Below are 57,671 nucleotides of genomic sequence, written 5' to 3' on the forward strand. Positions count from 1 at the left end.
CGCTCGGCCGGCGACTGCGCCACCGGGTGCCCCACTGGCCGGCCGCCTCGGGGCCCTGGTCGGCCGGTCGGTCCGGGGTCGACCCCCACGGACGAGGTCACTGTCCGGATCGCCGGGCAGTCGGAATGGTGGGCTGCTGGAGGCGGGTCCGAATCCGGTCCGCGTTCGAAGGTCCTGGACGAATGCCGTAATTCGATATACGACGTAGTCGGTGCAGTCGGTTGAATTGCGCTGGCAGCGACGATCAATGCCGCGCTCATTGCATCCTCAAGGTCGGAGGAGAAATGGCGACGCTAGCGCCGCGTCAGGCAACGTTTGCCCTGTGTGCGGTGTGAGATATGTTCCTCGGCCATGGGCGAGTTGATATTGATCAGGCACGGCGAGACCGCGTGGAGTCGGACCGGCCAGCACGCTGGCCGCACCGACCTGCCGCTGACCGAGGCGGGGGAGGCCGCGGCGCGTGCGCTCGCGCCTCGACTGGCCGGACGGGAGTTCGTCGCCGTCTACAGCAGCCCGCTGACTCGCGCCGTGCGGACGGCCGAGCTGGCGGGGCTGAGCGGTGCGGAAACCGACGCCGACCTGATCGAGTGGAACTACGGCCGCTACGAGGGGCTGACTGCCGAGCAGATCCAGGAGCTCAAGCCCGGCTGGGAGCTGTGGCGTGACGGCGTGGACGCAGGCGAGGACCTCGGGCACGTGACCGTGCGGGTCGACGCCTTCCTTGGCCGGGTCCGGCCGCTGCTGGCCAAGGGTGACGTGGCCGTCGTTGCGCACGGCCATCTGTCACGCATCCTCACCGCGCGCTGGCTCAGGCTCGACGCGTCGGGCGCACGACAGTTCGGGCACCCGCATCCGGGGACGATCAACACGCTGGGTTACGAGCACGGGCTGCCCGTCGTGCTCGGGTGGAACGTGCCGTAGTGGCGACTGCCCACGTCCCGTCCGAGATGTACCTACTGCCGCATCAAGCGACGTTCGCCCTGTTCACGACCTCGCGGAGGCGTTCGTCGGCGGCGTGCTTGTTCCGCCAGACGATGTAGCGGCGGATCATGCTTCCCTGTTCCGTGTGGCTGGAGTGGTCGGTGCCGTCGAGAGCGAAGTAGCGCAGGGCGGTGAACTGGGCCTCGATCCGGTTGAGCCAGTAGCTGTTGGTCGGTGTGTAGGCGATCTCAACGTTGTTGGCTGCCGCCCACGTTGTGACCCGCTGGCAGCGTCTCGTCGTCAGGTGCGGTGAGTAGTTGTCGCAGACGATCGCAATGCGTATGTCCGTCGGGTGCAGCGAGCGCAGGTAGCGGCAGAACTCCAGGAACTTCGACCTGCTCTTGGTCTTTTTGATGTGCCCGTAGAGTTGGTCTTTGGTCAGGTCGTAGGCGGCGAAGAGGTGACGGACCCCGTGCGGGCGTGTGTAGGTCGCCCGGCGTCGGGGCCTGGGCTCGCGGTCTGGGTCCTTGTTCCTGCCGCTTCGTTCGGCCCAGTGCCGGCCGGGGTGGGGCTGTAGGTTGAGCGGTCCGAACTCGTCCATGCAGAAGATGACTTCGGGTTCGCCTTCCTCGGTATGACCTCGCCGTCGGCGATCGCGTAGAGGTGTTCGACCCGGGCCTTCTTGGCCGCATAGTCCGGGTCTCGTGAGGCCTTCCAGGTTTTCACGCGTTGAAAGAAGACGCCTTCCTCGCGGAGCAGGATGCGAAGGCCCTCGTGGCTGATGTCGTCGACCACCCCCTCGGCGACCAGGAAGTCGGCCAGCTTGGCCAGGCTCCAGGTCGAGAACGGCAGCCCGTGCTCGGCCGGCCTGGACTTGGCGATCTTCTTGATCTCCCGGCGTTCCGGGAGGGTGAAGGTTCTCGGCCGGCCGCCTTTGTACTTGGGGTAGAGCGCCTCGAAGCCGTCGGCGTTGAAGGTGTGGATCACGTCCCGGACCCGGTCAGGGCAGGTGAACGTCACCTCGGCGATCTTCCTCACGGACATGCCCTGCGCGGATAACAGCACCATCTGCGCCCGTCGCCGGTCACTACCGAGCCGGTACCCCTGCGGATGATCCGCAGTAACCGCCTGCCCTCATCGTCATCCAGCTCCCGGACCTGCACGCGTTCCGCCACGTGATCATTCTGGCCGCCCGATACGACATGGTGCAGCACTCCAGCGATACATCACCACAGAGCGAACGTTGCTTGATGCGGGACTAGCAATAGTGGCGGGCGAGTGCTGCGGTCCCGAGGTTCTCGAAATCGTCGAGGTCGAGGTGCGCGAGCCGGATCCCGGTGAGATGCGTGTGACAGTGGAAGCGGCGGGCGTGAACGTCAAGGACACCTGCCAACGCACAGGCGTCTTTGCCGAAGTGCCACCGGTCGTGCTCGGCCTGGAGGGCGCGGGAACGGTCGAAGTGCTCGGGCGAGGGCGTCATCGGGCACGCCGTGGGCAGCGCGTCGCATGGGTGGATGACCCAGGGGGCTGCGCGGGCAAGGTGGTGCTCCGCGCCGAACGCGCCGTGCTCGACAGCCGTATCGGCGTGCGCCGTCCGCTGGCCGAGGCGGCCGGGGCGCGCACCGACCTCGCCGCCCGACGCACCACCGGAAAGCTGCTTCTGATCCCCTGACCGGCTTGCGGTGGCCCGTATCGCGTAGTACCGGCCGCCGCGGGCGGGCGCGATAGGGTAAGGACCCGTGCGCACGGCGATGCCGCGGCCCCGCGACCGGCGTCGCGGTGTGCCGGGCTCCGGGTTCCGGGTTCCGGGAAGATGCTTGCAGACGTGGGTGAGGCTTTCGTGACCGCTGCCGGGAACACCGCTGCGGGGCCCACCCCCGATGCGGCCGCGGAGGACCCGGGCGACACCGCCCCGGCCTCCGGTGCGGCGATCCTCGTCGCCCACTTCCCCCTTGCGCCGGGACAGTGGCTCCCCGCGCACAGCCACACCCACCATCAGCTGGCCTGGACCCGCAGCGGCGTGCTGGGGATCGGCGTCGCGGACGACTACTGGGTACTGCCGCCCAACCGGGCGCTGTGGGTGCCGGCCGGAGTCGTGCACCGGACCGGCGCGACCCGCGACGCCGTGCTGGGCAGCCTCTACCTCGACCCGGACCGGTGCGGTGTCGACTGGACCGAGCCCACGCCGGTCGGGGTCGACGGGCTCCTCGCTCACCTGATCGAGTACCTGGGCCGGGATGATCTTGCGGACGCCGCGCGGCAGCGGGCCGAGGGGGTCGTGCTGGACCTTCTGCGCCCTTTGCCGGTCACTCCGCTGGAGGTGCCGCACCCCAGCGACGACCGCGTGCGCGCCGTGGCCAACGCGTTGCTCCGGGATCCTGCGGACGGACGCAGCCTGGAGGTGCACGCGCGGGCCGTCGGCGTGAGCCGCCGGACCATGACGCGGCTCTTCGTCCAGAACACCGGCATGAACTTCGAGCGCTGGCGTACCCATCTGAGGCTGCGGGCCGCGCTGCCCCTGCTTGCCGAGGGCCGTCCGGTGTCGCACGTGGCGCACGCCGTGGGGTACACGACGGCGAGCGCGTTCCTCGCGGCGTTCCGAAGGACCCTCGGCACCTCCCCGAGGCGATACCTCAAGGGCGATCTCACCCCCGCCGGCTCGGCCGGGAGCGATGACGCCGAGGGTGATGACGGGGACGAGGGCGAGTGACGCGGCGGGCAGCGAGGGCCGCCGGAGCAATGGAATTCCGCCCGGCCGAGGCCTGATGGGCAAGAGCCATATGAGTGCTTGACCTGTTACGAGGCGCAGTTGCGTTCGGTCAATGTTGTTGCAATGGATCCACTTGCGCTCGTCCCGGAGAGGAAATGCACCTCGGTGCGCGGCAAGTTGAGGTTCTCTCATTGTCAAAGGCCACCATGACAATGGGACAGCGATACACCTCGGCATTTCCGATCGCGCGATCGATTCCCATCTGTAGCGCCGCTGAGACCGGTACAACATGCCGGAGCCGTGCGGCGATCGTTGCCAATTGGCTGCCGGAAGGCGGAACTCGGGTGGGCATTCCAATACGGCAACAGCAGGTACCGGGCCCCTGCGCTGGGCGTCGGTCAGGACGGAGGAGTAGGCGCAGCGCTGCGGGCCCTGCTGCGCCCCGTGCGGTGCCGCATTGCGCGCTGAGTGGCGTTGCAGGCGCTCGCGGGAGTCGCCTCCTTGGGAGCGTTCGTCGTGATCTACCCGCTCGCTGTCGCCCTGCTGGAGGACGAACCCGACGAGTCAAAGGTGTAGTGGATCGTCGGGTTCGCCGCGCTCGCACTCGCGGTGCGATTCGTCGACAAGTCGCTGAGCTACCCGCTCGTGCACGACGCAGTCATTGAATTCCAGCTCCGCCGGCGGCGCCGGATCGTCGGACGAGAAATGCGTGCGGGAGACGGATTCATGAGCGGCGGGCCTGTGTTGGCCGGCAGCCCGTCCTCGGCGGTCCAGCCGTGGAGCTCCGGGGAGAGCCACACATGCGACCACCGGCAGAAGACGGTGCCGGGGCGTCGTGGAACCGTGCGAGCCGCCGGGACAGCTCCCCGGCCTCAAAGGACGCACGGGCCTTCCTGATCCCCGCCAGGGGCTCCGGCTCGATGAACGCATGGGGCGCCAGGACGACTGTGCCGCCGACAGGGTGCTCCTGTGCGTGCGGCTGCGCGATGCAAGCGCCCTCCCTGTGGCCGACGAGCCCGGTCAGCCATGGAGGACGCCTGATCCACGACGCTCGGGCGCTGCTGCGGCGGCGGGCCGGGTCCTCTGCCAGGAGGCACCAGCCCGCCGCTTCGTGCGGCGTGACATGCGTCGACCGGGCCGCATTCCCCGACCGGGCCGGACACGTTCGACGCCCTACACCTCCCCAGAGGCTCAAGAGGGCGGTACTTCTCTACTGCCGCGCGGTCTCACGCTCCACGGGCCGAGGCTGTTCGCCCCCGACCGGGGCCTTGCCGAGCAGCGTGGCGACGATGATCCCGCAGACCACGACGAAGCCGGCGGCGATGAGCATGCCGAACGAGTAGCCCTCCGTGGCGGCCTGCACGGAGTTCTTGGAATCCGAGACGGCAGCCGTGCGGCGGGTGGCCAGCATGACGAGCACCGCCACACCGCAGGCGCCACCGATCTGCTGGACGGAGCTGAAGAGCGCGGAGCCGAGTCCCGCGTTCTCCTCGGTCGTCCCGGACACCGCCGCCATGCCCAGTACCGGCAGGCTCAGGCCGCAGCCGAGGCTGGTCAGGAGCATGCCCGGCAGGATGCCGGTGACGTAGCTGTCGCTCACCTCGATGCCGGACATCATCACGAACCCGGCGGCGGTGATCGGGAACGACACCATCAGGCTCGGACGGAACCCGAACTTGATCACCATGCGGGAGGCGCCCCACATGCCGACCAGCAGTCCCGCACAGAACGGCATGTACGCGAACCCTGCCTTGAGCGGCCCGTAGCCGACGACCGTCTGCAGGTGGATCATCAGCAGGAAGGCCATCGCGAAGAGGGCCGCGGAGAAGATCAGGGTCGCGGCGTTGCCGACGGCGCGCGTCCGGACGGACAGGAATCCCAGCGAGACCAGCGGATCGGTGGTGCGGGACTCGACCACGACGAACGCGGCGGCCAGGGCCACGGCGAGGATCAGCGGTCCGTAACTGGTGACGTGGAGCCAGCCCTGATCGCCGGCCTGGACCAGGCCGTAGACCAGTGAGACCACGGCGAGGGTGCCCAGCACGGCGCCCGGCACGTCCAGGCGCGTGCGCCTGGTGGCGCGGCTCTCGTCGATCAGGCGGGGGAGCAGCGCGAGGGCCACGACGGCCACCGGAAGGTTGATGAAGAAGATCCAGCGCCACGAGGCGAGTCCGGTGAGCGCGCCGGAGATCACCAGACCGAACGTGCTGCCCAGGCCGGCGATGCCGCCCCAGATACCCAGCGCCTTGGCCCGCTCCTGGTCGCTCGGGTACAGAAGCGTGATCAGCGACAGTGCCGCCGGGCCGGCCATCGCGGACCCCGCGCCCTGGACGAGCCGTCCGATGATCAGTTGCCAGGGCTCCTGCGCGAGACCGCACAAGAGGCTCGCCCCGCTGAACAGCGAGACACCGATGAGGAAGATCCGCCGCCGGCCCAGTAAGTCGGCCATGCGGCCGAACAGCAGCAGGAGCCCGCCGAACGCGAGGAAGTACGCGTTGACCACCCATGCCAGACCCGCGGAGCTGAAACCGAGATCGTCCCGGATGCTGGGGAGCGCGATGCTCACCACGTTGTCGTCCAGGATGAGCATGAACTGGACGAAACAGAGCACGACCAGAACGAGCCCCCGGCGGTCGGCGCCGCGGGCAGTGAGCAGTGTCGAGATCATGCCGGGCATCCCGTCGTCGAGGGCGCCACCGCCGTCGTATGGCATCGACTCAGATCCCGACAGCGGCAAGCGAGAGACATGCCTTCAGGCTAGGTTCTTACGAAGTTGGCCGCGATGCTCTACCAGGACACGTCATAGCGCGATGAGGCCATGGGTGTGTCCGGTGCGCAACGAGTGTGCCGACGGCCCCTCACAGATCAGCGCCGTACACCGGCCGGCAACCCCGACAGGATGATCTCCAGCTCCCGGCGGTGGGAGTTCTCGCAGTTCTCCACGGCGGAGTCCGGAGCTCCGGACGCGGACGGGGCCGCGCGTTCCAGGGCGGCACGGCGGCCGCGCGTGCCCGGTCGGTCTGCTGAACGGTCCGTGGCCGCGGCTGTCCCGGCACGGTGGGGACCACGAGCCCGCAGACCGTGCAGTGCCGGAAGACCCGGCACATGCCGTGCAGTGTTTCGGCCGTGCCGAGTAGGAACCTGCGGGGAGCCGGAGGGCAGCTCGGGGCGCGGGAAGGGCTGGGCCTGCTCCTGCACGAGCGGCAGGACTTCGTCCTTGTCCTGTACGTAGTGGTGGAGGGCCATCGGCGCGCGCGTCGCCTTCCTCTCCTCCAGCCAGGACAGCCGGCACTTCGGCATGGACCGAGAGCCGTACGAGTCCGAGCCGGTATTCAGGGAATCTTCGACGTCTGCGAGCTTGCGGCGGCCCCCACGCTCGCGGCCTCGCTGGTCGAACTCGTCCACCACGGAACGGAAATCCCCAGGGCCCTCAGACGCGGTAGGGCGTACCGCAGGCGCGGCACGCCCACCTCTTCCTGGGCACGGGTGTGCGTGCCATGGAGTTCCTGGTTCCCGGCACCCTCGCCCGGCTGCTCGGCGCCGGCGCACGCCAGGTGGAAACGCCCGCCGGAGTCGGGCTGCTCGTACACCTCTGGGGCCTGGCCCCGGTCCGTCAATGACGACCTCCGGCATCCCGCCGTCGTGGGCCCGTCCCTGCCGCTCGCGGCGCGCCTGGGCCATGCCCATGCCGACCGGGTGCTGCCCGCCGCGGCCGTCGATTCGCATGTCGCACGGGCCTTCGTCGACATCTTCCACCCTCGCCAAGGGGCCGGCGTCCCTGCTGACGCCGCGCGTGCTCTTCGCGGTGCTCGCCCCCGGACGCCGCGGGCCGGCCGGGGGCTGACGGACGACCGGGGGGCTCACGCGTACGACGGCCGGACGGGCCGTCGTACGCGTGAGCCCCCCGGTACGCGCTACGCGGAGATGTTCTCCCGGCGGCCGTCGAGCAGTACGGTGATCACCAGGGCGCCGAGCGCGAGGAAGACGGCGGCGACCACGAGTGCGAGGGAGAATCCCTGCGTCGTGGCCTCCAGCGGGCCGGTCGAGACGGCGATCGCGTCGGTGCGCCGCGCGGCCGGGGCGACCAGGACCGACATGCCCACGGCGCCGCCGACCTGCTGGACGGAGGTGAGGATCGCCGAGCCCAGACCGGCGTTCTCCTCGGTGGTGCCGCTGACCGCGGCGACGGTCAGGGTGGGCAGACTCAGGCCGCCGCCCAGGCCCGCGACGAGCACACCGGGGAGCACGCTGAGTACGTAGTGGTCGTTCGGTGATGTGCCGGACAGCATCAGCAGGCCGGCCGCGCCGAGCAGGAATCCCGCGACGAGGGTCCGGCCCGCCCCGAACCCGGCCACCGCGCGCGAGGCGAGCCAGATGCCCGTGAGGATCCCGGCGCCGTAGGGCAGGTAGGCCGAGCCGGCCTTGAGCGGGCCGTATCCGAGCACGGTCTGCATGTGGAGCATCAGCAGGAAGGCCATCGCGTAGAAGGCGGCGGAGAACATCAGGCCCGCGCCACCGGCGACGGCACGGGTGCGGTCGGCCAAGAACGGCAACGGCACCGGCGGATCGGCCGTGCGCGCCTTGACCACCAGGAAGGCTGCGGCGAGGACGGCGGCCAGGAGCAGGGGGCCGATGACGGTCGTGGCGCCCCGACCCGTCTCCCCGGCCCGGAGCATCCCGAGGGTCAGGGACAGGACGGCGCAGGTGCCCAGGACCGCTCCGGGTACGTCCAGGCGTGCCCGCCGGGGGACCGGCTCTCGGCGACCAGGCGCGGAACCAGCACGAGGGCGATCGCGGCCACGGGCAGGTTGATCAGGAAGATCCAGCGCCACGAGGCGAAGCCGGTCAGCGCACCGGAGATCACCAGCCCCATCGTGCCGCCCAGACCGGCGATGGCGCCCCAGAGGCCGAATGCCTTGGCGCGCTCCTCGGCACCGGTGTACATGAGCGTGATCAGGGACAGCGCCGCCGGGCTGGCCATGGCAGCGCCCCCGCCCTGGACGAACCGCGCCACCACGAGGTGCCACGGCTCCTGGGCAAGCCCGCAGGCGAGGCTCGCGACGCCGAACACCGCCACACCGCCGAGGAAGACACGGCGGCGGCCCAGCAGGTCGGCCGCCCGGCCGGACAGTAACAGCAGGCCGCCGAAGGCGAGGAAGTACGCATCGACAACCCAGGCCGGGCCGGCCGTGGTGAAGCCGAGCTCTTCCCGGACGCCGGCGAGCGCGACATTCACCACGGTGTCGTCGAGGACGAGCATGAACTGCACGAGACACAGCATCATCAGTGCCGGTCGGCGGCGGTCGGTGCTTGTCGAAAGGGTTGTTGCTGAGGTCATGCCGACGACGCTGCGCACCGGTCATGCCGACTACAGTCCGTCATGAGGCCATGAGATGTCGCGTTGGGGCCATGCTCTGCGGGGCGGCCCGGGGCCCGGCCGTCGTGGCCGCGGCGCACCGTCCCGGTGAACCGGGTGAGCGCCCCGGCCGTCGCCCGGCAGGGCCGCGACGGTGTCCGGATTCTGCCGGTGGTCCGTGCGGGCCGGCGCCGCCGTCCGGTTCGTGGGCCGTTACGGGATTCGTGGGGCGTTACGAGAGCGGAGCCGAGTCGACCCGGCGCCAGGTCGCCACGGGGCCGGGGTCACGGGAATCCTGCGGGGTGACCCAGAACGCCCTCCCCAGTTCGGCGCTGTACTGGGCACCCGCCCGGCCGTCCCCGGAGGAGCGGCCGGTCAGACGGCGCCCGATCCAGGGCATCAGGTGCTCGCGGGCGAAGCGGAGGTCGTCGACGCGTCGCCTGGCCCACCTGGGCGGGACGGCGGCCGGCAACGGTGTGCGCCAGTCGTTCTCCGGCGGCAGCTCCAGCGTCTGCCAGACCGCCTCGGCGACCCGCGCGTGCCCGTCGGCCGTCAGATGCAGCCGGTCGACGTCCCACAATTGGGGATCGCCCAGCACGGGTGTCCCGTATAGATCGACGACCAGGGCTCCGTGCCGGGCGGCCAGGTCGTCTATCAGGGCGAACAGCTCCTCCATCCGCGGACGGAAGCGCTCCATCACCGGACCGTTGCGTCCCGGGCTGCGCATGAGCACGAGCGTTCCGCACGAGGGCGCGAGACGCTCCACGGCCTCTTCGAGCCGTCCGCGGACCATGCCCATGTCGCACTTGGGCCGCAGCGTGTCATTGAGTCCGCCGACGAGTGTGACGACGTCCGCACGCATGGCGGCGGCCACATCGACCTGCTCGTCCACGATCTGGCCGATCAGCTTGCCCCGTACGGCGAGATTCGCGTAGCGGAAACCCGGGGCGCGGGTGGCGAGCCGGCCGGCGAGGACATCGGCCCATCCGCGGTACGAACCGTCGGGCAGCAGGTCCGACATGCCCTCGGTGAACGAGTCGCCGACCGCGACAAGACTGTTGTAGGAGGCATTTGTTTCCATGGCGATGCGATCGTATCGCGGCCGGTCCGGCCCCCACCGGGGCCCGCCAACCCACACCCGGGCCGGAGCACGGCCCGGCCGCGGCGGGGGCCGCGGCCGGAAATCCGTACCGCGGCCCCGTGCGGGTCAGCGCGTTTTCGGGCGCCCCACCAGCTCGCGGAGCACGTCCTCCATGGTGACCATCCCGGCCAGCCGGTCGTCCTCGTCGAGAACCGCCGCCAGATGCGTACGGCTGCGCCGCAGCGCGGTCAGGACGTCGTCGAGCGGTGTACTCGCCCGGACCCGGGCGATCGGGCGCATCGCCGTCACCGGGAAGGGCACATCGCGCGGGGTGGCATCGAGGGCGTCCTTCACATGGAGGTAGCCCAGGATCCGCTCCTCGCTGTCCATCACCGGGAAGCGCGAGAAGCCCGTCTCGTACGAGAGCCGCTCCAGCTGCTCCGGCGTGGTCCCCACCTCCGCGTACACGACCCGGTCCACCGGCATCACCACGTCACGCACCGGACGGCGGCCCAGTTCCAGGGCGTGGTGCAGTCGCTCGGCCGAGCGGTCGTCGACCAGTCCGGCGTCGCCCGCGTCCGTCACCAGCCGGGCCAGTTCGTCGTCGGAGAACGTGGCGGACACCTCGTCCTTCGTCTCGACCCGGAGGATCTTGAGCAGCGTGTTGGCGAAGGCGTTGATCGCGAAGATCACCGGGCGCAGCGCCCTGGCGAGGGTCACCAGCGGCGGCCCGAGCAGCAGCGCGGCGCGCACGGGCTCGGCCAGCGCGATGTTCTTCGGCACCATCTCGCCGAGCAGCATGTGCAGATACGTCGCCACGGACAGCGCGATCACGAACGAGATCGGATGGATCAGTCCGTGCGGCACGCCCACCGCGTCGAAGACCGGCTCCAGCAGATGCGCGAAGGCCGGCTCGGCGACGATGCCGAGCACCAGAGTGCACAGGGTGATGCCGAGCTGCGCCGCCGCGAGCAGCGCCGATACGTGTTCGAGGCCCCAGATGACGCTCCGTGCCCGCCGGTTGCCCGCCTCGGCCTCGGGCTCGATCTGGCTGCGGCGTACCGAGATCAGCGCGAACTCGGCCCCGACGAAGAAGGCGTTGACGACCAGGGTCATCAGTCCGATGAAGAGCTGGACGGCGATCATCGTGCGTCCTCCGTCGGCTCGTCGTCGCCGGGCAGCGGCGCGTGCAGCAGGGCCCGCGCGGCGCGGCGTCCGGACGCGTCGACCACATCGATCCGCCAGCCCGCCAGCTCGACCGCGTCACCCACGGCGGGGATGCGGCCGACCTCGGTGGCGATGAGCCCGGCGAGTGTCTCGTACGGTCCGTCCGGCACCCGCAGTCCGATCGTCTTCAGCTGGTCGATGCGGGCGGCGCCGTCGGCCGACCACAGGGTCCGCCCGTCGGCGTCCTCGCCGGCCGGTGCGAGGTCAGCGGTCTCGTGCGGGTCGTGTTCGTCGCGCACCTCGCCGACCACCTCCTCGACGATGTCCTCCAGCGTCACGACTCCGGCCGTGCCGCCGTACTCGTCGATGACGACGGCCATGGCGAGCTTGCCGGACAACCGGTCCAGGAGCCGGTCCACCGTGAGCGTCTCGGGTACGAGCAGGGGCTCGCGCAGCATCTCCGACACACGGGTGCGGGACCGCTGCTCGGCTGGGATCGCCAGCACGTCCTTGATGTGCGCCACACCGACGACGGTGTCCAGGCTGCCGAGGTAGACGGGGAAACGGGACAGGCCCGTCGCCCGGGTGGCGTTCGCGACGTCCTCGGCGGTCGCCTGCGCCTCCAGCGCGGTGACCTGGACCCGGGGGGTCATCACGTTCTCCGCCGTCAGTTCGGCCAGGTTCAGCGTGCGGACGAACAGCTCCGCCGTGTCCGCCTCCAGCGCACCCTGCTTCGCGCTGTGCCGGGCCAGCGCCGCCAGCTCCTGCGGGCTGCGCGCGGAGGCCAGCTCCTCGGCCGGTTCCAGGCCGAAGCGGCGCACGATCCGGTTGGCGGTGTTGTTGAGGTGGCTGATGAAGGGCCGGAAGACGGCGGTGAACGCACGCTGCGGGGTGGCCACGGTCTTGGCCACGGCGAGCGGGGAGGAGATCGCCCAGTTCTTCGGGACCAGTTCACCGACGATCATCAGGAACACGGTGGACAGCGCCGTACCGAGGACGAGGGCCACGGAGGACGCCACGTTCGGGGAGAGACCCACCGCTTCCACGGGACCGCGGATCAGTTTCGCGATGGACGGTTCGGAGAGCATGCCGACCACCAGATTGGTGACGGTGATGCCGAGCTGAGCGCCGGAGAGCTGGAAGGTGAGGCTGCGTACGGCCTTCATGGCGCTCGCCGCGCCCCGCTCGCCCCGCTCGACGGCGCGTTCGAGCTGTCCGCGCTCGACCGTCGTCAAAGAGAACTCGGCCGCGACGAAGGCACCGCAGGCCAGCGAGAGCAGTACTGCCACGAGCAGCAGAAGCACTTCGGTCATCGGTTCACCTCCGTCCCATGATCGGGCAGGGGCAGGAGGATCGCTCGGTGTCGGCGATGTCGGCTACTGGGAGGCTCGCCCATGGGCGGACGCTCACACCTTTCGGAAGGATCGGACAGGAGGAGAACCATAGTAAAGGATCGGCAAAGTCGACCGTTCTTCCAGTGCTCTTCTCAGTCCGTGAGCGGCTTCACCCAGCGTCGCCAGTGGTCCTCGCGGTGGTACCCGCCCGCGGCCCATGTGTGATGCGCCCGTTCGTTGGCTTCCAGGACCATGGCGTCGGCCCGTCGCCCGCCCAGGGCGAGGAATCGCTCTTCCGCCGCTTCCACGAGGGCGGTGGCGATCCCCTGCCGACGGGAGCCGGGGTGTACGGCGAGCCGGTAGACGGGGCATCGCCAGCCGTCGAAGCCGGCGATGACGGTTCCCACGAGACGGCCGTCCCGTTCCGCGAGCAGCAGGGCTTCGGGGTCTCTCGAAATGAGCCGGGCCACACCGTCGTGGTCGTCGCTGATGCTCGTCCCCTCCGCGGCCTCGCACCAGAACCGCAGCACGGTGTCGATGTCTGTGAGGCCGGCGGGGCGTATGTGAAGATCACTCATGGGCCGAGCCAAGCAGAGCGTTTGCCCGCCCGGCCAGTGATTTCGGCATCGGATCCCGGCTCAGTAGGCGGAGTTGACGTTGTCGATGGATCCGTAGCGGTCGGCGGCGTAGTTGGCGGCCGCGGTGATGTTGGCGACGGGGTCGGTGAGGCTGTGGGCGGTGCCGGTGACGTGGTAGGCGTTGAAGGTGGGCTGGATGACCTGGAGCAGGCCCTTGGAGGGGGTGCCCTTCTGGGCGTTGACGTCCCAGCCGTTCTGGGCGTTGGGGTTGCCGCTGGACTCGCGCATGATGTTGCGGTGCAGGCCCTCGTAGGTGCCGGGGATGCCCTTGGCCTTCATGATGGCGAGGGATTCCTTGATCCAGCCGTCGAGGTTGTTGGCGTAGCCGCTGCCGCCGGTCCGGGAGTCGCCGGTGGTGGGGGCGGCGGGGGCGGTGGGCTGCTTGGTCTCGGCGGCGTGCGCGGAGGTGGAGGTGAGGGTGAGGGCTGCTGCCGCGGCGGCGGTGGTGGCCAGGGCGGTCAGCGACAGGGTGCGCAGGCGGGCGGTGCGGGCGGTGCGGTTCTGGGTGTGCGTGGTCATGCGGTAGTGACTCTCCTGTGGTGTGGGGGTGTGCCGTCGGGGCGGCGTGCGGGGCAGGGGCCCCTGGTGGTCCGGCGGGTGTCCGTCCGGGCCGGTCGCGTTGTCCGGCGACGGGATCCATGGTTAGCGGGGGCCGGGACGGGGGTCAATGATGTGACGTACTACCCCAATACGAAGCAATGTCCGAAATGAACCGTTCTGGGTACTTTCCGTGCAGTTCGGGCGGGCCCCGCTCCTACTGCCCGGCCTAGGATGTGACGTGGCCCCTATGGGTGGCATCACATCCACAGCGCCATTTCGAGGGCCACGGCGGCATCCCGTGGGGGAATCGGCGGGGTGCCCGGTGCCGGTCGGCTCCTCTTGCCGGTGCTAGCGCATGCGCGCTAGCGTGTTGATGTGCCCAAGACCCAGCTGAACGTGAGAGTGGACGAGGCGACCGCCGAGGCCGCGCGACAGCGCGCGCTGCAGAGGGGGATGAGCGTGAACCGCTACATAGAGGAGCTCGTGCGGCAGGACGCGGGGGAGGTCGGACACACCTTCGTCGAGGCCGCGGCCGACTTCATGAAGCAGTACGAGTCGGTGTTCGCCGAAGAGTTCGGCCCGGAGCGCAAAGGCACGCGTTGAACCTCCAGATCGACCTTTCCTGGCTGCTCATGGTGGCCGAGCACAAGACCCCCGGCGATCCGCACGTGGTCGACTGGGGTGCGCTCGTGGCCGCCGTGGCCCGCCACGAGGCCGAGATCTTCGGCAGCCCCGTCTACAGCGACCCGCACTCCCGGGCTGCCGCGCTCCTGCAGTTGCTGCTCCACGTCCCCGCGCTCGAACACTCCAACGCGATGTTCTCCTCGGCCGTCGCGTACGGCTACCTCGTCGCCTCCGGACTCAAGGTCATCACCTCGCCCGAGCAGGTGCGTGACCTGGCCCGGCTGGTGAAGGAGGGCAAGGCGGACGTCCGGGCCATCGCCGACGAACTCCGCCAGTGGAGCCTGTGACGGCCCCGTGTCGAGCCGATGGGCCGGTGCGGCACGCCGGGCCGACGCGTCAGCGCGGCACGTCCGGCCGGCGCGCCACCCCCAGTACACAGGTCGACATGGGCAGCCGGATCCCGCAGTCCGGCATCATGACCCTGCGGTACGACTCCACCACGAATCCGGCACGCTCGATGGCGGCCAGGGTGTCACGCCCCGTATGACATCCGCCCGTCAGCAACGGCCAGACCGTACGGTCCAGTACCCGCTGCGTGACCGCCATGGCCCGGTCGTCGGCCCGCACATGCTCGAAGAAGCGCAGCTCACCACCGGGCCGCAGCACCCGCACGACCTCCGCGAGCGAACGCTCCACATCCCTTACGCTGCACAGCACCAACGAGGCGACGGCCCCGTCGAAAGCCTCGCTCTTCACCGGCAGCGCCTCCGCCACACCCGGCACCACATCCACCGGGAGCCCGGCACGCAGCGCCGACCGCACCGCCAGGCGGCGCAGACCTCGCTCGGGTTCGATGGCCACCACCTCCGACACCGCGGGCGGGTAGTGCGCGAAATTCAGGCCGTTGCCCGCGCCTATCTCGATGACCCGCCCGGACAGGCCGGCCAGCAGATCCGAGCGCACCGCGGCCAGCCCCGCCCTGGTCTCCGCGACCACGCTCATCCGGGCGTAGAACCGGGCGAAGACGGGGTGGTGGACCATGTCCTGTGGGATTCTCGTGCCGCGCAGACGCATGACGGACCTCCTCGACCGGGCGCTCCGGCAGAAAGTACGGCTACCTAGATTCTCCCCCCTCCGGCGCGGCTCATCCGCTCAGCCGGCCGGCCGATTCCCGCCCAGCTCCGCCGCGAGCCAACTCCGGGCCCGCACACGGAAGTCGGCGGGATCCATGGCCCCCGCACCGGCCGGCACCGCACCCAGCAGCGGGGCGCCCGCCACCACGGGAAGGTCCGCCAGATTGCAGCGCGCGGCGAGATCCGGCTCGGCGGGCATGCTGCCCACCACCACACCGAGACACCCCAGGGCCCGGGCGCGCAGTGCCTCCGAGGTCAGCGCCGTGGTGTTGAGCGTGCCCAGACCCGCGGGCGTCACCACCAGTACCGGCGCGTCCAGCAGCCGGGCGGCGTCGGCGAGGGTCGCGCCCTCGTCGTCGAACCGTACGAGCAGACCGCCCGCGCCTTCGATCAGTACCAGGTCGTGCTCGGTCGCCAGCTTCTGTGCCGCATCGGCGATCTCGTGCGGCCGCACCGGTGGGAGGCCCGCCCGGCGGGCGGCCGTGGCGGGCGCCAACGGCTCGGGGAACCGGGCCAGTTCGACCGCGGTGACATGACCGCCCGCCAGCCGCACCACCTCCGCCGCATCACCGGGCTCGCCCGGTGCCAGTCCCGTCTGCGCCGGCTTGAGCACCGCGACGCGGAGGTCCGGACGCGCCGCCGCCACGGCCGCGGTCACCACCGTCTTGCCGATCTCCGTGCCCGTCCCCGTCACTACCAGAATGGTCATCTCAGCCCTCCCGCGCGGCCGCGCACACGGCGCGGCAGATCCGTGCCACATCCTCGTCATCGGTCACATACGGCGGCATCGTGTAGACGAGGTCGCGGAATGGCCGCAGCCACACGCCCTCCCGTACCGCCGCCCGGGTCGCGGCCGCCATGTCCACCTCATGGTCGAGCTGTACGACACCGATCGCGCCCAGCACCCGCACATCCCGCACCCCGGGCAGTCCGGACGCCGGGGCGAGGCCCTCCCCGAGCCCGGTGCCGATCCGCTTCACCTCCCGCTGCCAGTCCTGGCCGAGCAGCAGATCGACGGAGGCGCACGCCACCGCGGCGGCGAGCGGATTGCCCATGAACGTCGGCCCGTGCGCGAGCACCGGAACCTCGCCGCTGGAGATGCCCTCCGCCACCCGGGAGGTGCACAGCGTCGCCGCCATCGTCAGATAGCCGCCGGTCAGCGCCTTGCCCACGCACATGACATCGGGGGAGACGCCCGCGTGCCCGGCGGCGAACAGCTCGCCGGTACGGCCGAAGCCCGTGGCGATCTCGTCGAACACCAGCAGTACCTCGTGCTCGTCGCACGCCTCGCGCAGCACCCGCAGATAAGCGGGGGAGTGGAACCGCATCCCGCCCGCGCCCTGTACCACCGGTTCCACGATCACCGCGGCCAGCCGGTCGGCGTGCTCGGCGATCAGCTCCCGCAGATGCCGTACGTACGCGGCGTCCGGCTCCGTGTCGAAACCGGCCGGCGGCTCGTCGGCGAAGACCTGGCGGGGCAGCACCCCCGACCACAGCTCGTGCATGCCGCCCTCGGGGTCGCACACCGACATCGGCTGCCAGGTGTCCCCGTGATAGCCGCCGCGCCAGGTCAGCAGCCGCTGCTTGGCGGGCCGCCCGGCCGAGCGCCAGTACTGCAGGCACATCTTGACCGCGACCTCCACGGCGACCGAACCCGAGTCGGAGAGGAAGACATGCCGCAGCGGCTCCGGGGTGATCTCGACCAGCCGGGTGGCCAGCCGCACGGCGGGCTCATGGGTGAGCCCGCCGAACATCACATGGCTCATCCGGCCCAGCTGATCACGGGCCGCCTCGTTGAGCACCGGATGGTTGTAGCCGTGCACCGCCGACCACCAGGACGACATGCCGTCGATCAACTCGCCCTGTCCGTGGGACGGTTCGGCCAGTTTCAGTCGTACCCCGGACGCGGACTCCACGACCAGCGGCTCCTGACGGCCCGGCATCGGGCCGTACGGATGCCAGACGTGCGCCCGGTCCAGGGACCGCAGCTCGGCCGGGGAGAGCGCCTCAGGCATTGGGGGCGAGGTCCGTTCCCGCGCCGCGACGGCGGACCGCCACCAGGTCCGTGCGGGCGGCCGGAACGTCCGGCGACCCGGCCGCGGCCTCCCCGGGCGACTCTCCGCACGGGGCGCAGCCGCCGTCGTGCGAACCGCAGCCGCCGCCGGACTCCGCACGGTGCGCGGGCAGCGTGGTCGTGCCCGCTCCCTCCACCTCGAAACCGGCGTCCGCGATCATGTCCAGATCCGCCTGACCCGCCTGGCCCTCGCTGGTCAGGTAGTCGCCCAGGAAGATCGAGTTGACCAGGTTCAGGGCCAGCGGCTGCATCGAGCGCAGATGCACCTCGCGCCCGCCCGCGAGCCGTACCTCCACATCTGGGCAGACGAACCGGACCATCGCCAGAATCCGCAGGCAGCGCTGCGGAGTGAGGTTCCACTCCTTGGCCAGCGGTGTTCCCTCGAACGGGATCAGGAAGTTCACCGGCACCGAGTCCGGGTCCAGTTCACGCAGCGAGAAGACGACATCGACCAGGTCGGCGTCGCTCTCGCCCATGCCGGCGATCAGCCCCGAGCACGCCGAGAGCCCGGCGGCCTGCGCCTGGTGCACCGTCTCCACCCGGTCCGCATAGGTGTGCGTGGTGGTGATGTCCCCGTACGTGGCCTCGGACGTGTTCAGGTTGTGGTTGTACGCGTCGGCGCCCGCCGAGCGCAGCCGGTCGGCCTGCCCGTCGGAGAGCAGACCGAGGCAGGCGCACACCTCGACGCCCTCGTTCTGTTCCTTGATCGCCTCGATGGTCTCCGACACCCGGTCGACATCGCGGTCCGTCGGACCGCGGCCGCTCGCCACCAGGCACACCCGCTTCGCCCCGCCCGCCACCCCGGCGGCGGCGGCCTTCGACGCCTCATCCGGTTTCAGCCAGGTGTACTTCAGGATCCCGGCCTTGGAGCCCAGCCGCTGCGAGCAGTACGAGCAGTCCTCGGGACAGAGACCGGACTTGAGGTTGACCAGATAGTTCAGCTTCACGCGCCGCCCGAACCACTGACGGCGTACCTTTCCGGCCGCGGCCACCACTTCGAGCAGATCGTCGTCGGAGGTCGCCAGTACGGCGAGCGCTTCTTCGCGGGTCGGCAGCTCGCGCCGCAGGCCCTTGTCCACCAGCGTGTTCAGGAGGTCCATGGCCAAGATCCTGGCCTACCGCACGGCTTCCAGCCAAGGAGGAACCGGACAACAGAGCCTGCCGAGGGTGTGTGTATTGCCACACCATGACCTGTTGCAGGCACGGTTAGGGTCTGTGAGCTGCCTACAAAAGGGACCGCTCATGCCCTTCGACCCGTTCGACTGGATCGACGCCGAGGCGTGCCGCCGCGCGGACGCCGGACTCGTCCGTACCCTGCGCCCCCGGCCCGCCGAGTCCGCACTTCTGGACCTCGCGAGCAACGACTACCTGGGCCTGACGCGGCACCCCGACGTCACCGCAGCCGCGGCCGGGGCCGCGCGCGAGTGGGGTGCGGGCGCGACCGGATCCCGGCTGGTCACCGGCTCCACCGCACTGCACGCCGAGCTGGAGGGCGAGCTGGCCGAATTCTGCGGTTTCGAGGCGGCCCTGGTGCTGTCGTCCGGCTACGCGGCCAACCTGGCGGCCGTCACGGCGCTCACCGGCCATGACTCGCTGATCGTCTCCGACGCGGGCAACCACGCCTCGATCGTGGACGGCTGCCGGCTCTCCCGCGCCGGAACCGCCATCGTTCCGCACGCCGATCCCGGGGCGGTGCGCAAGGCCCTGCAGGCGCACCGGGGCCGGGCGCTGGCCGTCACCGACTCGGTCTTCTCGGTCGACGGCGACGCGGCACCGCTGCCCGAACTGGCCGACGTCTGCCGGTCCGGGGGCGCCGCACTGCTCGTCGACGACGCACACGGCCTGGGCGTGCTGGGGGACGGCGGCCGAGGGGCGCTCGCCGCCGCCGGTCTCGCGGGCGACGAGGGCATCGTCACCACGCTCACCCTCTCCAAGTCCCTGGGCAGTCAGGGCGGAGCGGTCCTGGGACCGGCCCGGGTCGTCGAACACCTCGTCAACACGGCCCGTACGTTCATCTTCGACACCGGCCTCGCGCCGGCCGCGGCGGGCGCCGCGCTGGAAAGCCTGCGGCTGCTGCGCCGCGAGCCGGAGCGGGCAGGCCGGGCCCGCGCGGTCGCCGCGGCACTGTACGAGCAGCTCACCGGCGCCGGCCTGGCCGCCGTACGGCCGGACGCCGCCGTGGTCTCGGTGCGCGCCCCCTCGGCGGACGCGGCGGTGCGCTGGGCGGCCGACTGCCGCACCGCCGGAATCCTGGTGGGCTGCTTCCGGCCCCCGTCGGTGCCGGACGGGGTGTCCCGGCTGCGGCTCACCGCGCGGGCCGATCTGACCGAGGAGCAGATCGCCACCGCGGTGTCCGTGGTGCGTCGGACCGCCCCCGTCAGCTGACCGAATCCAGGCGCAGACCGGCGACGAACGAGGTCCAGGCCGCCGCGGTGAACCGCAGCGGCGGCCTGGACACATCCTTGGAGTCCCGCACGGCCAGCCGCTCGTCACCGAACGGCGCCGCCTCCACACAGTTGTTCATACCCGTGCTGCGGCTGCTGCGCCGCCAACGTAAGCCGTGCTGTGCGAGGCAATCCGACATGAGGCCCCCTCGGGCGGTCCGAAGTCACCGACCGTCGCGGTCGATCGCGGCGATCAGGTCCAACGAGTGCTCCGGCGACAGCGCGTGAGCCTGCATCGTGCGGAAGGCCGAGCTGTACGCCGCAAGGTCTTCTTTCCGCTCCAGGTAGAGGCTACTCGTCAAATGGTCGAGAACGACCACATCCAGATCAGAAGTGCTCGGAAATGAGAAGATAACGAAAGGCCCGGTGAGGCCGGCATAGCCGCCCATCGAGAACGGCAGCAACTGGAGTTGCACATGGGGCAGTTGAGCCACCCGGGCCAGATGGCGCAGCTGTTCCCGCATCACCCGGCACCCGCCGACCTGGCGCCGCAGCACGGCCTCGTCGAGCACCGCGCTCAGCCGCAGCGGTGGATCGGTCCGCAGCACCCCCTGCCTGGCCAGCCGCACCTCCACCAGCGAGTCCAGCTGGCCGGACGGCAGCCCGTCCAGTGACGCCCGGGTCACCGCACGCGCGTAGTCGGCCGTCTGCAACAGCCCCGGCACCACCGAGGTCTCCAGCGTGCGCGCGGTCCGGGCCTGGGACTCCAGACTGATGAAGTCGCGGTACTGGGGCGGGATCAGACCGCGATAGGCGTGCCACCAGCCGGTGCCGCCACCGCCCGCCGTACCCGCGAGCGTCGCCAGGAGATCCCGCAGCCGGGTGTCGTCCACGCCGTACGTGTCCAGCAGCCGGGTCACATCGGCCGGCCGCACCCCGCTCACCCCGGTCTCGATCCGGCTCACCTTCGACTGGTGCCAGCCGAGCATCCGCGCCGCGTCCCGACTGGTCAGTCCCGACGCGTGGCGCAGACTCCGGAGCTCCTCCCCGAGCTTGCGGCGTCGAACCGCTGGGCCGTGCTGCATCCGCGGCCTCCCTCCCTCTGATGCCGAGCGGACAGTGTGCCGTCCACATCCGGTCTTGCGTGGCAGGGTTCACCGCTTCGAGCGACAGATATATGCATATCTTGGTGGAACGCCGTCACAGCGGGCAGCATCAGTGGCAATCTGGCGCGAAGCGCAATCCGTACCGATCGCGGGTCGGCACGGGTGGGAAAGGGACGGCTCGCCATGGCAGACCATCAGGAAGCAAACGTCACTCTGCCGAGCGAGCCGGTCTCGGTCTCGGCAGCCCGCAGGTACGTGGCCCGGGTGCTCACCGAATGGGGCCTGGCGACCGACACCGATTTCGCCGACAGCATCCAGCTCATCGTCTCGGAGCTCGCGACCAACGCGGTCCAGCACACCTTCGGGCAGTCGCCCACGTTCACCGTGGACCTCCGGCTGGAGCGGGAGGAGCAACTGCACCTCGGAGTGACGGACAGTCACCCCCGCTGGCCCCGGCGACTTCCCGCCGCCGTCCAGCAGGACAACGGACGCGGCATGGTGATCATCCGGAGTCTGGCCAAGGAGTGCGGGGGCCGGCTCACCGTCACCCCCACCGCCGACGGCGGCAAGACGGTGTGGATCGCGCTGCCGTGGAGCATCCCCGTGCAGCGCTGACCGACGCGCTCGCCCGGCCTCGCCGCCCGGCCGCCGCGCCGACGCCGCCCGCCCGAACCCGCTGCGCAACAGTGCCTGGAGCGTCGCCGCGGCGGCGCTCGCCCGGTCACCGCGGTGCACCACCGAGATCGTCCGCCGGAAGGAGGCGGGAACCAGCCGCCGGACCGACAGCGGCGTGGCGCTCACCGCGCCGGGCCTGGTGCTGGTGACCGGTCCGCTGCCGCACTGAGCGGGGGAGGGCCGGCCACCGGGCCGGGCCACCGGCCGCGGGCGGGCCCGGCCGGCGGCCCCGGATCGCCGGCCGGGCCGTGCCTCAGCGGACCCGGCCGTAGTAGACCCTCTTGGTCCAGATCTTCTCCAGCCGCACCACGGCGCCGGTCCTCGGCGAGTGCCAGATCTTTCCCTTGCCGGCGTAGATCCCCACGTGGTAGACGCTGCGGCCGTAGTGGAAGAACACCAGATCGCCGCGCTTGCGGTGCGAGGCCGAGATGTGGCGGGTCCGGTTGTACTGCTGCTGGGCCGTGCGGGGGAGCTTCTTGCCGGCCTTCTTGAACGAATAGAGCGTCAGCCCCGAGCAGTCGAAGCGGCTGGGGCCGGTGCCCCCCCAGCTGTACGGCGAGCCCTTTTTCGACGCCGCGACGTTGAGCGCCTTCATCGACAGCGTCGCGGCCTGGGCGTCCGTCGCGGCGCCCGGAGCGAACATGGTGCCACCGACGGCGGCGAGCGTGAGAACCGAGGCCGTACCGGCCCGGACGAGCAGAGACGGGACATGAACCTGCGCAGTCATGCGCAACCCTTCGTCAGCCGCCTGTGAAGGATGACCTGTCGGGTTCGGGCTGGCGAAGTTGCCCGGCCGCGTTCGGCGGCTTCACCCCGAGGGTCGACCGGTGTTCAGGTCGACCCGTTGTGCTCGGGTCCTCCACTCCTGCCGATCCACTTTCGTCGACCAGGCATCCGGACGGCGGCAGGACTCGGCGTCCGCCCGGACCGCCCCGCCGCGGTGGCGGGGGCTTGTCGTCCCAGGGATCTTGACTCACCGACTGCCGGATTTCCGAGCTGAAACCGGGATATGTGAGGCTCCTCACGACTGATCCGTTCGGGTGGACATGGTGATTCCCGCGGCTTTCACCGGTGGCCCCGACCAGGTGCGTACCTGGGGCGGAAGGGTTGATTCCGTTCACTGTCCACGCGGAAAACGCAAGTTGAGCGGTCCCTCCTGAGGGGGACTTCCTACGCCGAACGAGCGAGGAATTCCGGTGGGGTGGTCGGGCGTGTCGGGTACGGGAGCCGGGTGACGGCCGCCGGGCGCCGGGCCAGGGGGAGTTGGCCGGATCCGCGCCGTGCGCGCGGACCGCGCGGGCCGGTCAACTCGACGGTGCCGGGGGCACGCTGACGCGCCCGGCCCGCCGCTCCCCGTCCAGTACCCGCAGCGCACGGGCGAGCGTGGCCGCGTGGACCTGCGCCTCGCCGCGCTCGTGCATCAACGCGAGGGCGTCCCGCAGTGTGCGTGAGTGTGCGACGAGTGCCTGAGCGGCGCGGAGCGCGCCGTAGGTGTCCCCGCCGCGGGCCGGGTTGATCCGGCCGACCTGGTCGAGGACTTCGAGATAGCGGTCGATGAACTCCCCCTCGGCGCGCGTCAGCGCGGGCAGCGGCGGGAACTCCGGTGGTCGCATCGGGCGTTCACCTCGCGCCGTGCGGCGGCAGTGCGGAGTTCCGGCTCTCCAGGACGTGGTCCACCAGCCCGTACGCCTTGGCGCCCGCCGCGTCGAGGATGAGGTCGCGTTCGGTGTCCGCGGTGATCTGCCCCTCGGTGTGGCCCGTGTGACGGGCCAGCAGGGCGGTGAGCATCGCGCGGACCCGTTCCAGTTCCCGTGCCTCGATCTCCAGATCGGAGGGCTGCCCCTGCACCGGCTCGGTGAGTCCGGGCTGCTGTACGACGATCCTCGCGCCGGGCAGGGCGTGCCGCCGGCCGGGAGCACCCGCGGCGAGCAGTGCGGAGGCGCAGGAGCCGGCCTGGCCGAGGCAGTAGGTCTCCACCTCGCAGTCGAGGTACTGCATCGTGTCGTAGATCGCGGACATGGCCCCGAACGAGCCGCCGGGCGAGTTGATGTAGAGCGACACCGGCCGGTCCGGTGCGTCGTGCTCCAGGTACATGAGCTGCGCGATCAGGTCGCCGGCCGCGGTGTCGTCGACCGGGGTGCCGAGGAAGACGATCCGTTCGGAGAGCAGCTTGGAGTACGGGTCGAGGGTGCGGGTCCCGTTGGTCGTGCGCTCGGTGAACTCGGGCAGCACATGACGGGCGGTGGGGCGGAACAGCATGGCGATGCCTCTCCTCGCGGGTTCTGCACGGGGGTCTGCACGGGCTTTTGTAAAAAATGTACAGGACGTACAGAAGGTTATGATGGGGAGCATGGCCCATGAGATTCCGGTGACGCAAGCCCGAGCTGAGCTCGCCGAACTGATCAACCGCGTTGTCTACGGCGGCGAACGCGTGGTTCTGACGCGGCACGGCAAGCCGCTGGTGGCGCTCGTCTCGGCCGCTGACCTGGAGCGACTGGAGAAGGGGGAGGCGGCCGCGGAGGAGCAGGTGATCAGCTCGGTCTCCTCGCTCGGCTCCTCGGTGTCCGCTCCCGGCGAACGGCGGCGCTTCGGCATCGCGGCGGAGCACCGGGAGCACGGCGAGCCGGGCAACTGAGCCCCGCCCGGCGGCCCGTGACGCGCAAGAGCCGTGTACCCCCGTCCGCTGCGACGGGGGTACACGGCGTGTCCGGGCGGGGGTCAGCCCGCCAGGGCCGGTTCATGGGTGTGGGCGGGAGGTGCGACCGGCGGCCGGTCGCGGCGCCGGCCGCCGATGAGCACGGCGCCCAGTCCGAGCGCCGCCCACAGCCCGAGGATGAGCAGCGGTCCGCCCGCGCCGCTGCCGTCGAAGAACGCGACCGAACGCAGCAGTGAGCCGCCCGCGCCCGGCGGCATCAGCCGGCCGATCGCCCCGACCGGGCCGGGGAGCAGCTCCGGGGCGCTGGTGATGCCCGAGAAGGGGTTGCCGAGCAGCACCATCAGCACCGCGCCCGCGCCGATGCCGGGTGGGCCGACGAGCGCGGCGAGCCCCGCGACCGTCCCGCCGATGGCCAGCACGGTGAGGCCCAGCGTCCCGGCCACCGCCCACCAGTTGCCCGTGATCACGCCGAGCCAGTCGGCGGTGAGTGCCGTCGCGCCGAGTCCGGCCGTCACGGCCACCCCGATCAAGGTCAGTGCGGCCCGCACGCCGCGCAGCCGCAGCAGTGTGACCACCGAGCCCGAAAGCACGCCCGCGATCGCCAGCGGAAGGAAGCTCGCGCCGAGGACGCTGCCGCGCGGATCCGTGCCGGGTGCCGCCACCACGTCCGTGACCTGCACCGGAGTTCCGTCGGGGGCCTGTGCGGTGACCGCCTCGCGCAGCAGCTGGGCGACCGCCGGGCTCGCCGCCGACGCGGTCAGGAGCCGGGTGCCCTGTGGGGTGGCCACGAGGGCGCCGTACACGGACCGGTTCTCGATCGCGTGACGAGCCTCGTCCTCGGAGGCGTAGCGGTGCACCTCGAAAGCGCCGTCGCGCTGTTCCAGCCGCTGCTGGAGCCGGTCGGCGGCGGGGGCTGAGCCGGCGACCCCGAGGGGCAGGTCGTGGGGGGCGATCCTGGCCGCGGGCCAGGCGAAGGCCCAGAGGGCGAGCAGCACCACCAGGGGGATCAGCAGGATGACCGCCACCATGCGGCGGTTCTGGGTCGCAGGCACGAAGGGTCTCGATTCAAAGAGAAGGATCGTTCGTTTTACTTGTGGCCCACTGTCCATACGGTGTCGGAGCTTGTCAAGAAGGAATGTTCGTTTTAGATTCATGGCATGGCCCGTGTATCCCAGGAACACCTGGACGCCCGCCGTCGGCAGATCATCGACGGAGCGGCGCGCTGCTTCGCGCGCGACGGCTTCCACGGCGCGTCGATGCAGGGCGTGCTGAAGGAGGTCGGACTGTCGGCCGGGGCGGTCTATCGCTACTTCAGCGGCAAGGAGGACCTGATCGCGGCCATCGCCGACGAGGCGTTCACCAGCATCCGCCGGGCCTTCTGGGAGGCCGCGAACGCCACCCCGCCGCCGGCTCCGGACGTGCTGCTGGGCCGGGTGCTGCGTGGGCTGTTCTCCGGGGAGGTGTGCGGTCTGGAGGGGCGGCAATTCGCCTCGCTGATCGTGCAGGTGTGGTCCGAGAGCATGCGCAACGAGCGCCTGGCCGCCACTTTCGAGGACGGATACGGCGCCATGCGGCGCGTCTGGACGGACGTGGTCGAGGGGTACCGCGAGGCGGGGATCCTGCGGGCGGACGTACCCGCCGACCATGTGGCGCGGACGATGATGGCGGCCACGCAGGGGTTCTTCGCCCAGATGGCGCTCTTCGGCGACGCCGATCCGGCGGTGCTGGAGAACGGGATGCGCGGCCTGATGGCCATGGACCGGCCGGAGACCGGCTGACGCGCGGGAATTCACCCGCCGGAATCGGCGTGCCGGAAATGTCGCACCGAAGTTGACGCGCCGGAAAAACTCCGCCCCTGGTGTGCGGCGTCCCGCGCGAGTCAGCGGTTCGCCGCTCATCGGCCGTGCCACGCACGGCCGATGCCTCGCCACGCCCAGGGACGGAACTGGGCAGCGGACTGTGAGGTGGACACATGCGACTGGCCCCGCACGAACAGGAACGCCTGCTCATCCATGTCGCCGCCGATGTGGCGCGACAGCGCCGGGCGCGCGGGCTGCGGCTCAACCACCCCGAGGCGATCGCACTGATCACCGTGCACCTGCTGGAGGGCGCCCGCGACGGCCGTACGGTCTCCGAGCCGATGGCGTCGGGCCGCACGGTGCTCGGCCGCGACGACGTCATGGACGGGGTCCCCGAGATGATCCACGACGTCCAGGTCGAGGCCACCTTCCCGGACGGCACCAAGCTCGTCACCGTCCACGACCCGATCGTCCGACGGGGGACGCCACCGATGACTCCCGGAGAGATCCTCTACGCGGACGGGCCCGTGCCGTTCAACGAGGGACGCCCCGTCACCCGCCTCACCGTGCTCAGCGCCGCCGACCGGCCCGTCCAGGTCGGCTCGCACTACCACTTGGCCGAGGCCGACCCCGGCCTGGACTTCGACCGTTCGGCCGCGCACGGGCGGCGGCTGAACATCGCCGCCAGCACCGCCGTGCGCTTCGAACCCGGCATCCCGGTCGACGTCGAACTGGTCCCGCTCGCCGGACGGCGCATCGTCCCCGGGCTGCGCGGCGGGACGGGAGGTGCCCTCGATGGCCCAACTCGAACGCGCCGTGTACGCCGACCTGTTCGGCCCCACGACCGGTGACCGCATCCGACTGGCCGACACCGATCTGCTTGTCGAGATCGAGGAGGACCGCTCGGGCGGCCCCGGACTCGCCGGTGGCGAGGCCGTGTTCGGCGGCGGCAAGGTCATCCGCGAGTCCATGGGACAGGCCCGCACCACCCGGGCCGAGGGCACCCCGGACACCGTCGTCACCGGTGCCGTGATTATCGATCACTGGGGCGTCGTCAAGGCGGACATCGGCATCCGCGACGGCCGGATCACCGGGATCGGCAAGGCCGGGAATCCGGACACCATGGACGGCGTCCACCCCGACCTGGTCATCGGCCCAGAGACCGAGATCATCGCGGGCAACGGTAAGTTCCTCACCGCCGGGGCGATCGACGCCCATGTCCACTTCATCTCGCCGACCCTGATCGACTAGGCGCTCTCCTGCGGGATCACCACCCTGGTCGGCGGCGGCACCGGACCCTCCGAAGGCGCAAGGGCCACCACCGGCACCCCGGGGCCGTGGCACCTCGCCCGGATGTTCGCGGCGCTGGACGCCTACCCCGTCAGCATCGGGCTGCTCGGCAAGGGCAACACCATGTCGCGCGAGACCATGCACTCCCAACTCCGGTCCGGTGCACTCGGATTCAAGATCCACGAGGACTGGGGTGCCACCCCCGCCGTCATCGACGCCTGCCTGGGCGTCTGCGAGGAGACGGGCGCCCAGCTCGCCATCCACACCGACACCCTCAACGAAGCCGGATTCGTCGCCGACACCCTTGCCGCCGTCGCCGGGCGCTCCATCCACGCGTACCACACCGAAGGCGCCGGCGGCGGACACGCACCCGACATCATCGGTGTCGTCTCCGAGCCGTACGTCCTGCCCAGCTTCACCAACCCGACCCGGCCGCACACCGTCAACACCATCGAGGAACACCTCGACATGCTGATGGTCTGCCATCACCTCAATCCGGCCGTGCCGGAGGACCTGGCCTTCGCGGAATCCCGGATCCGGCCCTCCACCATCGCGGTCGAGGACATCCTCCACGACCTCGGGGCCATCTCGTTCATCTCGTCCGACTCCCAGGCGATGGGCCGCATCGGCGAGGTTGTCCTGCGCACCTGGCAGACCGCCCATGTGATGAAGAAGCGCCGCGCGAATCCGGCGGCGACAACCTCACCGCCACCTTCTCCAAGGGCCTCGTCGACGCACAGATCTTCGTCTTCGACGTGGCCGGCGGCGACGGCATCCCGCGCAAGGGCGGCCCCGGCGTCACCACCTCCGACCTGCTCGTCGTCAACAAGACCGATCTCGCCCCCCACGTCGGCTCCGACCTGGCGGGCATGGCCCGGGACGCCGGGGCCCAGCGCTGGGAACTCCCCGTCGCCTTCACCTCCCTCAAGAGCCAGCACGGGGTGAAACCCGTCGCCGACCGGGTCCGCGGGCAGCTCGCCGCCCGGACCGCATGAGCGTCCGGTCCACCGCCCGGATCACCACGGCCCTGGACGGCCGTGGCGTCACCTCGCTGCCCGTACTGGCGGGCGACGGACCGCTCGCCCTGCGCCGGACCCGGACCACGCCCGGGTCCGGCGCCCGGGTCACCGTCGTCGGCGCCATGAGCGCACCGCTCGGCAGGGACCGGCTCACCCTCGTGACGCGGGTCGGCGAAGGCGCCCGGCTCACCGTCGACTCGGCGGCGGCGACCGTGGCCCTGCCGGGAAAGGGGTGCGAACCCGCCACGTACGACACCGAGTTGAGCGTGGCCGAGCGGGCGGAGCTGCGCCGGCTGCCGGAACGGCTCGTCTCGGCGCACGGCAGCGTTCTGCACATGACCACCCGGGTCCGGCTCGCCCCCACCGCACGACTGGCGCTCTGCGAGGAACAGATCCTCGGTCGCCACGCCGAGACCACCGGCACCCTGGTCAGCCGCCTCACCGTGCACCGCGCGGGCCGGCCGCTCGTCGACCAGCAGCTGGCGTACGGGCCGGGCGCCCCCGGTGGCCGGGACGGGGCGGCGGTCCTGGGCGGACACCGGGCCGTGGGCCAACTCATCGTGGTGGACCCGGTGTTCGAGGGGAGGTGCCCCGAAGCACGGATGCTCGGGGACACCGCCGTGCTCACCCCGCCGGCCGGCCCGGCCCTGCTGGTCACCGCCCTGGCCGCCGACGCGCGCCGGCGGCGCGGCGTCCTGGACGAGGTGCTGAACGAGCTGCTCGACGCGCCCGCGGAGTGAACCCCACGGGCACCGTCTCACCCCCTTTGGTCGTACGCCGCCAGCCAGGCGTCCTCCGCCGCGTAGTCGAAGAGCTTCCTCCCGTACGACCGAAGCACGGCGGGGAAGGCCTCCGTCCAGTCCTGGCCCGCAAGCCGCGCGGCGATCCACTCGACCGTCTCCGGGAGGGACTGCGCATAGCCGGTGACCGGCCGGTACCCGAGCTCGCGCTCGGCGGCCGTCATGTCGTACACGATGGGGTGCGGGCTGCTCCAAGGCGTCCCGCCGACGCCGTCCTCCCCGGGCGGGCCCGCCTGCAGCACCGTCGAGGTGCTGCGGCCGAACACCGCGTCGACGGCCTCGCCGATCTCCGCGACCGTCGGCGCCTGCGGATCCCCGGCGTTCAGCACCCGCGAACCCGGCCGCAGGGCGGCGAGCCGGATCAGCTCGGCCAGGTTGGAGGCGTGGACCGGGTGGAAGCGGGACTCGCCACCGAACGCGAGCACCCGCCGGTCGCGGCCGTCCACGAGCCGCTTCACGAAGAACAGCTCACGCGGCGAGCGGCAGTGCTTCCCGTGGATCGCCCCGGCCCGCAACAGCGTCACCGGCAGCGCGTCCCCGGCCGCCAGCAGATCCTGCTCCAGCTCGATCTTCCGCGTGGCGTACGTCGTGCCGCCGGCCGGCACGGTGCGCTGCGACTCCGGGATCGGCAGCGGGTAGTGCGGAGCGCCGTCGGGTTCGCCCTGTGTGTCGAAGCTGCGGCCCCGGTCGTCCTCGTACGTCGCACCGCTGGAGATCACCACCGCCGAACCGATCCGGTCCGCGAGTCCGGTCAACTGGCGGGCATGGCCCGCGTCGTACGCCACCATGTCGACCAGTACGTCGCAGCCGTCGCCCAGCGCCGCCGCGAGCGCCCCTTCGGCGTTCCGGTCCAGGGCGGTCGTGCGCACCGCCGCGTCCCACCCGTCGTCCCGGCCGCCGCCGAGCGAGGCGGCCGTCACCTCCCAGCCGTCCTCGACGAGCGAGCGCACCGCCACCCGCCCGATCTGTCCCGTCGCACCCAGCACCCATGCGTTTCCTCTGCTCATGGGATCGACGCTAGGCCGGGCCGGGCGCCCGGCCCCACGAAGTTCACCGAGCGCGGATCCGCTGTCAGCGTCGCAGCTTCGGGAACTTCTTCGACCGCGCCGCCTCTTCGGCCTGCGCGGCCTTCACCTTGCCCGCGTACTCGTCGACGTACTCCTGACCCGAGAGCCCCAGGATCGCGTACATGATCTCGTCGGTGACCGCCCGGACCGCCGCCTTCTGGTTCTCCAGCCCGGCGTAGCGGGAGAAGTCCAGCGGCTCGCCGAAGCGGATGGTGACGCGCTTGATGCGCGGGACGACCTGGCCCGGCGGCTGGATCTCGAACGTACCCACCATCGCGCACGGCACCACGGGCACCTGCCCCTTGATCGCCATGACGGCGACGCCCACCTTGCCCTTGTAGAGCCGGCCGTCGTGCGAGCGGGTGCCCTCCGGGTAGATCCCCAGCAGTTCGCCCCGGCTCAGCACTCCGAGCCCCTCCCGGATCGCCGCCTGGCCGGCCTCCTTGCCGGAGCGGTCCACCGGGATCTGCCCGATGCTGCGGAAGAAGGCGGCGGTCAGCCGCCCCTTCACACCCGGCCCGGTGAAGTACTCGGCCTTCGCGAGGAAGGTGATGCGCCGTTTGAGGATCGCGGGCATCAGGAAGTGGTCGGAGAACGACAGATGGTTGCCGGCGACGATGGCCGCGCCCTCCTCCGGGATGTGCTCCAGACCCTCGATCCTGGGGCGGAAGAACAATCGGAGAAGCGGCCCGATGAAGACGTATTTGAGCACGTGGTAGAACACGGGGCGGCTCCTAGGGCCTCTCGTCTGGATCATCCCTGGGGTCGCCAGGGCACAGCTCCGGGTGGGCAGCCTATGTGCAGCCGTCGTCCGCCGCAGCCGTCTTCCTGACGTAGTCCTCGACCGCCGCGTCGAGTCCGATGTCGTGCCGGGCCTGCTCGGACAGGTACCAGCGGTGTTCGAGGAGTTCGTGGTAGAGCTCGGCCGCGTCCATCCGGGCGGGCACGTGGTCGCGTGCCGCGCGCACGGTGGGCCGGAAGATCTCCCGGACCCAGCGGTGGGCCAGCACCTCGGTGCGGGCGCCGTGCCGGTCGCCGGGGGCGTAGTCGTCCTGGGTGGCCATCCAGCTCTCCAGGTCGTTCAGGAGCCGGCGCGCCTGGTTCTCCTCCGCGTCCATCCCGGTGAGCCGCAGCAGTTGGCGCTGATGATGGCCGGCGTCCACGACCTTGGGCACGAACGTGACCGTGTTCCCCTGGTCCGAGTGCGAGATCTGCATCTCGGCGACGTCGAAACCCAGGTCGTTGAGACGGCGGATGCGGCGTTCCATGTAGTGGTGTTTGCCCGCCGGGTAGACGGAGGTACGCGTCAGCTCCGTCCACAGCGCCTGGTAGCGCTCCTCGATCTCCAGGCCGAACGCGATCGGATCGATGGACGGATGCAGCGCGCCCGATGCCTCCAGATCGAGCATCTCGCCGCTGATGTTGACCCGGGCGAGCTCGATGTCGTACCCGCGCTGCCCGTCGCTGAGCCGGGGGTGCAGCTCGCCGGTCTCGGCGTCCACGAGATACGCGGCGTACGCGCCCGCGTCCCGCCGGAACAGGGTGTTGGACAGCGAGCAGTCCCCCCAGGCGAACCCGGTCAGATGCAGCCGTACGAGCAGGACGGCCAGGGCGTCCATCAGACGGTGCACCGTGCCGGGGCGCAGGGTCGTCTCGAACATCGACCGGTAGGGCAGCGAACCGCCCAGATGCCGGGTGATCAGGACCGGTTCCAGGGGCGAGCCGTCGGCCTCGGTGCGGCCGGTGACCACGGCGAGCGGGTCCACGGCGGGTATCCCGAGCCGGTCGAGCGTCCGCAGGAGTTCGTACTCGCGCAGCGCCGGCCGCTCGGCCAGCTCCTTCACGGCCACGGTCTCCTCGCCGGCCCGCGCGTAGCGCACCACGTGGCGGGAGATGCCGCGGGGGAGCGGCACGAGGTACTCGTCGGGCCACTGCTCCAGGGGGATGTGCCAGGGCAGTTCGAGCAGGAGGGCCGGGTGTTCCGGGTTGGTGGCGCTGATCTGCAGAGTCATGCGGTCAAAGTCCCTGGGGTCGGGCGGCAGGTCCAGTGATCGGAACCCGAAGGGGCGGTGCGGGTCAAGACCGGTGCCGGGCCCGCACCACCGCCCCGTGGCATCAGTCCTTCAGATGCTCCAGGATCCGGTGCATCCCGCTGTTCCAGTTCTCCTTGAGCGCCGCGACGGCCGCGTCCAGGTCGCCGCGCTGCAGGCACTCGGCGATCCGCTCGTGCTCCTCCGCGGAACGCTCCAGGATGTCCTGGTCGCCCAGGGCCACCCGCTCGTAGCGGTGCATCGTCACCTTCAGGGAGGTGATCAGCTTCATCAGGCGGTCGTTGGTGCAGCCGGACAGCAGCAGGTCGTGCCACGCGTCGTCGTAGCGCTCTATGACGTCGTGCGGTGCCTGCGGGACCGAGAACGCGCGGGCCTCCTCCAGCAGGCGCGGGGCCGTCGCCGCCAGGTGCTCGGGGTCGCTGGACTCCAGGGCGAGCGCCTCCAGCGTCGCGACGATCGCGGACAGATCGCGGAACTCCTGCGCGCTGAGCGGCGTGAAGCGGAAGCCCTTGCCGCGCTCGCTGGTGATGACGCCCTCACGCTCCAGCGTGATCAGTGCCTCGCGCAGCGGAGTACGGCTGACACCGAGCTCCGTGGCGAGCTGCCCCTCGTTGATCGGCGAGTTGGTCGCGATCGTGCCGCGCCCCAGGCGCTTGATCAGTTCCTCCTTGACCTGTTCGCGCAGCGGGCGGTTTTCGATTGGCATGTGAGGCTGCCCTCCCCTTCGGTCCGGTCGATTATCCGCTACCGCCGCATCACGCGGTACCGGCGCCGTCGACGGGGATGATCGCCCCGCTCAGGAACGCCGAGGCGTCGGAGGCGAGGAACGCCACGGTCTGCGCGATGTCCCGGGGCTGCCCGATCCGGCCGAGCGGCCGGTCGGCGGCGTCGGCGTAGAACGCGTCGGAGCTCTCGCCGAGCTGGCGGGCCTCCTCGGCGAGCATCCCGGTCGCCGTGTCGCCGGGGCAGACACAGTTGACCCGGATGTTGTCGGGGCCGTGGTCGATGGCCATGGCTCGGGTCATGTTGACGACGGCGCCCTTGGACGCGCAGTACGAGACGGCCCGGCCGCCGCCGCGGATGCCCCACCCCGAGCCGGTGTTGACGATGGAGCCGCCGCCCCGGGCCGCCATCTGCGGGATCACCAGCCGGCTCATCAGCATCACCGAGCGGATGTTCACGGCCATCACCAGGTCCCAGTCGTCCTCGGTGATCTCGCAGACCGTGGAACGGCGGATGATTCCGGCGTTGTTGAAGAGGACGTCCACACCGCCGAACCGCTCCTCGGCCGTTCGCACGACGGCCTCGCAGTCCTCGCGCCGTGACACGTCACAGCGCACGAAGGCTCCTTCGGTGTCCTTCGCGGTGCGTTCACCGCCGTCGGCGTCGATGTCGGCGATCACCACGCGGGCGCCGAGCTCGGCGAGGACCTGGGCGGTGGCACGGCCGATGCCGGCTCCGCCGCCGGTGACGATCGCGCGCTTGCCGTCGAGGGAGATCATCCTGGGCTCCTTCTGTCCTGGGTCGGGGTGTCGGGGTTGCGCGGTCACATCGCCAGGCGGTACAGCGAGGTGCGCCGCCTGCCGGTGATGACGGGATGGTGGCCGGACAGCTCCGCGTCGAGCGCGTCGTCTCCGGTGTCGAGGAGCAGCGGCCGGCCGCCGAGCGCGGCCAGTTTGGCTTCCGCGCACAACACCAGCAGATGGTCGTGGCCGCCCGCCGCGCGCAGCACGCGCGGCGAGATCTGCTGGTTGCCGCGGCCGAGGAGGAACCCCTGGCCGCCGATGGGGGAGAGGGCGATCCAGGCGGGGCCGAGTGCCAGGAGGGTGTCCTCGCCGGCGTCGCGGGCCACCACCCGGGGCGGGCGGCCCGGCCGCAGGGCGAGCGCGTCGACCCCGGTCAGCGAGACGTCCGCGCCGAGCGCGGCCGCGACCGCGCGGGTGGTGGTGCCGGGGCCGAGCACCAGCAGGCCGTCCCCGACCCGCTCGGCGACCTCGGCCGCGATCCCGCCGACCGCCTCGGGCGAGACGGCGGTGCTGCCGGTCTTGCGCTGCTGCACCCGGACCGGTACGTCGGGCACGGGCAGCCACCCGTAGAGCCGGGAGGTGACGCGGCCCTCGCCCAGCGCGTCTTCGTCGCGGTCCATCACCTCCGCGTCCCGCAGCCGGACGCCGCCCGTGCGGTCCAGCCACGCCGCCGCGACCTCGCCCGCGGCACGCGGGCCGACGGCGAAGACGGCCGAGTGCATCTTGACGCCGGTCGGTACGCCGAGGACCGGGCAGCGCACGTCGCCGAGCGCACCGAGCACATCGCGCGCGGTGCCGTCGCCGCCGGCGAAGAGCAGCAGGTCCACGCCCTCGGCGACGACCGCCCGCACCGCGGCGGCGGTGTCCGCGGCCGAGGTGTCCCGACCGGTGCCCGCGGTGTGCACGACCCGCCGCGCGAGCCCGGCCGCGGTGACGGAGTCGGCACCCAGGGGGCCGGCGGCGGTGACGACGAGGAGCCCGGGGGAGGTCGTGCGGCCCCGCGGTCCGGTGCCGGTCGACGCGCCCCGGCGTACCGCCAGTTCACCCAGGGCCGCGGCCGCGCGTGCTCCCGCCTGCGGGCGTGCGCCCAGGGAGAGTGCCAGGCGCGGCCGGTCCGGGCCGTCGGTGCCGCCCAGACCCACCCGGCCGCCGAGTCCGGCGACCGGGTTGACCACCAGACCGATCCGCGTCACCGGCCGGCCTCACCGAGCACCTTGCGGCGGTAGGCGCGCCAGGAGACCGCCCAGGTGGCCGGGTCGTCCAGCGCCTCGGGGCGTACCCGGTGGACCGTCGAACGGTGCGGTGCGGTGCGTACGGTCTCCGGGTCCTCGTACGCCTCGCGGGCGACCTCCGCGAGGATCGCCGCGTACTCGTCGAGGTCGGCGCGCGTGTAGGACTCGGTCGGCTCCAGCGTCATGGGCTCCGGCACCACGTACGGGTGGTGGCTGGTCCAGTAGTGGGTGCCGAAGTCCGCGGCCCGCAGGCCGAGGTCCTCGGAGTGCAGGCCGGTGTCCTCGTGGAGCTTCTCCCAGCTGTAGCGGACCTGCTCCACGCGTGGGCGCCCGGCCGCGTACGGCACCGAGACGCCCGGGATCTGCCGGACCTTGTGGAGCAGATAGTTGTTGTTGAGCACGGCCGTCTCGGCGGCGGCCCGCAGCCCCTCCGCGCCGAGCGACATGATCCACGCGTAGGCGCGGACCAGGTTCGGCACGACGCCGTAGAACGGCCGCATCTTGCCGACCGACTCGGGCCGGTCGTCGTCCAGCCGGTACATTCCGCTCGCCGGGTCGAACTCGACGGTCGGGCGCGGGAGATACGGGGCCAGCTCCTCGGTGACCGCACAGGCGCCCGCCGCCGGGCCGCCGCACGCGTGCGGGGTCGAGAACGTCTTGTGCAGGTTGAAGTGGCACAGGTCGAAGCCCGCGTCCCGCGCCCGGGTGATGCCGAGGATGCCGTTCGCGTTGGCCTGGTCGTACGAGCACAGGCCGCCGGCCTCGTGCACGATCCGTACGAACTCCTCGATGCGCGGGTTGTAGATCCCGGTGTCCTCCGGGTTGGTGATCAGGAGCGCCGCCGTGCGCGGGCCGACCGCGGCTCTCAGCGCCTCGATGTCGGGATAGCCGTCCGCGTCCGGGTGGAGGGTGACGACCTTGAAGCCGGCGGTCTTCGCGCAGGCCGCGTTGGACGGATGGGAGAAGATCGTCGTGATGATCTCGTCGCGCTGTTCCAGCTCGCCGCGCGCGGCGAAGTGGGCCCGGATCATGGCGACGTTGGTATAGATCGCGGCGGAGCCCGCGCCCGGCTGGAGCGAGACCCGGTCCATGCCGGAGATCTCCTTCAGCAGCTGCTCCAGGCTGTGGATGATCCCGAGGACGCCCTGGACCGTGTCCTCGTCCTGGAGCGGGTGCAGCGCTGCGATCCGGGGGTCGCGGACGAACTGGTCGTTGACCTTGGGGCTGTACTTCATGGTGCAGGTGCCCTGGCCGACGTCGATGTTGAGATCGGCGCCGAGGTTCTCCTGCGACAGGCGCAAGTAGTGGCGCAGCACCTGCTGCTGGGACATCTCCGGCAGCGCGGGCGGCTCGGCGCGGCGCAGCGCGGCGGGAATCGCGGGCATCGGGACGGACGGGTCCCCGGCCGGCACGAGGACGCCGCGCTCGCCCGGCGAACCCAGCTCGAAGATCAGCTTCTCGTCCCAGGACGCCTGCTGGAAGCGGCGCAGGCGAGGCTTCGGGGCGATGCGCGCGTCCTCGGGGGAGACGGGCACGGGCGCGTGCGAGGCGGTCACTTGACGATCTCCTTCAGGGTCGCGGCGAGCCGGTCGATGTCGGCCCTGGTGTGGACCTCGGTGACGCAGTACGCGGCTTCGCGGGTGCCGGTCGGTGTGGAGCCGAAGATGCCCCGCTCCTTGAGTTCGGCGCGGATCTCGGCCGCGGTCCTGCCACCCGTGTAGCGGACGGTGAAGTCGGCGAAGTGCAGGGCGTCGCCGTACGGGACCTCGATGCCGGGAACCTCGGCGAGGCTCCTGCGGGCGTACGCGGTCAGCGCGAGGATCGTCGCGCCGATCTCCCGCATGCCCTGCGGTCCCATCAGCGCGAGATAGACCCCGGCGCCGATGCCGTGCAGCGCGGCGGCCGTGCCGACCCACTCCTTGCCCTCCTCGCGCAGCGCGAACGAGGTCCGTTCGTAGGCGACGTCCCCGAATCCGTACTCGCCCTCGACGCTCGTCGGCACCAGGCCGAACAGCCGTGACGGGTACTCGGCGACCAGCCTCTCCTCGTCGCGGGTGGCGATGAAGCCCGCGTTGCCGCCGCCGAAGCTCTGGTGCAGGCCCAGCGGCTGGATGTCGCCGCATGCGATGTCGGCGCCGTACGCGGAGGGCGGCGCGAGCACGCCGAGCGTGAGCGGATTGCAGCCCACCACGTACAACGCACCCGCCTCGTGGGCGAGTCCGGCGAGGCGGGGGAGCGCCTCGTCGACGATTCCGAGCGCGGACGGGGTGTCCGCGTACACCGCCGCGGTGTCGCCCGCGGCGAGCGCCTCACGCACCGCGCCGAGGTCGGCGCAGCCGGTGTCCGGGTCGACCGGGACCACCGTCACGTCGTGGTCGGGGCGTACGTAGTCACGGATCCGGGAGAGCTTGTCGGCGTCGACCGCGGTGGCGACGAGCACCCGGCGGCGGCCGGTGATCCGGCCGGCCATGCGCAGCGCGGTCCCGGAGGCCTGGAAGCCGTCGTACACCGGGACGTTGACGATCTCCACATCGAGCAGTTCGGCCATCATCGACTGGTACTCCCACAGCGCCTGGAAACGTCCGTGGTCCTCGTAGGGCTCGCCCGCGTACGCCGTGAGGAACTCGCTGCGATTGACCACCTCGTCCACGACCGCCGGTACGTGGTGCTGGTAGCAGCCGGAGCCGAGAAAGCTGAGCGCCTGCCGCGTCGATGTGTTGCGGCCGAGCAACTCCTCCATGTGGCGGGTGAGTTCGGCTTCCGAACGCAGCGGGGCCGGCAGGTCGAGGGGGCGGTGCAGCCGGATGCCGTCCGGGATGTCGGCGTAGAAGTCCTCGACGCCCGCGGCGCCGATCTCCTCCAGCATCGCCTGCCGCACGGCCGGCACGGCGTTGGGAATGTAGGGGTGGGCGTAGGGGGGAACGAAGTCCTGGGATGACGTCATGCCGCGCCTTTCGCGTGGGCCGACTCGGTCGGTCCGGTCATGAATCACAGCAACAGAAGTCTTTGGCTGTACACCTCTTGACGGCAGGCTCCGTCATTCAGTGTTCTGAATACAGCATTAGGCATTCAGGCTCCAGGAGGCAAGAGTGTCAACGAGACCCACCCGACGGGCTGTTCTGGCCACAGGTTTCGCGACCGCCGCATCGTCCCTGATCAGCGGATGTGCCATGGGCGGCGCGGGCGGCGGAGAGGCCCGGGACATCGACGGCAGGAAGGACGACAAAGGGGGCGAGGTCAGCGGCAGCATCACCGTCTGGTCGTGGGACGTGGCCGCCAAGGCCATGAAGCGCCTCGCCGGCGACTTCGAGAAGCACCACCCCGGCACCACCGTCGACATCGTCGACATCGGCTACGACAACGCCTACGACAAGATCACCGTGGGCCTGCGCGGCGGCTCCGGTCTTGCCGACGTCCTCACGGTCGAGGGCAGCTACATGCCGCGCTACACCGGAAACTTCCCCAGTGGCTTCTACGACCTGACGAGCCTCGGCGGCCGCTACGGAGGGGACTTCGACCGCGCCGCGTGGCGCACCGTCACCGGCAAGGACAGCGCGGTCCTCGCCCTGCCCTGGGACATCGGCCCCTGCGCGCTCTACTACCGCAAGGACCACTTCCGCGCCGCGGGGGTCGACCCCGCCTCACTGCTGACATGGGACGACTACGTGGCAGCGGGCGTCCGCATCAAGAAGGCCACCGGCCGCAAGCTGCTCATCATGGACTCCACGGACGCCGGGATCCTGCCGATGCTGCTCCAGCAGCAGGGCCAGTCCTACTTCAGGGGCGGCCGGGTCGCCGTCGACACTCCCGAGGCCGTCAAGGCCCTCACCCTGATGAAGACCCTGCACGACCGGGGGCTCGTCGACTACGAGAAGGGCTGGGACGGACTCGTCACCGGCACCAAGGAGGGCAAGGCCGTCACCACGCCCACCGCCGCCTGGTGGACGGGCACACTCACCGACGAGATGACGGAGCTGAAGGGCAGGTTCGGTGTGGTGCCGCTGCCCGGCTTCACCACCGACGGCATCCGCACCTCCAACATCGGCGGCTCCACGCTCTGCGTACCCGCGCAGAGCAAGAACCCCCGCCTCGCCTGGGAGTTCATCCGGTTCCTGCTCACCGGCACAAAGAACCAGGTCTCCATGCTCAGGCGCGAGGGCCTCTTCCCCGCCTACCTGCCCGCGCTCGACGACCCGTACCTGAGCGAGAAGCAGGAGTACTTCGGCGGACAGGCGGCCCTCGACGTGTTCGCCCGGCTCGCCCGCACCATCCCGCCGGTCGAGAACAACAAGGACGACGCGAAGGCCTCCGACATCATGGTCTCGGCCGTCACCGGCGTGATGCTGCGCGGCAAGGACCCGCGCACCGCCCTGGACTCCGCCGCGCGGCAGCTCGCCACCGCCACCGGCCGCGAAAGGGTGAAGTAGCCCGATGGCCGTCCACACCACCTACGACCGGCCGGTCGCCCCCGCCCGCGCCCCGGCCCCGGCACGCCGCAGACGGCGGCGCCCCACCGCCTGGATCTTCGCCGGGCCCGCGGCCGTCCTCTTCGTCCTCTTCTTCGCCTACCCGCTGGGCGCCAGCCTCCTGCAGAGCTTCACCACCGAGGACGCCGGAGCCACCCACTGGGTCGGACTCGACCAGTACCGGCGCATGATCCACGACCCCGCCTTCCTGGAGTCCCTGTTCAACACCGGGGTCATCCTCGTCGTGCAGGTCCCCGTCATGATCGGCCTGGCCCTCGTCCTCGCCGTCCTGCTCAACCAGTCCTGGCTGCGCTTCCGCGGCAGCTGGCGGGCGGTCTACTTCCTGCCCGCCGTCACCACACTCGTCGCCTACGCCGTCGTCTTCCAGGTGCTCCTCAAGACCGACGGCGGCCTCGTCAACCAGATCCTCGGCGCCGTCGGCATCGGCCGGGTCGACTGGCTCAACAGCCCCACCTGGGCCCGCGTCTCCCTGATCGCGTCCCTGACCTGGCGCTGGACCGGCTACAACGCCGTCATCCTGCTCGCCGGACTCCAGTCCATCGGCAAGGAGCAGTACGAGGCCGCCGCCATCGACGGCGCCACCACCTTCTCCACGTACACCAGGGTGATCCTGCCGCAGCTGCGCCCCGTCGTCCTGTTCTGCGTGATCACCTCGACCATCGGAACACTCCAGCTCTTCGACGAGAACTACGTCCTCACCCGCGGCGGACCCGACGACGCCACCCTCACCCCGGTCGTCTACCTGTACAAGACCGGCTTCCAGCAGCTCGACTTCGGCTACGCCGCCGCCATCGCCTGGGTGGTCGTCGCCCTCATCGCCGCGATCTCCGCCCTCCAGTACTTCGCCTTCGGAAGGGAGCGCCGCCGGTGACCGCCCCCCAGCAGGCCCCCGTACGCGTCCACCCGGCCCGGCGCCTGGGCCGCTGCGCCGTACGGCTGCTGCTCGCCGCCGGTGCCGTCGCCAGCCTGGTGCCGTTCCTCTGGATGGCGATCGCCGCGACACACTCCACGTCCGACCTGTTCCATTCACCGCCGCCGTTCCTGCCCGGCGGCCGGCTGCTCGACAACCTGGTGCGCCTCCAGGACACCATCGGCTTCGGCCGGGTCCTCCTCAACAGCGTGGGCATCGCCGTCGCCCACACCGCGCTCAGCTCACTGATCTCCGCCATGTGCGGCTACGGACTCGCCAAGTACCGCTTCCGCGGCCGGGGACTGCTGCTCGGCGTCGTGCTCGCCACCATGATGATCCCGTTCCAGGTACTGCTCGTGCCGCTGTTCCAGATGATGGCGAGCGTCGGCTGGATCGACTCCTACCAGGCGGTGATCCTGCCGTTCCTGGCGAACTCCTTCGGCATCCTCCTGATGCGGCAGAGCTTCGTCGACTTCCCCGACGAGCTCCTCGAATCGGCCCGGATCGACGGCTCCGGCGAGCTGCGCACCTTCTACCGGGTGGTGCTGCCGTGCGTGCGCCCGCAACTCGGCGCCCTGGTCATCTTCACGTTCATGGCGCAGTGGAACAGCTTCATCTGGCCCCTGCTCATGCTCAACTCGGAGGACAAATACACCGTGCCCGTCGCGCTCAACACCCTCACGGGGCTCTCCCACGTCGACTACTCCGGGCTGATGCTCGGCTCGCTCCTCGCCACGCTCCCGCTGATGCTCCTCTTCCTGCTGTTCCAGCGGCAGTTCGTGGCCGGACTGCTCGGCGGGGCGGTGAAGGGATGAGCCGCGCGACCCGCGTCCCGGGCATCCTCTATGGCGGCGACTACAACCCCGAGCAGTGGCCCGAGGACGTCTGGGCCGAGGACGCCGCCCTGATGCGCGAGGCCGGGGTCACGATGGTGACCGTCGGCGTCTTCTCCTGGGCCCGGCTCCAACCCGGCCCGGACATCTGGGACTTCGACTGGTTCGACCGACTCCTCGACCTGCTGCACGCCCATGGCATCGCCGTCGACCTGGCCACGGCGACCGCCTCCCCGCCCGCCTGGCTGGTGCGCGCCCACCCGCGGATCCTGCCGGTCACGGCCGACGGCGTACGCCTCGAATTCGGCTCCCGCCAGCACTACTGCCCCTCCTCGCCCGAGTACCGCGCCGCCGCACTCCGCCTCACCCGCACCCTCGCCGAACGCTACGCACAACACCCGGCGCTCGCCCTGTGGCACATCCACAACGAGTACGGCGACCACATCACCGAATGCTTCTGCGCCCGCTCGGCCGACCACTTCCGCACCTGGCTCACCGACCGCCACGGGACCGTCGAGGCCCTCAACCACGCCTGGGGCACGGCCTTCTGGTCGCAGCGCTACAGCAGCCTCGACGAGATCGAACCACCCCGCACCGCACCCGGCCCCGTCAACCCGGCACAGCTCCTGGACTGGCGGCGCTTCTGCTCCGACGCACTCCTCGAATGCCACCGTGCCGAACGCGAGGCACTGCGCGAGATCAGCCCGGACATCCCGGCCACCACCAACTTCATGTCGATGTTCAAGGCACTCGACTACTGGAAGTGGGCGGAGCACGAGGACCTCGTCTCCGACGACGCCTATCCCGACCCCGCCGACCCGCACGCCCATGTCAACGCCGCCCTCAACTACGACCTGATGCGATCCCTCAAGGGCGGCCGGCCCTGGCTGCTCCTCGAACAGGCACCGTCCGCCGTCAGCTGGCGGCCGGTCAACGTCCCCAAGAGACCCGGACTGCAACGTCTCTGGTCGCTCCAGGCACTGGCCCGCGGCGCCGACGGCATCATGTACTTCCAGTGGCGCGCCTCCCGGGCCGGCGCCGAGAAGTACCACAGCGCCCTGCTGCCGCACCGCGGCACCGCCTCCCGGGGCTGGCGCGAGACCGTCCGCTTCGGCGCCGAACTCGCCCGGCTCGGCGAGATCACCGGCACCACCACTCCGGCGGACGTGGCGATCGTCCTGGACTGGGACTCCTGGTGGGCCCTGGAGGCCGAGGACCACCCCTCCGCCCGGATGCGCTGGCGCGACCTGCTGCGCCCCTGGTACGCGGCGCTGCACACCCGTGCCGTCTCCGTCGACTTCGTACCCCCGCACGCCGTCCTGGACGACTACCGGGCGGTCCTCGCACCCAACCTCCACCTGCTGCGGCCCGAGCACGGGGCACGCATCGCCGCCTATGTGCGCGGCGGCGGCCACTTCGTCTGCGGCCCCTTCAGCGGCGTCGTCGACGGCCACGACCACATCCACGACGGCGGCGCACCGGGACCGCTGCGGGACGTGCTCGGCGTGTCCGTCGACGAGTTCTGGCCCATCCCCGACGGCGCCGAGGTGCCCCTGGCCTCCGGTGCTCGGGCCACCCTGTGGAGCGAGTGGATCGAGCCCGAAGGCCCCGGCACGGAGACCGTCGACACCTATGCGGCCGGCGAGCTGACCGGCCGCCCCGCCGTCACCCGCCACCGCTACGGCACCGGCACCGCGTGGTACGCCGGAGCCCACCTCGGCGACGGCATCGCCGCCGTGCTCGACGAAGCGCTGCGGGCGGCGGGTGTACGCCCCGTGCTCGACGTACCCGAGGGCGTCGAGGCGACCGTGCGCTCCGGCGCCCGGGGCACGTACCTCTTCGTCCTCAACCACGGCGACCACGACACCCGCACACCACTGACCGGCCGCTACGGGGCCGGCGGCACCGATCTGCTCACCGGAGCCGCCGTCCGCGACCACCTCGACCTCGGCCCGCTCGGCGCCGCCGTCCTGCGCATCGCCACCGACTCCCCCGAAGGGACCGCGAAATGACCCGCCGCAGACACCGACACCGCACCGCACACCGTCACCTGGGCGCCCTGACCGCACTCATGCTGGCCGGCGGCGCCCTCGCCGCACCGCAGACGGCCGCCGCCCACGGACGCCCACAACCACCGCCCGCCTACGCCGACGTCCTCGACCTGCACGGCACCCCCACCACCGCCCAGCCCGGCGACGGCGAGGACAACAACCCCGTCACCGTCTTCGCCGACCGCGGCGCCTGGCACGCGTACGCACTGCCGGAGGCCGGTGACAAGGACGCCTACGGCGGCTTCTCCGGGCCCCTCTACATCGCCCAGGAATACCCCTGGTGGCTCAGCAAGTCCTTCAGCCGTATCCGCCTCACCGAACACGGCCGCACCCTGGACCTGGCCGCCGGCGGCGCGCCCCGCACCACCTCGCTGCCGGGCCGGCTCGTCCAGTCCTACGACCTCGGCCGCGGCCTGCGCCTCACTCTCGCACTCCGCTTCGCCACCGACCGCACCGCCCTGATCAGGGCCGAGGTCCGCAACACCGGCCCGGCCCCCCGCACACTCGGCGCCGACTGGACGGGCAGCCTGCTGCGGCCCGCCGACAGGCCGATGCGCGACGCGCCGTCGCTGACCGCCACCGGCTCCGGCGTCGGGGTCGGCTTCGGAGAGGTCCGCGAGACCTGGGACTACCTCACCGACGGCACGGAACGCTTCGAGGTCACCCACAAGGACCGCGTCCGCACGGCCGTGGACGGCGACACGTACCGCACCGAGGCCGCGAAGCCGGTGACCCTGGCCCCCGGCCGCTCGCACAGCTTCGACTGGACCGAGTCCTACACCTTCACCACCGCCGAACGCACCGAGGAGCGGGCGAGGGTCCGTGACGTACTGGCCCGCCCCGACTCCGTGGTGTCCACGACCGACGCGCGCTGGCGCGGCTATGTCGCCGGGGTGACCCGGGGCGTCCCGGCGGACCGGCGGCGCACCGCCGTGAAGTCCCTCCAGACCCTCGTCACCAACTGGCGCAGCGCGGCGGGACAGATCGCGCACGACGGCATCACACCGTCGATCTCCTACAAGTGGTTCACCGGCGGCATCTGGGCCTGGGACACCTGGAAGCAGGCGGTGGGCACGGCACGCTTCGCACCCGACCTGGCCCAGTCGCAGATCCGCTCCATGTTCGACCGGCAGATCCGCCCGGACTCCAGGTCCCGTCCCCAGGACGCCGGGATGATCCCCGATGCCATCTTCTACAACGATCCCGAACGCGGCGGCGGCAACTGGAACGAACGCAACTCCAAGCCCCCGCTGGCCGGCTGGGCCGTGTGGGAGGTGTACGAGAAGAGCGGGGACCGGGCGTTCCTGCGCGAGATGTACCCGAAGCTCGTCGCGTACCAGGACTGGTGGTACCGCAACCGGGACCACGACCACAACGGCCTCGCCGAGTACGGCGCCACCGTCGACCCGGCCAACGACTCCCCCGAGGAGCGACGCCTCGCCGCCGCCTGGGAGAGCGGCATGGACAACGCACCCCGCTTCGACTCCGGCCTCGGCACCGGAGTCGTCGCCAACAGGGCCGCCGACGGAACGCTCCTCGGCTACTCCCTCGACCAGGAGTCCGTCGACCTGAACTCCTATCTCGCCGCCGACCAGGGCTACTTGGCGCGGATAGCGGGTGCGATCGGCCGCGGGACCGACGCCGGGCGGTGGGAGCGGCGCTCCACCGCGACCTCCGCCGCGGTGCGCGACACGATGTACGACCCGGCGGACGGCTGGTTCCACGACATCGCCCTCGGCACCGGCGCACCGCTCACGGCCCGCGGCCGCGGCATCGAGGGCGCCGTCCCGCTGTGGACCGGCACCGCGTCCGCCGCGCAGGCCCGTGCCGTGCGCGACAGGCTGACGGACCCGGCGGAGTTCGCCACGGCCGTCCCCTTCCCGACCGTGGCGAAGAGCTCGCCCTACTTCTCGCCGACCGCGTACTGGCGCGGCCCCGTCTGGCTCGACCAGGCCTACTTCGCCCTCGGCGGCCTGCGCCGCTACGGCTACGGCAGGGACGCGGAAGCCCTCGCGGACCGGCTCCTCACCCACGCCTCCGGCCTCGCGGGCAACGGCCCGATCATGGAGAACTACGACCCGACGACCGGGGCACCGCTCAACTCACCCAACTTCAGCTGGTCCGCGGCGCTGTTGCTGCCGATGCTGACGGGCGACGAGCAGGGGGACGGACGGCCCGGGCCCTCGGCGTACACGGACGACCGGGACCTCCCGGCGGTGCGGCGGACCCCGGACCTCTCCGGCCCGGCCGGGCGGGACTGAACCACGGGGCGACGCCGGGGACCGGACACAACGGCCCCGGGCGTCGCCCCGTCATCTCCGCTCGGTCCGCAGCAGTACCGGACCGAACAGGCCGCTGACACGCTGCCCGGCAAAGACGAAATGGGTCGGGCTCGTCGCGTCCAGGCGGGGCGCCAGCGTCCCGAACACGGTGATCTCCACAGTGTTTTCCCCCGGCACCACCAGCCCCGTCAGGTCGAACACATACGGGGAACACACCCGCACCCCCGCGGCGACGCCGCCGACCCGGACCTCCGCCGTCCCCCGGACCCGCCCGAGATCCAGCGACACCCGCCCCGCGACACCATCGGCCGGCACGTCCACCACCCGGCTGTACCGCACCCCGCCGCTGTACTCGGCGAGGCCCTGCCCCTCCCAGTCGCCGAGCCGGATCCGCCCGGGGCCGACCGTGCAGCGCACCGGACCGGCCAGCGCGGCGCCACCCTCGTACCCGGGGACGGTCCGGACCCGCAGCGCCGCGGTCACCGGACCGCAGCGGTCACCGTGCGACAGCTCGACCGTCACGGTGCGCACCCCACGGGCACCGGGGACGCCCACGGCGGCGCGACACTCCGATCCGCCCACGTACACCGTGGTCCCGCCGTGCGTCTGCACCGTCAACCGGGTCGTGCCGGGCGGGAGTTCGCACCAGAACCACTCCACACCGCCCCGGCTCCCCGGAACCGCGAACCGGACCGGCACGACCGTGCCGTCGTCGGCCTCCGGGTCCAGCCACGCGGCCCCCGGCAGCGGATGCGGGCGGCGGCGCAGACACAGCGCGGCAGGGTCGCCCACCGGTACGCGCCGCACCCCGACCGGCCCACGACCGTGCGGCCCGTCCGCCCACCAGCCGGCGTCACTGTGCAGCGTCGCGACGGGTTCGCCGTCCCTGCCGTCGAGGACCGCGTCCACCAGGACCGCGCGCTCGCCGCCCCCGGACGTCTCGACCGTGATGTCGTTGTCACCGATGTGCAGGGCGGCGGTCACATCGTGCCGCCGTACGCGCGGCACCGCGTGCTCGGCGTACGGGTCGAATCCACCCTGCCCGCCGATGAGCCGGCCGTTGACGCGCAGCACGCAGGGCACCCGGGAAGCCACCTGCACGACGGCGCCGGCGGGGAGCGCGGTCAGCTTCAGCGTGGTTCCCATCGTCCCGGGCGCGTGAATCCATTCCGGGCGCCCGTAGCGTCCGGGATCGCGGACGAGCGCCATGTGCGCCCGCAGTTCACAGTCCTGATCGGGGGTCAGGTCCAGTTCGAGCAGATGGAATCCGGCGGTCGTCCGCACCGGGCCCAGCGCGAGATGGCCCCCGTCTTCGAGCGCCACGGGCACACCGTCGAGCCGGACCCGCTTCACCGCCCCGGCCCCGACAGCGAGGTGCCCGTCGAAGTCCTCGCCCAGGTGGATCCCCGTGCGCAGCCGCACCACTTCTCCGGCGACCGCCGGGCCGAGGTGCGCGAACTCCTCCGGCACATGACCCTTCGGTCCCAGAACCGCGCGATGCACCGGGTCCTTGTGCACGCCCAGACTCTCGGACCATTCGAGCACCGCCGGACCGTCCCGGCCCGGCCCCTCGCCCAGGACCAGCGCGCGGGGACCGAACGTCGCGTGGACCGTGGCCGGTGCCGGACGTCCGGGGCCGGAGGGCACCGCGGCCCAGCCGTCCCGTACGCCGTCCTCGCCGGGCGCCTCCACCCGGTGCCGGAAGGTCCGGCACTCGGTGACGGCCGGGCCGGTGGGCGGACCGGTCGCGGGGCGGGCGAAGTCGCCCCAGGTGTTGTCGAGCGTCGGGACGAGGACCATGTCCCACTCCGCGTCCGGGGGGATCTCGACGGTCTCGACGGTCTCGACGGCGATGACGTGCGACGGCCCGGCGCCGGAGAACACGGGTGGGGGCGGCTCCGGGTCCTCGGCCGGGAAGACCAGTACGGCCGCCGGGCCCGTGTCGAAGGGGACGTCGACCTCGACGGCCCGGGCGTCGTCGGCGACGGGCAGCACCTCCGGCCTGCGGGGAGGGCCGCCGAACGGGTCCACCAGAACGGCCGGCCCCGAAACGTCCCGCACCCGCACCCGGGCGCGCCGTACGTAGCGGCCGGGGTCGAAGTCGTAGCGGGCGTCCAGCCAGCCCAGCGCCGCGCCCCGCTCGTCGGGGGCCGCGACCTCCGCGCGGGTCGCCCGGGGGGTTGCCGCGGTCAGGAACACCACAGTGGCGCCGTCCACCCGCCGCGCGAGCGCGGGAACCGGCGCACGGACGGCCGGCCGCACACCGCCGAGAGCGGCGGCGAGCGCACCGGCCGGGTCGCCGGTCAGGGGAACGTGCACGGCCCGGCCGTCCGCGAAGCACGCCCGCAGCGCGTCCGCAGCCGTGGCCGCACCGGATCCCACCAACCGCTCGGGCAGCTCGCCCCAGGCGATCAACTTCCCGCCGGCCGAGACGAATTCCACCAGCCGATCGGCTGTCCCCCGTTCGAGGACGGTGCACGCGGGCAGCACGATCGCCGCATACGCCTCGTCCGCCACCCGCAGCCGCACCCCGTCGTCCAGCCGTGAGACACGGGCACGGGCCAGCGAGGCGTCGTCGATGACATCGGCGTCGAGGCCCAGCCGGTCCAGCAGCCCCGGCCGGGTGCGGAACCAGGTCATGTCCCCGACGAGTTCCAGATAGGCCCACTGGGCGTGGGCCGCCGCCTCGTCGACACCGTCCAGCGCGGTGCCCGCCTGGGCGGTGGTGGTGGGCAGCAGGACCGCGACGTCGCACAGATGGTGACCGAGGCTCAGGACCGCGCAGAGCCGGGTCACGGCGTCGGCGAAGACACGGTGGTGGCGCCAGTACGGCTGGCGCCAGTCGGTTCCGGGCGGCGCCCACTCCCACCAGCCGCCCTTGGTCGTGTAGTAGACGGCATGCGGGTTGTAGAGCGTGGCCCCGGCACGCAGCCAGGGCAGCAGCCAGTCGAAGGTCTCCTCCAGGGTGCCGCCCCAGCCGGTCGAGTGGAAGGCCTCGACCCAGGTGCGGGGACGGCCGTAGAGATGGGCGAGCGAGGAGTGGATGCGGGCGTCCCCGTGGTGGTCGGATCCCGGCGCCGAGAACCAGCGGTGGGTGCGCGCGTAGTCGGCGTACAGCTCCACGCCCGCGACCGGGTGTCCGGCGCGGGCGGGATCCTGCTGGTCGCAGCCGATGAGCAGCCCGTGCCGCTCGTGCCAGGCGGCCAGCGGCCGGAAGAACGCCTCCTCGGCCAGTTCGGCCCGGGTCAGGTGGTAGTCGCGGCGGATCCGGTGGACTTCCGGATCCGCGCTGCCGTCGTACAGGGCGTCCAGCCGCTCGGTGAGGTCGTAGCCGCGAAGTCGCAGGAAGGCGCCGGTGAAACCGGTGGACCAGGTCGGCAGGGACGGAAGTTCGTCCTGGAACGAACCGACGACGACGGTCCCGAGCCGGTCGCCGAGCCGGCGCTCGAACTCCCCGTGCACCCGGTCCAGCAGCGCCGCGCACGCCTCGGTCCCGAGATAGTCGAAACCGAGCGCCTCGTGATGATGGAGCGTCAGACGCCAGCGGCCGGCGCCGGGCGCCCGTACGACCCCGTCGGCCACCGGCACCGTGACCGCGGGACCGGTGGCCCGGCCGTCGTCGTCGACCGGTTCGGCACGGCCCGCGAGCGGCCGGCCGCCCGGCGGGCACCGCAGCTCACCGGGCCGCGCCGCAGAGGACTCGACCACGGCCCGCACCTGGCCGAGCCGACGGCCGGCGTGATCGGGCCGCTCGTCGACCAGACGCGCCTGGAGATCCGCGCCGGAGAAGCCGAGCTGGTCGTAGAACCAGAGCCCGGTCCCCAGCTCCCGGGCGTCCTCGCACACCCCGTCGAGCAGTTCCCACCACGCGTCGGACAGAAAGGGCGGGTCGTCGGCGTCCGAGCCGAACAGCGGGCCCGACGGCGCCAGGTTGAGGAGCACCAGATTGTGCACCCCGCCCTGGGCGAAGCGCTCCAGCTGCGCCCGCAGCCGCGCCCGGTCGAGCCGCTCCCCGCTCCACCACCAGATCGCGACGGGCGAGAAGGCGCGCGGGGGCGCCGCGAGGACCGCCGCGACACTCGGTGGGAGGAGCGGATCACCCGGGTGTGTCATGCGAGGTCCTCAGCCCTTGAGGCCGCCCGCGAAGCCCTTGATCACATAGCGCTGGAGGACCACGAAGACGATCAGGATCGGCAGTGCGGCGAGCACCAGTCCGGCGAAGACGAGCCCGTAGTCCGAAACGTACTGGCCGACGAACGCGAAGATGCCCACCGGCACGGTCTCCTTCTCGGAACCGCCCAGATACAGCAGCGGAGTGAAGAAGTCGTTCCAGATGAACACCGCGTTCAGGATGATCACCGTGCCGGTGATGGGGCGCAGCAGCGGGAAGACGATCCGGGTGAACGCCTGCCGGTGGTTGCAGCCGTCGATCAGCGCGGCCTGGGCGTAGTCCTGCGGCAGCGCACGGACGAATCCGGTGTACAGGAAGACGGTGAACGGCAGTTGGATGCCGGTGTAGAAGAGCACCATGCCCTGGTACGTGCCGAGCCAGCCGAGATCGTCGACGAGTTTGTACAGCGGGATCATGCCGAGCTGGAACGGCAGCACGATGCCCAGCAGGAACAGGATGTACAGCCCGTAGCCGAGACCCCGGGCGCACCGCGCGAGGTAATAGGCCCCGGTGGAGCCGAGGACGACCAGGAGCAGCAGGCTGACGACGGTGATGACCGTGCTGTTGACCAGCGCGGGCCCCAGCGACGCGGAGGACCAGGCGTCGCCGAAGTTGCCGAAGGTGGGCGGCGAGGGCAGCGAGAGGGGCGACTCGGCGATCTGCCGGGGGTCCTTCATCGCCAGGGTGATCAGGGCGTACACCGGGAACAGGAAGACGACGGCGACGGCGATCATGACGAGTTCGAGGGCATACTGCCCGTACCGGGGCCTGCGGCCCCTGCGGCCGGCCTTCCGTTCCGCCGGTCCGCGGGCCGTTGCGACGCTCACGCGGTGACCTCCCTCGCACGCAGATAACGGAGCTGGACCAGGGAGACCGCGGCGACGAACAGTGCGAGGACCAGGGCCACCGCGGTGCTGTAGCCGAACTTCCCGTAGACGAAAGCCTCCTTGTACAGGACGGTCGACAGGGTCTCGCTGGAGGTGCCGGGGCCGCCGTTCGTGGCGGCGTACACCTGGTCGAAGAGTTTGAGTCCGCCGATCGTCGACAGCATCAGGTTGATCGTCAGCGCGGGGGCCAGGAGCGGCCAGGTGACATAGCGGAAGCGCTGCCAGGAACCCGCCCCGTCGATCCTCGCGGCCTCGTGGAGTTCGGCGGGCACGCCCTGGAGCCCGGCCAGGAAGACGACCATCGAGTAGCCCGCGTACTGCCACACGACCATCGCGGCGACGGACCACAGGGCGAGCGAGGGATTGCCGAGCCAGTCCTGACGCAGCCCGCCGAGTCCGACGGCGCCGAGCAGTCCGTTGAGCCCGGCGCCGTTCTCCGGGTTGTAGACGTACTTCCACAGGATCGCCACCATGACGGGGCTGACCACGGCCGGTGCGAAGAAGATCAGCCGCAGCACCGCACGGGACTTGATGTTGGTGTGCACACCGAGGGCCAGCAGCAGGCCGATGCCGTTCTGGACGACGACCACGGCGACCGTCAGGAGCAGGGTGTTGGTGACGGACTCCAGGGCCCGGCCGTCGTCGAGCAGGGCGCGGAAGTTGTCCGTGCCGGTGAAGGAGAACCCGCCGATCCCGGACCAGTCGGTGAAGGCGTACATCACCCCGGCGAGGCTCGGGTAGAGCACGACGACGGCGTAGACGACGAGGGCCGGGACGACGAAGAGCCGGGGCGGGACGGTGTGGTCGCGGCGCCGGGCAGCTCGGCCCCGGCCCGTTCGTGGCAGGTCCCCGGCCTCTTCGACCGTGCCGGGGACGGTTTTCTGGGGGGTGCTCGTCACGATTTCTTCCCGTAGGCCTCGTCCATCTGTCCCAGGGCGCCGTCGACATCCGTCTTCCCGGCGAGCAGATTCTGCACGGCGGCGAAGTGGGCGGGCTGCACCTCGGCGTTGGGCCAGCTCTGGTCCATGAAGGGCACGGCCCGGTTGTCGTCGATGATGGGCAGGAAGCCGGAGAGGACCGGGTCGATCTTCGTCGAGGCATCGCGCTTGAACGGGATCGCGGCCACGGACTGTGCCCAGCGGTCGACGTTCTCCTGCTTCCCCAGGAATTCGATGAACGCCTTGGCCCCGGCCGACTTCCTGGACCGCGCCGAGACACCGAGCCCGACGACGATGCCCGCCGGGATCCACAGCTTCGCGGGGTCGTCACCACCGGGGAAGGGGAACATGCCGAGGTCCTCCGGGGTCCGGGTGGCCTGGCGGAAGTTGGCGAGCACGGCGGAGACCTGGACGGCCATGGCGGCCTTGCCGCCGGCGACCATCGAGGTCTGCTGCTCGTACGTCGTTCCGTTGGGGTTCTCGTTGAAGAAGCCCCGGCGCTGGAGCTCCTGGTACTTGCCCATGGCGTCGGCCCACCCGGAGCCGCGGAAGTGGGCCTTGCCGGAGGCCATCTCCGCGTCGAAGCCGGGGTTCTTCGCATAGACGGCGTTGGGGACCAGCGCGTACGTGATCAGCTGGGTGACCCAGGGGGTCTGTGCGCCGAGTGCGATCGGGACGATGCCCTTGGCCTTCAACCTGGCGCAGACGTCCAGGAGCTCGCTCCATGTCCGGGGCGGCTCCACCCCGGCCTCGGCGAAGGCCTTCTTGTTGTAGATGGCTCCGATGGCGCTGCTGCCCGCCGAGTACAGATACGTTTTTCCTTCGTGCCGGTAAGCGGGATGGAAGTTCGCCGGGACCTCCTTGGTCCACGGCTGGTCGCTGAGGTCGGCGAGCAGCCCGGCCTTGGCCAGCTCGACCATGGACATGGCGCTGCCACTGCCCGGATAGAGCACATGCACATCCGGGGCGTTGCCACCGGCGAGCTGGGTGCGCACCACCGTCTGCACCTGGTCCGTGGGCGCGAAGGAGGTGGCGAATGTGTCGTCGGGATGGGACCTGCGGTAGAGGCCGACGAGCTCCTCCACCGGTTTCTGCTGGTCGGCGACGCCGACGACACGCAGCTTGCCGGAACCGCCGCCGGAGTCCGAGCAGGCGGTCAGAGCGGGCGGCAGGGCGGCGAGCGCCGCGACCCCGCCGCCGATGCGGAGAAATCCCCGGCGGCCGACCGTGCTTCGGCCCGGCCGGAAGCGAGAACCCGTCGTCATGGTGTGTCCTCCTCGTACGAACGGGCGAACGAAGGTTTCGTCGCCGGTCCTGATGTGCGTCGGCTCGGGGTGAGCGACAGCGGCGGTTCCGTCCCGGGCGGCCCCGCTTGGCAGTCCACCGCAGGATGGGCCGCGGTGAAGCGGTAGGAGCCCGAGGACACGCGGTGGACCACGTGGTCGGAGGCGGTCGCGATCACCGTGATGTGGCGGTCGTCGGCGCTCGGCACCAGGCCCGATTCGCGGACCGAGCCGGGGTCCGTGGTGGGCACGTACACATCGGCGGTGGCGCCGGGCGGCACCTGGACGCGCAGGGCGATCCGGTCGCCCTGCCGTTCCCAGGTCACCCGCACCGTGCCGCGCACGGACTCGTGGTGGGCGCTCGCGTGGCGCAGGCCGCCGGGCCGGGGCCGGATCCGCAGCTTCTTGTACCCCGTGGAGTCCGGCGCCTGGTCCAGGCCGGCGACACCCCGGTAGAGCCATTCGCCGATCGACCCGAGCGCGTAGTGGTTGAAGGAGTTCATCGACGGCGCCCGGAATCCCGTGCCCGGGGTCCACCCGTCCCAGCGTTCCCAGATCGTGGTGGCGCCGTGCCGCAGCGGGAACCGCCACGACGGCACCTCGTCACGGAGCAGCAGGGCGTGGGCGAGATCGGCCCGCCCGTGGTCGTCGAGGACGGGCGCGGCGAGCGCCACCCCGAGGAAGCCCGTCAGCAGGGCGGGCCCGGCCGACTCGACGAGTTCGGCGAGCCGGCGGGCGGCGGCACCGGCGAGCCCGGCGGGCAGCAGATCGAAGGCGAGCGCGAGGAGATACCCGGTCTGGGTGTCACCCGCGACGCGCACGGACAGGCCGTCCGCGGAATTGCGGGAGGTGACGAACCGCTCGGTGAACGTACGGCGGATGTCGTCCGCCAGCCGGTGGTAGCGCTCCCCGACCTCCTTGCGCCCCAGTACATCGGCGGCCTGCGCCGTGAGCCGGGCGCTCTGCGCGAAGTACGCCGTGGCGATCACGTCGCGCGGGGTGGGGGTGCCCGGGGCGAGCCAGTCGGAGAAGTGCGGGCCCACCCGGTCGCGCCAGATCAGACCGGGGTTGTGACGGTGGATCAGATCGACCCAGGCGCACATGCCTTCCAGGGCCCGGGAGAGGAAGCGCGGGTCGTCGTAGACGCGGTAGAGGTGCCAGGGGACGATCACCCCCGCGTCGGCCCAGCCGGGTGCCCCCTCGTCGGCGACGCCCACGAGACGCGGGGCGACATTGGTGAAGCCGCCGTCGGGGGTGCGGGCGTCGTCGACGTCGCGCAGCCACTTGGTGAAGAACGCGGCGACATCGGCGTTGAGCGCCGCCGTGGGCAGGAAGACCTGCGCGTCGGCCAGCCAGCCGAGCCGCTCGTCACGCTGCGGGCAGTCCGTGGGCACGCTCACGAAGTTCGACCGCTGCCCCCACGCCACACAGTCGTGGAGCCGCCTCAGCTCGGCGTCCGAGCAGTCGAACTCCCCGGCCCACGGGGTGTCGCTGTGCAGCGCCACGGCGACGACATCGGCCTCGGCCGGCTCGGGCACGCCGCTGATCTCCGCGTACCGGAACCCGTGATACGTGAAGCGCGGCTCGAACACGATGTGCTCGCGCCCGTCCCCGACGAGTACGTCGGTCGCCGCGGCGGTACGCAGGTTGGCCGTGTAGAGCCGCCCCGCCCCGTCCAGCACCTCGGCGTGCCGGATCACCACCCGGGCCCCGGCCGCGAGCCCGCGCACGCTCAGCCGTACACGTCCGGCGAGGTTCTGGCCGAAGTCGACGATGTGCGTGCCGGGGGAGACGCGTGTCATCGAGCAGGGGCGCAGCTCGGTCACAGCCCGCACGGGCTCGTCTGCGGAGGCCACCAGCAGCCGGTGATCGGCGTCCGTTACCCGGGCCCGGGACCAGCCGGAGTCGTCGAAGCCGGGCAGCTCCCAGCCGTCGGCACCGCGCCGGAGGTCATGGCACTCGCCCATCAGCAGATCCGCGTGGCGGACCGTCCCGGTGCCGGTGCGCCAGGTCTCGTCGGTGACCACCACCGAATCCCGGCCGTCCGCCCCGGTCAGGTGGAGTTCGGCCAGGAACTGGGGGTACGAGCCGTAGTGGGCCCCGGCCCGGCGCGGCTCGAAGCCGACGAACCCGCTCCACCAGCCGTCCGCGACGGTGGCCGCCAGGACGTTCTCGCCGTCCCGCAGCGACGCGGTCACGTCGTAGGTCTGGTACTGCACGCGGTGGTGGTAGTCGGTCCAGCCGGGTGCGAGCTCGGCGTCGCCGATCCGTTCGCCGTTGAGCCGGACCTCGTACAGGCCGCGCGCGCTGACGTACAGCCTGGCGCGGGTACCGGACGATGCGGTGAAGGACCGGCGCAGCACCGGGCACGGGGCGAGCCCGTGGTCGTCGAGGGCGAACTCCCCCTCGGTGGGCGCGTCCATGACATCGATCGGGTGCGGGGCGTGGGTGATCCACGAAGCGCGCCACTCGTCGGTCCGGGTGAAACCGGTCTCGAACCACGAGGATTCCTCGGCGGGCGTGCCCGTCCCGGTCGGCCACACGGAGACCCGCCAGTGCAAGCGCGTGCGGCTCTTGAGCGCGGGCCCCGCGTAGTCGACGGCCGTGGCGGCGGGATCGGCCACCCGGCCGGTGTCCCAGAGGAGCCGTCCGCCCCCGTCCAGGTCCCCGGCGTGCTCGGCGACGCGGACCCGGTAGGCCACCGGGTCGTCGCCACGGACGTCGGAGGCCAGCCGCCAGGAGAGCCGGGGCGCGGGTTCGCCGATCCCCAGCGGGGTGGTGCGGTGCTCGCACCGCAGGGCGTACGGGCGCAGCCTCCGGACCTTCGGACGGCCGGTCACCGGCCCTTCGGCGGGGCGGCCGGCGGGGGCACCCGCCGCCGGGGGACCGGACACGAACACGTCCTTCCGTCGCACCGAATTTCCCGATGTGAAATCTAACGTTAATTCTGTGGCGTGGAGACTATGAGCCACCCCCAGGGGTGTCAAGGGTGTTGCCGACACGTCCTCGGTCGCGTCGGAGAAGGGCTGATGTCTCCTCAACTAACCGCCTGTGAACGGCAATATGACCACTCGTAGGTGGTCTTGTGGCGTGTGTTTCCTCTGTGATATCCAGCCTGTGATTACCACATGGACGGGCGTGAAATCACGCGCCGATCCCATCTCGTACCGGACGGAATTCCGCCCGACGAAGGGACGAGTTTCATGCAAATGAACAGTGCGTCAGGTGGTACCGGAGGCTTCGGAAGACGGGTGTTGCTCGGCGGTACGGTCGGCATGGCCCTGGCCGCGTCCGGCCTGTCCGCGGGCCGGGCCTGGGGTGACACGCCCCTCCACGAGGACCCGTTCACCCTCGGCGTGGCGTCCGGCGACCCGTGGCCGGACGGGGTCGTACTGTGGACCCGCCTCGCCCCTCAGCCCCTCGCGCCCGACGGCAGCGGCGGCATGCCGCCGTACGCCGTCGACGTGCAGTGGGAGGTCGCCCGTGACGACCGCTTCCGGTCCGTCGTACGCCGGGGACGGACCCGCGCGGTGCCCGAACTCGCCCACTCCGTCCACGTGGAGGTCTCCGGACTCCAGCCGGACCGGCACTACTACTACCGCTTCCGCGCCGGCGGTGTGCACAGCCCGGTCGGCCGCACCCGCACCGCGCCCCCGCCGCACAGCCGACCCAGGAAGCTGGACTTCGCCTTCGTCTCCTGCCAGGCGTGGTTCGAGGGCTTCTACACCGCCTACCGGCACCTCGCCGAGGAGGACATCGATCTGGTCCTGCACCTGGGCGACTACATCTACGAGAACGCCATCGACGCGATGGGAGGCGTGCGCAACGTCCCCGTCGCCGCCGAACTGCGGCCCGAGCCGATGAACCTCGTGCAGTACCGCAACCGGCACGCCCTGCACCGCTTCGACCCCGACCTCATCGCCGCCCACCAGGCCCACCCGTTCGCCCTCGTCTGGGACGACCACGAGGTCGAGGACAACTGGGCGCGCGACAAGTCCAAGGCCGACACCGAACCCGACCAGGACCCGGCGGTCTTCCGCGAGCGCGCGGCGGCCGCCTTCCAGGCGTACTACGAGCACCTGCCGCTGCGGCTGCCGAACAAGCCGAACGGCTTCGAGGCACGGATGTACCGCCGGCTGCGCTACGGGCGGATGGCCACCTTCCACATACTCGACACCCGGCTCTTCCGCGACGACCAGCCCTGCGGCGACGGCATCAAGAGCGGCTGCGACGAACGGTTGACGCCCGGCCGCACCATCCTCGGCCCCGAGCAGGAAGAGTGGCTGCACCGCGGCCTCGGGCGCTCCGACACGACGTGGAACATGATCTCCCAGCAGATCCCCGTGACCCAGGTCGACACCGACCCCGGCCCCGGTCAGGCATTCGTGATGGACTTCTGGGACGGCTACGTGGACGCCCGCCGACGGCTGTTCAAGGAGCTCACCGACCGCAGCGTGAACAACCCGGTCGTCCTCACCGGCGATATGCACCGCCACCTCGCCGCCGACCTCAAGCAGAACTTCGACGATCCGGACTCGCCGACACTCGGCGTCGAATTCGTCGGCTCGTCCATCTCCACCACCAAGGACGGGATGGACCTGGACCCCTCCGGGGCCAAGCTGCTCGCGGCCAACGACCACATCAAA

General features: G+C 71.3%; 48 protein-coding genes, 5 pseudogenes and 1 riboswitch (1 of these 54 only partly in view). Of the genes and pseudogenes, 20 read left to right on the forward strand and 33 right to left on the reverse strand.

The features are described from left to right. Positions 1-351: 351 nt before the first annotated feature. Positions 352-921, forward strand: a complete 570-nt coding sequence (locus AADR41_RS03780; RefSeq protein WP_342279928.1) for a histidine phosphatase family protein — start codon at positions 352-354, stop codon at positions 919-921. A gap of 43 nt (positions 922-964) precedes the next feature. Here AADR41_RS03780 and AADR41_RS03785 read toward each other — a convergent pair. Next, positions 965-2,096 (reverse strand): annotated as a pseudogene (locus tag AADR41_RS03785) (IS630 family transposase). A 92-nt stretch (positions 2,097-2,188) separates the two neighbouring features. Here AADR41_RS03785 and AADR41_RS03790 point away from each other — a divergent pair. Beyond that, positions 2,189-2,593 (forward strand): alcohol dehydrogenase catalytic domain-containing protein, encoded by a 405-nt coding sequence (locus AADR41_RS03790; RefSeq protein WP_342279929.1) that lies wholly within the window; start codon positions 2,189-2,191, stop codon positions 2,591-2,593. 258 nt (positions 2,594-2,851) lie between these two features. Beyond that, positions 2,852-3,631 (forward strand): AraC family transcriptional regulator, encoded by a 780-nt coding sequence (locus AADR41_RS03795; protein ID WP_342279988.1) that lies wholly within the window; start codon positions 2,852-2,854, stop codon positions 3,629-3,631. Between the two features lie 1,210 nt (positions 3,632-4,841). Here the strand turns inward: AADR41_RS03795 and AADR41_RS03800 are convergent. Both AADR41_RS03800 and AADR41_RS03805 read right to left on the reverse strand, forming a co-directional pair. Next, a complete protein-coding gene (locus tag AADR41_RS03800) occupies positions 4,842-6,299 on the reverse strand; it encodes an MFS transporter (protein WP_342279989.1) in 1,458 nt (485 codons plus the stop codon). A 197-nt stretch (positions 6,300-6,496) separates the two neighbouring features. After that, positions 6,497-6,931: a hypothetical protein gene (locus AADR41_RS03805; RefSeq protein WP_342279930.1), complete on the reverse strand. Its 435-nt coding sequence runs from the start codon at positions 6,929-6,931 to the stop codon at positions 6,497-6,499. Positions 6,932-7,128: 197 nt separating this feature from the next. On the opposite strand from AADR41_RS03805, the gene AADR41_RS03810 reads away from it, so the two are divergent. Then, positions 7,129-7,251, forward strand: coding sequence for a hypothetical protein (locus tag AADR41_RS03810; RefSeq protein WP_342279931.1), 123 nt, complete (start codon positions 7,129-7,131; stop codon positions 7,249-7,251). Positions 7,252-7,545: 294 nt separating this feature from the next. Here AADR41_RS03810 and AADR41_RS03815 read toward each other — a convergent pair. The 6 genes and pseudogenes from AADR41_RS03815 to AADR41_RS03840 all read right to left on the reverse strand — a co-directional run bounded on the left by AADR41_RS03815 (position 7,546) and on the right by AADR41_RS03840 (position 13,726). Continuing rightward, positions 7,546-8,969 (reverse strand): annotated as a pseudogene (locus AADR41_RS03815) (MFS transporter). Positions 8,970-9,219: 250 nt separating this feature from the next. Further along, the gene (locus tag AADR41_RS03820) at positions 9,220-10,068 is read right to left on the reverse strand and encodes an SGNH/GDSL hydrolase family protein (protein WP_342279932.1); all 849 of its coding nucleotides are present in this window, start codon (positions 10,066-10,068) and stop codon (positions 9,220-9,222) included. A 126-nt stretch (positions 10,069-10,194) separates the two neighbouring features. Beyond that, positions 10,195-11,214 (reverse strand): hemolysin family protein, encoded by a 1,020-nt coding sequence (locus AADR41_RS03825; protein WP_342279933.1) that lies wholly within the window; start codon positions 11,212-11,214, stop codon positions 10,195-10,197. Next, positions 11,211-12,548 (reverse strand): hemolysin family protein, encoded by a 1,338-nt coding sequence (locus AADR41_RS03830; RefSeq protein ID WP_342279934.1) that lies wholly within the window; start codon positions 12,546-12,548, stop codon positions 11,211-11,213. Before AADR41_RS03830 ends, AADR41_RS03825 begins: the two co-directional genes overlap by 4 nt. A 173-nt stretch (positions 12,549-12,721) precedes the next feature. Then, on the reverse strand, positions 12,722-13,147 hold the full coding sequence (locus AADR41_RS03835) for a GNAT family N-acetyltransferase (RefSeq protein ID WP_342279935.1): 426 nt from the start codon (positions 13,145-13,147) through the stop codon (positions 12,722-12,724). A 60-nt stretch (positions 13,148-13,207) separates the two neighbouring features. Then, positions 13,208-13,726, reverse strand: coding sequence for a transglycosylase SLT domain-containing protein (locus AADR41_RS03840; RefSeq protein WP_342279936.1), 519 nt, complete (start codon positions 13,724-13,726; stop codon positions 13,208-13,210). Between the two features lie 396 nt (positions 13,727-14,122). Here AADR41_RS03840 and AADR41_RS03845 point away from each other — a divergent pair, with 396 nt between their 5' ends. Then, entirely contained in the window at positions 14,123-14,350 is a 228-nt protein-coding gene (locus AADR41_RS03845; protein WP_093551072.1) for an antitoxin, read from the forward strand. Beyond that, complete coding sequence (locus tag AADR41_RS03850; protein ID WP_342279937.1) at positions 14,347-14,718, forward strand: fic family toxin-antitoxin system, toxin component; 372 nt, start codon at positions 14,347-14,349, stop codon at positions 14,716-14,718. Before AADR41_RS03845 ends, AADR41_RS03850 begins: the two co-directional genes overlap by 4 nt. Before the next feature lie 49 nt (positions 14,719-14,767). Here the strand turns inward: AADR41_RS03850 and AADR41_RS03855 are convergent, their stop codons facing one another. From AADR41_RS03855 to bioB, 4 genes are all read right to left on the reverse strand, one after another. Continuing rightward, positions 14,768-15,445, reverse strand: coding sequence for a class I SAM-dependent methyltransferase (locus tag AADR41_RS03855; RefSeq protein ID WP_342279938.1), 678 nt, complete (start codon positions 15,443-15,445; stop codon positions 14,768-14,770). 78 nt (positions 15,446-15,523) lie between these two features. Beyond that, entirely contained in the window at positions 15,524-16,213 is a 690-nt protein-coding gene (gene bioD / locus AADR41_RS03860; RefSeq protein ID WP_342279939.1) for a dethiobiotin synthase, read from the reverse strand. Between the two features lies 1 nt (position 16,214). Then, complete coding sequence (locus AADR41_RS03865) at positions 16,215-17,519, reverse strand: adenosylmethionine--8-amino-7-oxononanoate transaminase (RefSeq protein ID WP_342279940.1); 1,305 nt, start codon at positions 17,517-17,519, stop codon at positions 16,215-16,217. After that, positions 17,512-18,678: a biotin synthase BioB gene (bioB, locus tag AADR41_RS03870; RefSeq protein ID WP_342279941.1), complete on the reverse strand. Its 1,167-nt coding sequence runs from the start codon at positions 18,676-18,678 to the stop codon at positions 17,512-17,514. Before bioB ends, AADR41_RS03865 begins: the two co-directional genes overlap by 8 nt. Before the next feature lie 142 nt (positions 18,679-18,820). Here bioB and AADR41_RS03875 point away from each other — a divergent pair, with 142 nt between their 5' ends. After that, on the forward strand, positions 18,821-19,963 hold the full coding sequence (locus AADR41_RS03875; RefSeq protein ID WP_342279942.1) for an 8-amino-7-oxononanoate synthase: 1,143 nt from the start codon (positions 18,821-18,823) through the stop codon (positions 19,961-19,963). Here the strand turns inward: AADR41_RS03875 and AADR41_RS03880 are convergent. Both AADR41_RS03880 and AADR41_RS03885 read right to left on the reverse strand, forming a co-directional pair. After that, complete coding sequence (locus AADR41_RS03880; protein WP_342279943.1) at positions 19,956-20,162, reverse strand: DUF397 domain-containing protein; 207 nt, start codon at positions 20,160-20,162, stop codon at positions 19,956-19,958. The genes AADR41_RS03875 and AADR41_RS03880 overlap by 8 nt on opposite strands. A gap of 24 nt (positions 20,163-20,186) precedes the next feature. Further along, a complete protein-coding gene (locus AADR41_RS03885) occupies positions 20,187-21,047 on the reverse strand; it encodes a helix-turn-helix domain-containing protein (RefSeq protein ID WP_342279944.1) in 861 nt (286 codons plus the stop codon). A gap of 204 nt (positions 21,048-21,251) precedes the next feature. Here AADR41_RS03885 and AADR41_RS03890 point away from each other — a divergent pair, with 204 nt between their 5' ends. Next, positions 21,252-21,683, forward strand: a complete 432-nt coding sequence (locus AADR41_RS03890) for an ATP-binding protein (protein WP_342279945.1) — start codon at positions 21,252-21,254, stop codon at positions 21,681-21,683. A gap of 36 nt (positions 21,684-21,719) precedes the next feature. Here the strand turns inward: AADR41_RS03890 and AADR41_RS03895 are convergent. From AADR41_RS03895 to AADR41_RS03910, 4 genes and pseudogenes are all read right to left on the reverse strand, one after another. Continuing rightward, a pseudogene (locus AADR41_RS03895) lies at positions 21,720-21,866 on the reverse strand (LysR family transcriptional regulator); the annotation flags it as partial. Between the two features lie 130 nt (positions 21,867-21,996). Beyond that, positions 21,997-22,470: a C40 family peptidase gene (locus AADR41_RS03900; protein ID WP_342279946.1), complete on the reverse strand. Its 474-nt coding sequence runs from the start codon at positions 22,468-22,470 to the stop codon at positions 21,997-21,999. 3 nt (positions 22,471-22,473) lie between these two features. Beyond that, positions 22,474-22,646: riboswitch (cyclic di-AMP (ydaO/yuaA leader) on the reverse strand. Between the two features lie 401 nt (positions 22,647-23,047). After that, positions 23,048-23,356 carry a hypothetical protein gene (locus AADR41_RS03905; protein ID WP_342279947.1) on the reverse strand — a complete coding sequence of 103 codons (309 nt, stop codon included), beginning with the start codon at positions 23,354-23,356 and terminating at the stop codon, positions 23,048-23,050. A 7-nt stretch (positions 23,357-23,363) separates the two neighbouring features. Beyond that, entirely contained in the window at positions 23,364-23,999 is a 636-nt protein-coding gene (locus tag AADR41_RS03910) for an ATP-dependent Clp protease proteolytic subunit (RefSeq protein ID WP_342279990.1), read from the reverse strand. Positions 24,000-24,093: 94 nt separating this feature from the next. Between AADR41_RS03910 and AADR41_RS03915 the strand changes: the two genes are divergently transcribed. Then, entirely contained in the window at positions 24,094-24,378 is a 285-nt protein-coding gene (locus AADR41_RS03915) for a type II toxin-antitoxin system Phd/YefM family antitoxin (protein WP_342279948.1), read from the forward strand. A gap of 83 nt (positions 24,379-24,461) precedes the next feature. Here AADR41_RS03915 and AADR41_RS03920 read toward each other — a convergent pair whose 3' ends face one another. Further along, complete coding sequence (locus AADR41_RS03920; RefSeq protein WP_342279949.1) at positions 24,462-25,451, reverse strand: ABC transporter permease; 990 nt, start codon at positions 25,449-25,451, stop codon at positions 24,462-24,464. Positions 25,452-25,556: 105 nt separating this feature from the next. On the opposite strand from AADR41_RS03920, the gene AADR41_RS03925 reads away from it, so the two are divergent. From AADR41_RS03925 to AADR41_RS03945, 5 genes and pseudogenes are all read left to right on the forward strand, one after another. Continuing rightward, a complete protein-coding gene (locus AADR41_RS03925) occupies positions 25,557-26,177 on the forward strand; it encodes a TetR/AcrR family transcriptional regulator (RefSeq protein ID WP_342279950.1) in 621 nt (206 codons plus the stop codon). A 194-nt stretch (positions 26,178-26,371) separates the two neighbouring features. Next, positions 26,372-27,049, forward strand: a complete 678-nt coding sequence (locus tag AADR41_RS03930; RefSeq protein WP_342279951.1) for an urease subunit gamma — start codon at positions 26,372-26,374, stop codon at positions 27,047-27,049. Continuing rightward, a pseudogene (locus AADR41_RS03935) lies at positions 26,994-28,169 on the forward strand (urease subunit alpha); the annotation flags it as partial. The gene AADR41_RS03930 and the pseudogene AADR41_RS03935, both read left to right, overlap by 56 nt. Positions 28,170-28,171: 2 nt before the next feature. Then, positions 28,172-28,483, forward strand: a pseudogene (locus tag AADR41_RS03940) (GTP-binding protein); the annotation flags it as partial. Beyond that, a complete protein-coding gene (locus AADR41_RS03945; RefSeq protein ID WP_342279952.1) occupies positions 28,480-29,247 on the forward strand; it encodes an urease accessory protein UreD in 768 nt (255 codons plus the stop codon). The pseudogene AADR41_RS03940 and the gene AADR41_RS03945, both read left to right, overlap by 4 nt. A 17-nt stretch (positions 29,248-29,264) precedes the next feature. Here the strand turns inward: AADR41_RS03945 and AADR41_RS03950 are convergent, their stop codons facing one another. The 8 genes from AADR41_RS03950 to gcvPA form a co-directional block, all read right to left on the reverse strand. Beyond that, positions 29,265-30,314 carry an NAD-dependent epimerase/dehydratase family protein gene (locus tag AADR41_RS03950; RefSeq protein WP_342279953.1) on the reverse strand — a complete coding sequence of 350 codons (1,050 nt, stop codon included), beginning with the start codon at positions 30,312-30,314 and terminating at the stop codon, positions 29,265-29,267. Positions 30,315-30,378: 64 nt separating this feature from the next. After that, complete coding sequence (locus AADR41_RS03955) at positions 30,379-31,098, reverse strand: lysophospholipid acyltransferase family protein (RefSeq protein ID WP_342279954.1); 720 nt, start codon at positions 31,096-31,098, stop codon at positions 30,379-30,381. 70 nt (positions 31,099-31,168) lie between these two features. Then, a complete protein-coding gene (locus tag AADR41_RS03960) occupies positions 31,169-32,386 on the reverse strand; it encodes a DUF4032 domain-containing protein (protein ID WP_342279955.1) in 1,218 nt (405 codons plus the stop codon). 103 nt (positions 32,387-32,489) lie between these two features. Next, entirely contained in the window at positions 32,490-33,131 is a 642-nt protein-coding gene (locus AADR41_RS03965; protein ID WP_124719143.1) for a GntR family transcriptional regulator, read from the reverse strand. A gap of 49 nt (positions 33,132-33,180) precedes the next feature. Beyond that, positions 33,181-33,927: an SDR family NAD(P)-dependent oxidoreductase gene (locus tag AADR41_RS03970; RefSeq protein WP_342279956.1), complete on the reverse strand. Its 747-nt coding sequence runs from the start codon at positions 33,925-33,927 to the stop codon at positions 33,181-33,183. A gap of 44 nt (positions 33,928-33,971) precedes the next feature. Further along, positions 33,972-35,144, reverse strand: a complete 1,173-nt coding sequence (locus tag AADR41_RS03975; RefSeq protein WP_342279957.1) for an ATP-NAD kinase family protein — start codon at positions 35,142-35,144, stop codon at positions 33,972-33,974. Next, entirely contained in the window at positions 35,141-36,739 is a 1,599-nt protein-coding gene (gene gcvPB / locus AADR41_RS03980) for an aminomethyl-transferring glycine dehydrogenase subunit GcvPB (RefSeq protein ID WP_342279958.1), read from the reverse strand. The genes AADR41_RS03975 and gcvPB overlap by 4 nt, the downstream gene beginning before the upstream one ends. Beyond that, positions 36,736-38,127 (reverse strand): aminomethyl-transferring glycine dehydrogenase subunit GcvPA, encoded by a 1,392-nt coding sequence (gene gcvPA, locus AADR41_RS03985; protein WP_342279959.1) that lies wholly within the window; start codon positions 38,125-38,127, stop codon positions 36,736-36,738. The genes gcvPB and gcvPA overlap by 4 nt, the downstream gene beginning before the upstream one ends. A 145-nt stretch (positions 38,128-38,272) precedes the next feature. Here gcvPA and AADR41_RS03990 point away from each other — a divergent pair, with 145 nt between their 5' ends. Genes AADR41_RS03990 through AADR41_RS04010 form a run of 5 tightly spaced genes read left to right on the forward strand, consistent with a single transcriptional unit; the run spans position 38,273 to position 45,725 of the window. Further along, on the forward strand, positions 38,273-39,610 hold the full coding sequence (locus AADR41_RS03990) for an ABC transporter substrate-binding protein (RefSeq protein WP_342279960.1): 1,338 nt from the start codon (positions 38,273-38,275) through the stop codon (positions 39,608-39,610). A 4-nt stretch (positions 39,611-39,614) separates the two neighbouring features. Continuing rightward, a complete protein-coding gene (locus AADR41_RS03995; protein ID WP_342279961.1) occupies positions 39,615-40,541 on the forward strand; it encodes a carbohydrate ABC transporter permease in 927 nt (308 codons plus the stop codon). Next, positions 40,538-41,395 (forward strand): carbohydrate ABC transporter permease, encoded by an 858-nt coding sequence (locus tag AADR41_RS04000; RefSeq protein WP_342279962.1) that lies wholly within the window; start codon positions 40,538-40,540, stop codon positions 41,393-41,395. The genes AADR41_RS03995 and AADR41_RS04000 overlap by 4 nt, the downstream gene beginning before the upstream one ends. Then, positions 41,392-43,425: a beta-galactosidase gene (locus AADR41_RS04005; RefSeq protein ID WP_342279963.1), complete on the forward strand. Its 2,034-nt coding sequence runs from the start codon at positions 41,392-41,394 to the stop codon at positions 43,423-43,425. The genes AADR41_RS04000 and AADR41_RS04005 overlap by 4 nt, the downstream gene beginning before the upstream one ends. Beyond that, the gene (locus AADR41_RS04010) at positions 43,422-45,725 is read left to right on the forward strand and encodes an MGH1-like glycoside hydrolase domain-containing protein (RefSeq protein ID WP_342279964.1); all 2,304 of its coding nucleotides are present in this window, start codon (positions 43,422-43,424) and stop codon (positions 45,723-45,725) included. Before AADR41_RS04005 ends, AADR41_RS04010 begins: the two co-directional genes overlap by 4 nt. Positions 45,726-45,776: 51 nt before the next feature. Here the strand turns inward: AADR41_RS04010 and AADR41_RS04015 are convergent, their stop codons facing one another. The 5 genes from AADR41_RS04015 to AADR41_RS04035 are packed head-to-tail and all read right to left on the reverse strand — an operon-like array spanning position 45,777 to position 55,919. Then, complete coding sequence (locus AADR41_RS04015; RefSeq protein WP_342279965.1) at positions 45,777-49,859, reverse strand: hypothetical protein; 4,083 nt, start codon at positions 49,857-49,859, stop codon at positions 45,777-45,779. A 9-nt stretch (positions 49,860-49,868) separates the two neighbouring features. Beyond that, on the reverse strand, positions 49,869-50,744 hold the full coding sequence (locus tag AADR41_RS04020; RefSeq protein WP_342279966.1) for a carbohydrate ABC transporter permease: 876 nt from the start codon (positions 50,742-50,744) through the stop codon (positions 49,869-49,871). Next, positions 50,741-51,703, reverse strand: coding sequence for a carbohydrate ABC transporter permease (locus tag AADR41_RS04025; protein WP_342279967.1), 963 nt, complete (start codon positions 51,701-51,703; stop codon positions 50,741-50,743). Before AADR41_RS04025 ends, AADR41_RS04020 begins: the two co-directional genes overlap by 4 nt. Further along, entirely contained in the window at positions 51,700-53,007 is a 1,308-nt protein-coding gene (locus AADR41_RS04030; protein ID WP_342279968.1) for an extracellular solute-binding protein, read from the reverse strand. Before AADR41_RS04030 ends, AADR41_RS04025 begins: the two co-directional genes overlap by 4 nt. Further along, positions 53,004-55,919 carry an alpha-L-rhamnosidase gene (locus AADR41_RS04035; RefSeq protein ID WP_342279969.1) on the reverse strand — a complete coding sequence of 972 codons (2,916 nt, stop codon included), beginning with the start codon at positions 55,917-55,919 and terminating at the stop codon, positions 53,004-53,006. The genes AADR41_RS04030 and AADR41_RS04035 overlap by 4 nt, the downstream gene beginning before the upstream one ends. Positions 55,920-56,234: 315 nt before the next feature. On the opposite strand from AADR41_RS04035, the gene AADR41_RS04040 reads away from it, so the two are divergent. Beyond that, a protein-coding gene (locus AADR41_RS04040) for an alkaline phosphatase D family protein (RefSeq protein ID WP_342279970.1) crosses the window boundary here: on the forward strand, positions 56,235-57,671 show its 5' portion. Its footprint extends 162 nt past the window's final position; the window shows 1,437 of its 1,599 coding nt (coding positions 1-1,437); it begins with the start codon at positions 56,235-56,237; its stop codon lies beyond the right edge, outside the window.

Source organism: Streptomyces sp. CLV115 (genome assembly GCF_038448545.1).
Classification (GTDB): Bacteria; Actinomycetota; Actinomycetes; order Streptomycetales; family Streptomycetaceae; genus Streptomyces; species Streptomyces sanglieri.

Coding starts and splice junctions, on each gene's coding strand:
- AADR41_RS03780 (WP_342279928.1), top strand. CDS start 352: ATGGGCGAGTTGATATTGATCAGGCACGGCGAGACCGCGTGGAGTCGG.
- AADR41_RS03800 (WP_342279989.1), bottom strand. CDS start 6,299: ATGATCTCGACACTGCTCACTGCCCGCGGCGCCGACCGCCGGGGGCTC.
- AADR41_RS03805 (WP_342279930.1), bottom strand. CDS start 6,931: ATGCCGAAGTGCCGGCTGTCCTGGCTGGAGGAGAGGAAGGCGACGCGC.
- AADR41_RS03810 (WP_342279931.1), top strand. CDS start 7,129: ATGGAGTTCCTGGTTCCCGGCACCCTCGCCCGGCTGCTCGGCGCCGGC.
- AADR41_RS03820 (WP_342279932.1), bottom strand. CDS start 10,068: ATGGAAACAAATGCCTCCTACAACAGTCTTGTCGCGGTCGGCGACTCG.
- AADR41_RS03825 (WP_342279933.1), bottom strand. CDS start 11,214: ATGATCGCCGTCCAGCTCTTCATCGGACTGATGACCCTGGTCGTCAAC.
- AADR41_RS03830 (WP_342279934.1), bottom strand. CDS start 12,548: ATGACCGAAGTGCTTCTGCTGCTCGTGGCAGTACTGCTCTCGCTGGCC.
- AADR41_RS03835 (WP_342279935.1), bottom strand. CDS start 13,147: ATGAGTGATCTTCACATACGCCCCGCCGGCCTCACAGACATCGACACC.
- AADR41_RS03840 (WP_342279936.1), bottom strand. CDS start 13,726: ATGACCACGCACACCCAGAACCGCACCGCCCGCACCGCCCGCCTGCGC.
- AADR41_RS03855 (WP_342279938.1), bottom strand. CDS start 15,445: ATGCGTCTGCGCGGCACGAGAATCCCACAGGACATGGTCCACCACCCC.
- bioD (WP_342279939.1), bottom strand. CDS start 16,213: ATGACCATTCTGGTAGTGACGGGGACGGGCACGGAGATCGGCAAGACG.
- AADR41_RS03865 (WP_342279940.1), bottom strand. CDS start 17,519: ATGCCTGAGGCGCTCTCCCCGGCCGAGCTGCGGTCCCTGGACCGGGCG.
- bioB (WP_342279941.1), bottom strand. CDS start 18,678: ATGGACCTCCTGAACACGCTGGTGGACAAGGGCCTGCGGCGCGAGCTG.
- AADR41_RS03875 (WP_342279942.1), top strand. CDS start 18,821: ATGCCCTTCGACCCGTTCGACTGGATCGACGCCGAGGCGTGCCGCCGC.
- AADR41_RS03880 (WP_342279943.1), bottom strand. CDS start 20,162: ATGTCGGATTGCCTCGCACAGCACGGCTTACGTTGGCGGCGCAGCAGC.
- AADR41_RS03885 (WP_342279944.1), bottom strand. CDS start 21,047: ATGCAGCACGGCCCAGCGGTTCGACGCCGCAAGCTCGGGGAGGAGCTC.
- AADR41_RS03890 (WP_342279945.1), top strand. CDS start 21,252: ATGGCAGACCATCAGGAAGCAAACGTCACTCTGCCGAGCGAGCCGGTC.
- AADR41_RS03900 (WP_342279946.1), bottom strand. CDS start 22,470: ATGACTGCGCAGGTTCATGTCCCGTCTCTGCTCGTCCGGGCCGGTACG.
- AADR41_RS03905 (WP_342279947.1), bottom strand. CDS start 23,356: ATGCGACCACCGGAGTTCCCGCCGCTGCCCGCGCTGACGCGCGCCGAG.
- AADR41_RS03915 (WP_342279948.1), top strand. CDS start 24,094: ATGGCCCATGAGATTCCGGTGACGCAAGCCCGAGCTGAGCTCGCCGAA.
- AADR41_RS03925 (WP_342279950.1), top strand. CDS start 25,557: ATGGCCCGTGTATCCCAGGAACACCTGGACGCCCGCCGTCGGCAGATC.
- AADR41_RS03930 (WP_342279951.1), top strand. CDS start 26,372: ATGCGACTGGCCCCGCACGAACAGGAACGCCTGCTCATCCATGTCGCC.
- AADR41_RS03945 (WP_342279952.1), top strand. CDS start 28,480: ATGAGCGTCCGGTCCACCGCCCGGATCACCACGGCCCTGGACGGCCGT.
- AADR41_RS03950 (WP_342279953.1), bottom strand. CDS start 30,314: ATGAGCAGAGGAAACGCATGGGTGCTGGGTGCGACGGGACAGATCGGG.
- AADR41_RS03960 (WP_342279955.1), bottom strand. CDS start 32,386: ATGACTCTGCAGATCAGCGCCACCAACCCGGAACACCCGGCCCTCCTG.
- AADR41_RS03965 (WP_124719143.1), bottom strand. CDS start 33,131: ATGCCAATCGAAAACCGCCCGCTGCGCGAACAGGTCAAGGAGGAACTG.
- AADR41_RS03970 (WP_342279956.1), bottom strand. CDS start 33,927: ATGATCTCCCTCGACGGCAAGCGCGCGATCGTCACCGGCGGCGGAGCC.
- gcvPA (WP_342279959.1), bottom strand. CDS start 38,127: ATGACGTCATCCCAGGACTTCGTTCCCCCCTACGCCCACCCCTACATT.
- AADR41_RS03995 (WP_342279961.1), top strand. CDS start 39,615: ATGGCCGTCCACACCACCTACGACCGGCCGGTCGCCCCCGCCCGCGCC.
- AADR41_RS04005 (WP_342279963.1), top strand. CDS start 41,392: ATGAGCCGCGCGACCCGCGTCCCGGGCATCCTCTATGGCGGCGACTAC.
- AADR41_RS04010 (WP_342279964.1), top strand. CDS start 43,422: ATGACCCGCCGCAGACACCGACACCGCACCGCACACCGTCACCTGGGC.
- AADR41_RS04015 (WP_342279965.1), bottom strand. CDS start 49,859: ATGACACACCCGGGTGATCCGCTCCTCCCACCGAGTGTCGCGGCGGTC.
- AADR41_RS04030 (WP_342279968.1), bottom strand. CDS start 53,007: ATGACGACGGGTTCTCGCTTCCGGCCGGGCCGAAGCACGGTCGGCCGC.